Here is a 55445-nt window from a genome sequence, read left to right as displayed (position 1 = left end):
AGTTTATGTCGCTGGTGGCAGAGCTATGTGTCGCTCACGCTTAACTAAGCTATTGATTTTACTTTAGCTGCCATTTCAATAGTGCACACGTTTTTCCATTTGCGTCTCACAGTCCTTACATCATGTCGGCTGAACTCTAAGAGAGTTTCCATTCAACTAAAGTGTGGAATACATCGAGAGAAAACCCAAAGCAAAGATCGCATCCTGAAAGCGATGTCATTCTTTTTGAACTTTATTTGTGTTCTTTTGTCGACTGCCTTCGCCACTACTGCAGTTGTAAAATATCCGGAACGCAGAGTTTTCTTTTTGCCGGCATTTTGTCCGCACCATCCGATCGTTTCAGTCGCTTGGGACCGTCTTTTACCTTGATCTTCGGCTTTGCTAGTGGGCCCTTCAAGGTCACGGGCCAGGGGCTCTTTGAAAGCGGTTCGCCAATCTTGCGGGGCTGCAGATTTAGGTCCAAAACCTTCCCCGCCACATTAACACCGCCAAAGACGACGACTTGGACATGATCTGTTTCCAATGTGGTTTGTTTCGTCGAAATACTTCCATTGGAAATACTAATCGGTGCACGCAAACATATGATCGGAGCAACCTTTTGTTTCTCTTTGGTAAACACCCAAGGTAGTATCCCTAGCCCTGCCAGATCCAAAAGCTGGGTCTCGATCGAGCCGTCACGCATTGAGACCGTGGCATTGCCGTTCATGCTGTTGGCAAAATGCTTAGGTGAATCGGTTCCGCCGGTCACCGAAAAATCTGCATAGATGGTACCGCTTGCGCCCTTTTTGAAGTTCAGGTTGTGAAGAATTTCATCCAGCTGCCAGCCGCCTGCTGTGCCGGTCAGCGTGAGCAGATGCGCGTCGTTCGATAGATCCATTTGTCCGCTGACATCGAAATGAGCACCTCCGTATTCAAAATTCAAAGGTCCGGCCTTGAGTTCATTTTCGTTGAGCGTCAGTTCACTCTGCAAACTGCTGATGCCTTTGGCACCCTCTATGTGCCGAAGGTCAACGTCGACATCCATATCCATACCGGACAAGAGAATTGAACGCCCAATAGGTTTAAGTGTTACGTCTCTTAGAGGACTAGTGTCGCCGGATTCCTCAATGACGTCTTCCTCGTCGGGCTCTGGACCGCCTATTTTCCTCAATTGTGCAGCGGCCTGAACGATGGTTCGGATCTGATCTATCTTTATCAAGTCACTCTCTATGGAACCCTGTAGTACAGGATCACTCGTTGCATCATCAAGATCGGCCATAATTTGCAGGACAGAGTCGGCAACCTTGACTTTGGCATTCGCATCCCAATCGGTTCCTTCGCTGGCAAGGCCAATTTCAAAGATAGCCTGTCCAGTTTCCACCCGTTCAAGCGATAGGGCTTCTAACAGGTCCGCTCCGGAGGGGACTTCTACTTGAATTGCCAAATCCAGGTTCTCGAATTTGAGCACATTTTTTACAGAGCCATGCACCTCAAGGTTCCAAAGTTCCGTTTTGCTTGTCTGGCCACCCAAATTTGTCAGCGAAAGCTGATTGATGTCGCCGTTCAAATGAAAGTTACCAGAAAATCGACCAAGTTGATCATCCGGTCCCAGAAGCTCTGATGAGATCAAGCTGCTTGCGGGTATATCCATTAACCCGTCGGCCGATATGCCTTGTAATTGCAACGCGTCTTCGACCGAACCGTCCAAAATGATAAATGGATCAGCAGGGTTCCCAATTCTCAAATTGATGTTTCCAACACTCAAGGCGCCTTCGGGTGTTCTGGAAAGCTCGGAAAACTTAATCGGGGGTGGCCCTTCACCAGAGGTATCCAATGTGAACCCGTTGGTTTCAATGACCATTTTCCGCTGCGGGACCTGCCCGGGTACGCTATCGATAACCATGTCAACTGCTATTAGTTTTAGATCATACCGCGACGCGGCTGGGGCGGGTTCAGCATCTTCAGGGTACAACCGAATGCGGGTTGTCAGGGATACGTCTTCTGGGTTTCCCAACTCTCCGATTTGTCCCGTCAGCGAAAGGCTTTGCCCACCATCCAATTCAGTCAATACAGCCAGGTCATCAATCCGGGCTACGCCGTCGACTGATTTGAATGTTGCACCAATGCTTCCTGAACCCTCCAAAACGCGATTGAGTTTCAGGATATCAAGAAGCTGACCAAGTTCGGCAACCTCTATGGTCGTATTCACTTGTAGCCCGTTCTCTTGAGGGACTTCTTCGGCGGCAATCGCAATCTGTTCGAAATTCACAGCGACCTGAAACGGGTCGTCCGCGGGAATGCTCGCGTTCAGATCAAACTTCTCTCCATTTAGTGAACCAGCCCCAACCGCGGTCACAACGTCGGTTTCCGTATCACGCTTTAGATTCAGCTCAAGAAGCTGCAGATCCAACACAAGCCCGTTTAGATCGTTCTGGTAAAGAACGGCAACATCGGTCAGGTCAATTTTTTGGTCCGTTAGAATTCCAGCCACAGACAGGTTTGCAGGTTTGGCCGGATCCCCGGCTTTAGCGCCCGTTTGGGAAGCGGACTGCCAGTTTCCGACACCGTCTTTGTCCGTGATCAAGTTGAGGTGAACACCCGAGATAGAAAGCTCACTCAGCGACAATTTGCTGTTCCAAAGGTCGCGGGCAGAAATATTGAACTCAAGTTTGTCGATTGCCGCCAGATTCGCTTTGGTCTTGATCGCGCCGGGTAGTACCAATCCCGCTGCGGATACCTGCAGTTGCCGACCAAGGCCTAGACGCACTTCATCTTCTATTAACACGTCCTGACCAAGTTTCTTCGAGATCAGGTTTTCAACAAAAGTGGTTCTGAAAGAAGAAAACAACGCAGAGGACAGGAAAAGCCATGCCACAACAACCGCGACGAACGCGACAGCGCAACAAACCATTACACCTCTTGTGATGAACCGCACGCTTTTCTCCTAAGGTTCTGATTCCTTTCTTGGGCAGACTAGACCATTAAAGCATCATGTTAATGGAATATGTGGCTTCTTATTTTGCTGAACCCTAAATGACCTTGACCATTTAGCCGACTTCTCTTGCGGAATTGGTCGGGCGGCCAAGAAACGGTTAAAGGACTAAATTTAGGATGTGCTGCTGATCCAGTTTCAAAATAGCTGGCTTGAAACGCGTTTAACGTTTCATAAACGAGCACATTGCATTAGCTTTGACGACTGCGCCTGGACGCCCCAATTAAACTAGACGCGGTTAAAATGCTTCAATTTCCCACATCCATCTAATTACTGTTATATGTGAATTCTTCAAACGACGGGGACACAATGAATTCGCTAACTAGAATAACACGTGGGATAGGCGTCGCTTTCAAGGACGGTAGAGTGAAAGGCCTTCTTGCCTTCACAGTCGGAATGATTTTATGGGCCTCGGTCTTCTACCACTTTGTCGAAGGTTGGAGTTGGCTAGACTCGATCTACTTTTCCGTAGTGACAATTTCGACCGTAGGGTTCGGTGACTTCTCACCTGAAACTGCGGCGGGGAAAATCTTCACAATGGTGTATATCATTGTAGGCTTGGGTGTTTTCGTGACTGCGGCGACCACAGTGGCAGATACAATCTTGTCCCAAGACGACGAAAAAACGGACAAATAGATTATCCCAAATTAAGGCAATTTGAGTTCATGCGCAGGTATCAGTGCGACCGCGCATCTGAAGCCGTGCCTCGGATTCACTCGTACCTTCAAACTGATAGATGATCGCCGAAAACTCAAAAAATATACATATTACGTTTTTTGAGTGTATTGTTTGGAAAACAGATAGTGGAGGGATGGAATGGAAAAGACCCAGGACGCGAAGATTGTCGACCTCGCGATACGATTGCTCTTTCTCGGATTATTCCTCTACAGCGCCCTGGTCATGGTGGCTCCGCTTGCAAGTGTGGTTATCTGGGCAACGATACTCTGCGTCGCGCTCTACCCGGCATTTGATTGGCTGCAATCCAAGCTGGGAGGACGTAAGAAGCTTGCCACAACAATTATCGTTCTGTTGGGCCTTGTTCTGACCCTGGGGCCAGTCGCAACTGCGGTGTCTGGTGCTGCAGAACTAGGGTCTGAATTCGCGGAACAAGCAGACAAGGGTGAATTGAAAATCCCCCCTGCGCCCGAGGGCCTCAAGGAATTGCCGTTGGTTGGAAATAAAATCTCCGATGTCTGGGGAATGTTTGAGCGCAATCTTGACGGCGCGCTTGCAAAATACGGCGCGCAAATCCTTGAGATCACCAAATCGCTCTTCGGAAAGGTGTTGGGCATTGGTATCGGGCTTCTTGGCTTAGCTCTGTCCGTATTGATTATGGGGGCATTGTTCAGCCCGGGGCCAAATTTGGTCCAGGGTCTTCAGCGCTTTGCCAACCGTGTCTTTGCACCACGCGGCGGTGAATTCGTGACACTGGCAGGCGCAACGATCCGGAACGTTACAAAAGGCGTGATTGGCGTAGCAGCCATTCAGGCTGTTTTCGTTTGGATACTGCTGGCTTTGTTCGGGATTTCTTCGGCCGCCACACTGGCATTTGTCTGCCTCATACTCTCAATTATCCAAATCGGGCCCGGATTGGTTCTTATACCGGTAATTATCTACGCATGGAGCTCCATGTCTGGCGGAACTGCTTTGATCTTCACCATACTGGCCGTTCCAGTCATGATAATGGACAGTTTCCTAAGACCCGTGTTCATCTCAAAAGGCCTTGAGACTCCCATGTTGGTCATCCTCATCGGTGTTCTCGGAGGTATGATGGCGTACGGGTTGATCGGCGTTTTTATGGGGCCGGTACTCTTTGCTGTCTTCTATGAGCTGTTCAAGGTTTGGATTGATACCTCACCTGAAGCCGAGGGCACGGTTGAAGGTGCGGCGAAATGAGGAAAACGATATGGACAACCCTGGCTGTCATTCTGATTTTTCTTGTCTGGTATCTGGTCGCTGATCGAAAAACGCCATTTACCGGGAACGCCAGAGTAAAAGCTGTGGCCACCCAAATCGTGCCTCAGGTGACTGGAACGGTAACGGAAGTTTTGGTAGAAAACGGCCAAGTCGTTTCGGCAGGTGATGTTCTGGTTCGAATAGATTCCAGACCCTACGAAATCGAGCGTTCAAAGGCGGAAGCTGATCTTGAAGCGGCAACCCAAGAGGTGGGTGCGTCTTCGGCAGAGGTAAGTGCGGCACAAGCCAAACTCGCAAGGGCGCAGAGCGATCTGGATACGATGCGCATTCAGACGGAACGTGTATTTGCGCTCGAAAAGAAAGGGTTGATTGCCGTCTCAAAGGCCGATGATGCACGAGGACAACTGGCAGAATCTGAGGCAAACTTTGAGAACGCAAAAGCTGATTTGGAAAAAGCGAAGCAAAGGCTTGGTGACGATGGGATTGAAAACCCGAAAATCCAGCGCGCACTGGCGGCCTTGGCGGATGCGGAATTGAACCTTGAATGGACCGAATTGCGTGCTCCGGCGACAGGTGTCATTTCTAATCTGCTGATTGCCCCCGGAACGTATGCGCGATCCGGTCAGGATCTTTTGACGTTTCTGGATGCAACCGACGTCTGGATAGAGGCGTATTTTACCGAGAACAATCTGGGAAGAGCTTCAATAGGGTCTCCGGTTGATGTGGTGTTGGATATGCATCCAGGTAAGATTGTTCCGGGCGTCATTGAGAGCTTTAGTGCTGCTGTTTCTTTGAGTGGCGGTGATGAGCCGGGGCAATTGGCGAGCCCGCCAAGCACCAAGGGATTTTTGCGGGAGCCTGAAAGGTTTCCGGTCAGGATTGTTTTACCCGGCTATGAAGCTGGAAGTGCCGAAGACGATCTTCGCTTTCAACTGAACGGGCAGGCCGATGTGATCATGTATCTAAGCGACAACTCGTTGCTGAACCTCGTAGGCCGCGCCTACATCCGCGTGGTTTCAATCTTCTCCTATGCGTACTGAGGATCAAAGCTCTGTCACCCGGCTTGCACTGGGTGTTACGGGTGTCTTTGCATTGGGCCTATTTCTTGGGTGGCCCCTTGCCGTTGTTGGGGCGGTGTTCACTGCCCTTTTCCTTCAAGCACCTGCGGCACTACCTATGGCAGCATTTGGTAAACTGTTTGTCTTCTCGATTGGATTGATGTTCATTTCATTCCTTTTGTCGTCAATCTTCTCACCTTATCCTCTTGTGTTTCTAATTCTGGTGGCCATTGGAATAATCCTGTCTTTCATTTGGTCAGTTTCCGGTGCCGGAGTATTGCCGGGTGTCATCGCTCTCATGGGGGCGTTGATGATTCCGAATTTGGTGCTGCAATCACAGGATCTGGCTCTGGTGCTCGTGTATTGGATCCCGTTGAACCTGCTGTTTGCTGGCTTCGTATCGACGCTGATGTTCGTGTTGATACCCGCTGCACCTCAAACGGCACCTAAAAAGAAAGCGGCAACATCGCCGGACTTCGACTCACATCGCCGAATAGTCAGGATGTCTCTGGTCACAGTGCCCTTTGCTATGGCGTTCTTTATTTCCGGCGCTTCTGCTTTGTTGGTTCTGTTTTTTGTCGCCCTGCTGAGCCAGCAACTTGCGGCAATGCCTGCTGCAGGCAAAGCAGTTGCAAAAGCAATGCTGACGGCAAATCTACTTGGGGCGGCAGTCTCCATCATATGCTATGAAATAAACGTAATAGCTCCGGTTATTCTAACCCCCATTCTGCTGTGTTTTTTCTTTTGCCTAACACTCGGAGCACTTGGAAAGTCAAAAGTCCCGCTCGCCGCCGCCGCCGGTTCCGCTATTACAACAGCTCTGATTGTATATGGCGGTTCGGTTGCGCCGTTTTCAGACGAGGCTGACGTCAAGAGCATCACTCGCGTATTGCAAGTCGCCAGCGCCGCTTTTTTTGTAATCATCGCATATGTCGTGGTGGATGAATTCTGGCCAGAAAAAGAGCGCCAGGCGAGTCAATGACGTTAGTTGCGACAAAGCTTGGCGCTGAAACCAGCAGAGTTCCAGTTTGACCGATTTTTGCAACCATCGCTCGAATTGCAGCCCCGTATATGGTCCGATATCCAGCTTTGACTGCCCAGCTTAGTCTGATTCGTACGAAGCCGGTCGATACAGCCTGTTGCCGTAACCCCAAATTGAGTTTCTGAGAAGGTTCATGGCACAAAACGACGAAATTCTTGCTGCGTCTGAAGAAATTTGTTCGGCGCTGAATAGCGTGTTCAACAAGAATCCGAGACCAATGAGCAGCGTATGGTTACTTAGCCATGGCGTTACAGCGATGCGCCCCAATGGTGGGAGCGAAGTGGGCTTGGATGCTATTTGGATTGCATGAAGAATGCCGCAGAATTTTTTGAATGTGGGATGGTTGAAATGAAGGAACGCATCATCTTCACATTTGGTGACTTTGTTTATGAAGTTGGGTTAGAAAAAGGGATTTTCCTCCCTTGAGGCAAACGGATCGAAGTCGCACACAGAGCCACAAACGTATTTCGCCGTATTGGGGGCAGTTGGACGATTGCCCATCACCACACAGACAAATCAGATGGCGCCATCAAAGTTTTTGAGAGCTTGGAAACTTGACTCTAATAGACTTTCGGTGATTGGAAGAGCCAAGACAACTCACCGCTTTTTGTCAAATGACTGGTCAGGTTGTCCGACCAAACAGTTTAGCACCCATGGATAGCTTGTAGTGACATAGTATCCATACTCACCATCCACAGTCATGCCATTGCACTCATCCAGATCGCCAGCCCCGGTGAACTCGTAGTCGTCGATGTATGTCCCGTCCGGAGTGCCACCCGGCCCTTTAGGCGGAGCAGGTCTCGGCGTGGTTTTAAGTTCATAGCCAGAGATCGCCGGTCTAATTTTGCCATCGCTGTCTTTGAATATCGTCCCGTAGATCGGAAAGCCGTCAGCTGCGAAGCCAATAACTGGTGACGGCTTATCAAGGTCGTGATCCAAAAACAGAGCATTTGGATTGGAATGGTAATGATACCTTCCGTCGGGCTGGGCGTGGGCATTGTGAAGATCCACACCAAAATACTGATCGTAGGACGGGGGATCGAGCAACCAAGGATCCGTGTCTCGACACCCCGCCAAAACGTTGCCATTCTTGTCTGCTCGCGGCCCGCTTGGGCGATAACACCCGGCCGAGAGCAAATCGACCGGCACGCCATTCAACAAAATGGCATCATAACTCCGTTGCGACAGTGCGGTTTGGTTGGGGGCTTTTTCTGGATTTCTGGGAACCCGAAAAGTGCCTGACAATTCCCTTACATCGTTGGCGAAGTTGGCTGTAGGCCCGTTGAAATCATGATTAGGAATGCCATTGGTCTTAAGAGTACACTGCTGACTATCTGCCGAGATTTCGAGTTCGGAGTTAAAATGTTGCTGGCGGGTGACGTCTTCCACTGAAGCGGAATACACGCCAGCATAGTCTGCACAATCTGCTGATCGGTTACTGAGCAAGAGATTGGTAATGTCCCGAGATGCGTTTTGCGCATGAGCCTGAACCGCCGTAAATCCTGTCAGAAGCGCACTGATTGTCAGAACTTTCAATCGCATGGCTCAAACTCCTTGGGCTTTCGTAAACTCCAAAAAAATGTTGGTCGAAGAGAGTAGTCATTGGTCATCCTACCTTCAGAAAGCGACGCGGTCTCCGCCTTTCAAGTCCAGAATTTCCCTTGCTTCATCTGGGGTCGCGACCTGACTGCCCAGATCTTCTATAATACGTCGGATTTTAACGACTTGCTGAACGTTGCATTCGGCCAGTTTTCCACGAGAGATAAATAGGCTGTCTTCAAGACCGACCCGAAGGTTACCACCCATCTGGCTTGCCGTCGTGGCAAGAGACATCTGTGCTCCACCTGCTCCCAAGACCGACCACCGATAGTCGTCACCGAACAGCCGGTCAGCAGTACGTTTCATGAAGATCAGATTGTCGACTTCGGGTCCAATGCCGCCGAGGATGCCAAAGATGAACTGAATGAAGATCGGCGCTTTGAACAGCCCAATGTCCATGCAGAATTTCAGATTGTACAAGTGGCCGACATCATAGCATTCGTGTTCGAATTTTATATCATGCGGCGCAAGCGTTTCCGCCGCCTCGCAAATGTCCCGGAACGTATTGCGAAAGATGTTCTGATCGGAGTTCGCCACATAGTCCTTCTCCCAATCAAATTTCCAATCGTCATCGCCATACCGGTTGGCCAATGGGTGAAACGAGAAGTTCATCGAGCCCATGTTCATTGAGCACATTTCGGGGCTGAAGGTCTTAGCCGGATTGATCCGGTCCTGAATGGACAGCGTCAGCGATCCTCCAGTCGATAGGTTAACAACGGCGTCTGTCGCCTGTTTTATGCGCGGCAGGAATGGCGCAAAGTCACTAGGTTCAACCGATGGCGACCCGTCCTCAGGGTTTCGGGCATGCAGGTGTAGGATCGACGCACCGGCCTCGGCGGCCTCGATCGCCTGCCTCGCAATGTCATCATAAGTGTATGGCAGCGCCTCTGACATGGTGGGCGTGTGGATTGCTCCTGTTACAGCGCATGTGATGATCGTTTTTTTCTGACGAGCCATGGGTTCAGTTTTCCTTGGATTGTCCGATGTGCTTTACGCGATAGCCCAGCGGGAAAAGTTGCAGATCATAGCGGCTACGGATCACGCCCCAGATGCCTTTCGGCGCCTTGAGCATCACGACAATTGCGACCACGCCCAGAACGATCAGGTAGGTTGTTCCGAGGTCGGCCAGCGTTTCGCGCAGCGCAAAGAAAACGAGTGTGCCGATGATTGGTCCTTCGATGGTACCGATGCCGCCTATTACGACGATGAAGATGACGAAGGCGGTCCAGTCATTGACGCTGAACGCGGCATCCGGTGATATGCGCAGCTTTTGCAAGAAGATCAGCGCGCCGATCATTGCCGTGAATGCCGACGTGACGACGTACACTATGAACTTCGTTCGCCAGATATCGATGCCGAGGCTACCGGCGGCCAGTTCGTTGTCCCGAATTGCCGTCAACGCCAAACCTTGGCGCGAACGCAGGAAGAGATACACGGCGGTTACAACCAGCACGGCGGCCCCGAGTGCCAGCCAATAGCTCAGCGCCTCACGCATCGCGCGCCCGGACGCCAGTGATTTCACGATGGCAACGGGCAGCGAAGATCCTGACCCTCCGCCAAGCGCAGAGATTTGTGCGAAACCCAGCCGAAAGACCTCTGCGATGACCCAGGTGCCAATGGCAAAATATGCGCCCCGAAGTCTGAAGATCAGAACCGCAACTGGGATCGAGATCAAGGCCCCCAGCACGCCCGCGGCTGCGATAGCAACCAATGGGTGCAAACCGCCCAGCATCGTGAGTGCAAAGAGCATGTAGCCGCCGAAGCCCACATAGGCCTGCTGACCAACCGAGACGAGACCAGCGTAACCCGCCATGAGGTTCCAAAGTGTGGCGAGGGATAGGTAGAGGAAAAATTCACCCATCAGGCGCATGTCCGCGCGACCTGCCCACCAAGGGGCTGCAATTAAAGCAAGCAAGCTGATTGCGGCCAGGATCGCAGCAACGCGGGCTGGTTTCGAAGAACGGGAAACCGAATATTCTTGGAGTTTCATCCGGATACCCTCGGGAAAAGGCCGTTTGGGCGCACGGCGAGAATGACAAGAAAGGCGATATGGCCGGCTAACAGTTGCCAACCCGGATCGATCTTGGCCCCAATAGTTTGCGCGACACCAAGGATGACGCCACCAATGAGTGTGCCCCAAAGATTGCCGAGCCCACCGATGATAACGGCCTCAAATCCAAAGATCAGGCGACCGCCACCGATGGACGGATCAAAGCTGGTCCGAATGCCAAGCAGGATACCGGCAATTGCGGTCACGCCCAGCGCCAGCGCCATGGCCAGTCCAAAGATATGCCGTCGATTGAGGCCCATAAGCTGTGCAATGTCTTGATTGTCGGACACAGCCCGAAAAGCTCGGCCAAGCGCGGTGTGATAGAAGGTCCATTGTAGCCCCCAGATCACCACGACAGCGATCCCGAAGGTCAGGAGCGGAAGAAGCCCAAGCGTCAACCCTCCTACAGCGACGCCCGCCGTTTCCAATGCGCCTGCATCAAGGTCCTGTGGGTCAGCAGTGTAGACCTCTAGCAACCCGTTCTGGATAATCACGCTCAGTCCGAAGGTGACAAGCAAGGGCGGAAGGATATCGTCGCCCAGAGTTTGGTTCAGCAGGCCGCGTTGAAGGGCGTATCCGATCAGCCCCATAGCAGGCACCACGACCACCAATGCGGCCATCGGATGCATCCCTGTGGCTGTCGTCACAGTCAGCCCCAGATACGCGGCCAGAACAATCAAATCGCCATGGGCGATATTGACGAGCCGCATGACTCCAAAGATCAACGACAGACCTGCGGCAAACAGCGCGTATAGCCCACCCAGCAAAGTTCCCTGCACGATAGCGTTCAGCCATTCCATATTATTCGATCCCGAAATACGCGCGCGAAATGTCTTCGCGCGAAACGGTGTCAGACGCGCTTTCCAGCGAAACGCGGCCCTCTTGCAGGCAATAGACCCGGCTTGAAACTGACAGTGCCTTGGTTATGTCCTGTTCGACGATGATTGCACTCATGCCCTCGCCGATGATGCCGGGCAGCGCTTCGTAGATGTCTTTGATGATGATCGGTGCCAGTCCGAGGCTGATTTCGTCGAAGAGGATCAGATCGGGGTTGGCCATCAGCGCACGCCCAATTGCAACCATCTGTTGCTGGCCACCCGAAAGCGATGTTGAGGCCTGATCTTTGCGCTCATCCAGGATCGGAAACAGGTCGTAGACAGCTTGCAGATCCCAGGGACCTTTGCGCCCAACCTGAGCACCGATCATTAGGTTTTCTTTGACCGATAAAGACGGAAACAGCTGACGACCTTCGGGCACCATCGCCAGACCTAATTCGGCGACTTCATCTGCGCGAAGGCAGCTGATGTCCCTGCCCCTGTATTGGATCTGCTCCGGTTGGTTCGCAAGCAACCCGGTGATGGAACGCATCAGGGTTGTCTTGCCTGCACCGTTCGCACCGATGATGGCCAGAACCTCGCCCTCGCCGACGTCCAGATCGACCTCATAAAGCGCTTGGAAATCACCATAGTAAGAATTCAAACCGCGTGTCTGGAGGATCGGATCAGGCATCAGCTTCGATCCCCAGATAGATTTCTTTGACTTCGGCGCTTTCCATGATTGCCTGCGGCTCTCCCTCGGCGATCTTCTTGCCAAAGTCGATAACGATCAGGCGGTCAACAACGGCCAGCAGCGCATGAACGACATGTTCGATCCAAATGATGGTAACGCCAGAGGCATGGATATCTTTGATGGTCTGAACCAGTGACTTGCACTCGGCTTCGGTCAAACCACCTGCAATCTCATCGAGCAACAGCAGTTTGGGCTTGGCACACAAAGCACGTGTCAGTTCCAGGCGTTTCCGTTCCAGCAATGTCAAGCTACCGGCAAGAACGTTTGCCTTGGGCAGCAGCTCTGTCTGGTCCAGAACTTCCAGACAAAAACGTTCTGCCTGATGTCCACGCATGCCCGCCGACTGCGTGGCGGCGATCATCGCGTTCTCAAAAACGGTCATGCCCGAAAACGGCTGCGGGACCTGAAAAGAACGCGCGATGCCTGCATGGCTGCGCTTTGCGGCGCTCCATTTAGTGACGTTCTGCCCATTGAATTCTATGACACCCGAGTTCGATCTGAGCGTCCCGGTGATCAGATTAAACATCGAGGTTTTACCGGCACCGTTCGGGCCGATTACCCCAAGTGCCTCGCCTTGCCGGACCTCATAGCTCATAGCATCGGCGACTGTGACCGCGCCAAATGCCTTGCTCAGGTCTTGGAGTCTCAAAATTGACGTCATGCTTCTCTCGGATGGAGGGTTCGGCGCAAGATCTGCGCCGAATGTCTGGTCAGCCCAGCAGTTTCATATCTGCCGTAATCGGAACTTCGGGCGCGGTGCTGTTTGCAACGATCTGCAACTCATACCCGTCACCGGACTTCTGCCACTGACCGCCGACTAACGGCGTTTTGGTGACGTTGTTCATCGGCCCATCACCCCAATTCACCGGCCCGACGATTGTGTTCAGGTTCGTGGACGTGATTGCCGAAATGATCGAAGACGGGTCTTCCAGATCATCCGCCCGCTTGATGACATCCGCGACGACCTCGAACAGAGCGTGTTTAAAGCCAAGGGGTTGGGTCCAAGGTCGACCCGACTCTGCCGTATAACCTTCGGCGAGGTCTTTCGAGGAAATGCCGGTGAGTGAGGACGAAAAAGGATGGTGTGGAGACCACCAGACCTCGGTCGACAACCCGTCACCACGGTCGCCCAGCGATTCAATGACCGACGGGAACAGCAGTGCTTTGCCAATGGTCACGACCTTCGGGTTGAACCCTTGCTGGGCAGCCTGGCTCCAGAACGTAGCGAAATCGGGTGGGATCATGTTGCCAGTAACGATTTCGCAACCAGCAGCCTTGAACGCAGCGATCTGGTTTGAGAAGTCGTCGGACAGAGGCTGATAGCGACCGGGATCGGTCAACGTGTACCCGGCGGCAGCGAGCGGTTTAGGCAGGCCCAGTTCCGCATCGCCCCAGGCATTGCCGTCGGCATCGTTGGGGAAAAGACCACCCACTGTCTTGGTCACGCTGGTCTTGTCCCACATGTCGAGGAACGCTGCGATCACGTCCTCCAAACCCCAAAAGAAGTGATAGGTCGTTTCAAAGCCCTCACCCGGAATACCGTTGCGGCCGAAGAAATACGGCTGCCACGGGCAGTCGGTCGTGATGCAAGGAACTTCGTTTATCTCTGCCTGATCGGCGACCGGGTTCACTGTGTCCGGGGTAGAAGCGGCGACAATGATATCGACCTCATCACCCAGGATCAGATCTGCGGCAACCTCGGCTGCGCGGTTCGGGTTGGACTGGCTGTCTTTTGAGATGATCTCGACATTCCAAGTCTTGCCGTTGTTCTCCATCCCGGCTGAGAACTCTTGTTGGATGGCCTGAAGCACGTATTCATCAGCCTCGGCAAAACCAGCCAGCGGTCCGGTGCGCGGGCTGACATTGCCGACACGCAAGGTCGGGTTCGCAGCATAAGCACGCGTCGCCCTCAGGATTGCCGGTGCCGCAATTGCTGCCGTTGCCCCGGCGATGAAACCACGTCTCGTGGCCGTTTTGAATGTCCTTGTCATTACGTCCTCCCTTCACCGGCCTCCCGCCAGTGTTTGATTGATCTTACAAAGTCTTTTCGAGATCTTTCAGATGTTTCGCGACACGTTGGCGAACCTGATCTGCCTCGCCCTCGGCCCATGTCCTGAACCCTTCGCCGGATTTCATGCCCAGCTTGCCCGCTTCGACAAGCGACTTAAGATAGGATGAAGGGCCCCTTTGTGCCTCAAGATCGTGCAGCACGTTTTCGTGGATATCGAGCGTCAGGTCAGTGCCGACCAGATCCGCGTTTTCCAGCGGACCAAGAACAGCAAGCCTGCGCCCAAAGCTGGACTTGATTACGGTATCGACGGCTTCGGCGTCACAAATACCGTTTTCCACCAGACTGACCGCTTCGCGCCACAACGCGTGCTGAAGACGATTGCCTATGAAACCAGGCACATCTTTTTCGACCATAACCGGCGTTTTCCCGGCATCTTTCAGCAGATCGAACATCGTCTGTGCGATCTCAGGGTCTGTCCACTGGGTCTTGATGACCTCGACCAAGGGGATCATGTGCGGCGGGTTCCACCAATGGGTTCCCAATGCCCGGTTTTTCAGCCGCAAACCGGACATGATCTGAGTGATCGGCATGACCGAGGTATTGGATGCGAGTATGCAAGTTTCTGGTGCATGCGCCTCGATCTCAGCAAAGATCGCTTGCTTGAGCTCCAACTTTTCCGGCGCCGCTTCGAACACTACGTCAGCGTTTCGAACAGCGCCTACTGTTGACCCGAAAATCTCAATCATCTTCAGGGCTTTTGTGATTGTAACCTCATCATCTCCCATTGCAGCCATACTGGTGCGAATGCGATCAGGCACGGTGGCTCGTGCCTCTTCAACGGGATCTGTGATGGCGACATATTGACCTGCCTTTGACAACGTCAGTGCAATGCCGTGCCCCATTAGGCCCGCGCCAATTACGGCGATCTGCTGCTTCTTTCGCACCATCCGTTAACCCGCCGTATATCCGCCATCGGCATGCAGAATATGTCCGGTGTAAAAATCCGATGCGCGCGACGCGAGAAACAGGAGCGGACCCGCAAGGTCTTCTGGCTCACCCAGCCGCCCCTTTGGAACACGGGTCAAGAAGCCATCGCGCACTGCCTTCGCTTCGTCGGTGTCTTCAAACATCCAAGCCGTCAAAGGCGAACGGAACACTGTCGGTGCGATCGCGTTGACGGTGATCCCTGTCGGACCCAGCTCACATCCCAAGGCTTTGGTTATCCCGTTCACGGCGGCCTTTGACGCGCAATACGCCGTGTATCCGGCAGGGTGCCCAAGGATGCTGCGCGCGGAACTGACGAATATGATCTTGCCATATTCGCTTTGCTTCATGTGCGCTGCCGCTGCGCGCGCCAACAGCCAGCTTTGGTTTACGTTGGCGTCCATCACTGCACCAAAGGTTTCCGGCGCCATGTCGTTGATCAGAGCAACTTTGTTCATACCGGACGCGACAACGAGAATGTCGAGCTTGCCAAAGGTGTTGACGGCCTCATCAACCAATGCGTCACACGATGCTTCATCGGTCGGCCGGGTATTGATGGTCACGACCGTTGCGCCAAGTGCCTCGCACTCTTTGGCAATGCTATCGAGCGCCTCTTGGTTTCCCGCCGCCAAAAGAAGGTTGCAACCAGCCCCGGCCAAGACGCGTGCCGCAACCATTCCAAATGCGCCCGAAGCTCCGGTGATCAGTGCGACGTTGTCTCTGACGTCAAACATCTTGAGTGGATCAGACATTTTTTCGTCCTTAGCTTTCTGGCGGATACGGAATGACAACCAGCATTTTGCAGGTGTGGTTGGCACGGTTTTCAATTTTACGCACTTCGCCCGGTGCGATCGTGCAGCTGTCCATGGGTCCAAGACTGGTTTCGGTGCAATCAACGATGACGGTCATCTCGCCCTCCAGAACGACGTAGACTTTCTCAAAAGGTGTAGAGTCTGGGCCTGCGCCACCACCTGGTAGGAACTGGCTGAAGCCAATCCACTGATTTGTCGGCCCACCTTCCTCAAACCCCTGCAAACGAAGCCCATGACACCCAAAGTGGTTCGGTGCTTCGTAGGGTAAGGCGTCTTGAAACCGCTTCAGATGCATGTCCATCTCCGCTCAGGTTTAGTGGCGGCCGCCGGTGAACCGGCGACCGGTCCGTGAGTGTTCAGAAGTCTTCACCAGCCTCGATGCGGTAGGACTGGTTCTTGTCGATCATCGCAACCAATCGGATGATACATCCGTCGCCACGGTCCCAATTCCAGGGGAAGAACGCGAAGGTACACCGCTTGCCGGTCACTGCATCCAAATCGCCGCCGACGTTTTCAATTCCGAGAATGCCCTTTGAGAACAGCATGTTGTGCACAGGCTCCCACTCTGGGAAATCAACTTCCCACGGTGTCCCGCCAGACCACTCAAGATACTCTTTTTCGAGATGAGGCATGATCGGACCATTTCGCTGCGGACCAATGGCCGTGGCCAGTGGGTGATCGTTCGCCTGGGTATCGTGGCCAACGACTTTAACGCCTTTCTCGATCATCCATTCAGCAGCGGAAGGAACGAGACCCGGGCAATAAGCAAAATAGTCGCCATCCTCATACTGCTTGTGCCAGCCGGTGTTGATGATCAGCACATCGCCTTTGCGGATTGCATGACCACAAGCCTTCTCCAGATCATCTCCGGTGATTTGCTCCCACTTCTTCTTGGGAACCGAGACGACCAATCCCGAACCGAAGAAATGCGGCAGCGGCACCTCGTCGATGAACGGCGTTCCCTGAACAACATGGGCCGGTGCATCAATATGAGTGGTAACGTGCATCGTCGTCGTAATCGTCTGAGACAACACCCCTGACTTGGCCATGTAGTGCTTTCGGTCGATCTGGACGTCCTTGAAATACGGCCAGTTGGGGCACTGAAACCCGTATCTGTGGCTCAGGTTATAAAACTCAAGCCCCATGTCGTTGTCGGTGTTTGCCTGAAACTCAATGCCACGGATTTCGACCATTGGGCACATCTCCTTTGTTCGCCGACAACGCGGCGGTGTTCGCTTTTCAATTGTCTGGGTGGCCTCCCCACCTGTCCCGTATGATGATGCATACGCACCGCATTATGGTCAACATAAAAACTCACTATACGGTTGACTTGCACCGCATTGTGATACAACACTAAAAAATCGCTAGGTATCCAGAGCTACGATACCAAGGCAGGATAAGGTAGGTTAAATGTCTGAAAAAGCGGATAAAGGTGGCATTCAGGTTATTTCCAGAGCGGCCTCGATTTTGCGTGTTCTGAAAGAAAACCAATCCGGAATGAGCTTGGGAAAAATCGCCGAGCGTGTTGACCTGCCCCGCTCTACGGTACAGAGAATCACAAGCGCTCTTGCCGAGGAAAACCTTGTCATAGCGGATGCAAATGGGGGTGGTTTGAGGCTCGGTCCCGAACTAAGCGCTCTCGCGGGCGCGGCGCAGTACAGCATCGTCGAACACTGCCGTCTGCTTTTGACGGAACTGACCCAAAAGACCGGGGAAACCACAGACCTAGCCGTCATGCGCGGTATCGGCATGGTTTTCTTAGATCAGGTCCCAGGCGTCTATCGATTGACGACCGTTTCGCAAGTAGGCGAGGTTTTTCCGCTGACCACCACTGCAAATGGGAAAGCTTGTCTCGCTCAACTCGATGAAGGAGATGCGACAAAGCTTATTCAGAACGAATGGGAACGGAACGGTATCCAAAGGAATTTGGATGAGTTCCTTTCCGAACTGAATACAGTCCGCGAACAGGGCCTTGCCTATGATTTGGACGAACATTCTGCTGGTGTATCGGCTATCGGGTTCTCTTTTGTCGACTGGGTGGGAGACCTGCACGCGATCTCAATTCCAGTACCAACGACGCGATTTGCACGGCAAAGAGCAACCATCGAACAAGCGCTAATTGAGACGTCCACAAACATTCAACAAACTTTCCAGTGAGCAAAATAAGCTGATTTGGGACAGGTTGAAGTCGATGAACTACCTTTTCTAACAGTCCGTACTTCTGTCGGGGAAAGTCCAAACATTCCGCCTACCGGATGGCTGTTAGTTCAACATGGCCGCCAAGATTGATATCCGCCTCGAATTGCGATTTTCACAACCATTAGGTGTTTGCTGGCGTCATACCCAACCACGATCGTCATTGAAGCGGTTTTATGTGAAACGATCTTTGGTTGGGTTATGGCCGTTCTGTGGAACAAGTGCGAAAGGCTGCCTCGCGGGACAAAGCACCATTTCGCTGCGGCTGCGCCGACGGCGGCTTTCAGTCCTTCGACGAAACCGTCGATTTTGTCACATGCAACTGAACTTTGCCTAGCTGCCAGATAAATCTGCGCTACGGTCCGGCCGACCATGCGCACCGATACAGAGCCGGTGATCCCCCAGAACCTCGATGACGCGACACTTTCCGGCATGGCCCGGATCATCCGCGTCGGCCATCCGCACCAGCTCTTCCCGAAGCTGCGCGAGAATGGTCATGCGCCGGTCCACGGCCGCGAGCTGCTTCCGCGCAATCTCGTGGGCAGGTGCGCAGTCCTTTGACGGGGCTTCGGCCAAGGCTATCAGGTCGGCGATGTCACCCAGACTGAAGCCCAATTCCCTTGCGTGGCGCAGGAAAGCGAGCCGTTCGAGCGCCGCTTCATCGTAGCGCCTCTGCCCGCCTGTCGTACGCGCCGGTGCCGGGATCAGACCCCGGCTTTCGTAGTAGCGGATTGTCGTGACCTTCACGCCCGTCCGGCGCGACATCTGCCCGATCGAGTATTCTTTCATTATTGCCTCTTGAACCTACAGTCGCTGTAGATCGTATCTATCCTGAAACGATACGAATCAAAAGGAGCCGCCGCTATGGGGCACGGCCACCATCATCACGTTGATCCCGAGGCAGGCGACCGCCGCGTCTTCGCCGCCATCGCGGTCAATATGGGCCTGACGGTCGCGCAGATCGTGGGCGGCATCATTTCCGGTTCGCTGGCGCTTATTGCCGATGCGCTGCACAACTTTTCCGACGCGATTTCACTCATCATCGCGTTCGGCGCGCGCAAGATCGCGCGGAGACCCCGGGATGCCGAAATGACCTTCGGCTATGGTCGGGTCGAGGTGGTGGCCGCCCTCATCAATTATACCACGCTGATCGTGATCGGCCTCTACTTGCTCTACGAAGCCGCGATGCGCTTTGCCGATCCGCAGCCGGTCGAGGGCTGGCTGATCGTCGTCATCGCCGGGATCGCGCTGATCGTGGACGCGGTGACGGCTGCGCTGACCTACGCCATGTCGAAATCCAGCGTGAACATCCGCGCCGCGTTTCTGCACAACGTGGCCGACGCGCTCGGCTCCGTCGCAGTCATTGTCGCTGGCACGCTGATCCTGCTTTACGATTGGCGTCTCATCGACCCGCTCGTGACGGTGCTGATTGCGGGTTACATCCTTTGGCAGTCGTTCCGCGAGATCGGCCCCGTAATCCGTATCCTGATGCTCGGCTCGCCGCCCGAGATCGAGACAGACGCGGTTCTTGATACCGTGCGGGAGATCGACGGCGTGACGGGCATCCACCACGCGCATTTCTGGCAGATGGACGAACACCGTGCAGCCTTGGACGCGCATGTCGTCATTGCCGAGGGCCGCTGGAACGACGCCGACGCAGTGAAAGATAGGATCAAAGCGGCGCTCTCCGACCGCTTCGACATCGAGCACACGACGCTGGAGCTGGAATGCGCGCGCCACGCCTGCTACGACCCGTCCGAGTTCGGCGGACGCGGGCATGGCGAGGAGCGGCACGGATGAGCAACTACTCTGTGTAGCGCTTGCAGTTGTCGAGTCCGGTGGCTGTCGCGGCAAGGAGCCGATCCGCATCTTTGATGAGACCGGCAATCCGTCCGTCAGCAAGCCGATATCGAACGAACCTGCCCTCGCTGCGGCGGCTAACCAGCCCGCAGTCGAGAAGGCAGCGCAGATGGTTCGAGACGTTCGGCTGACCCAACCCAGTATGTCCGACAATTTCCTGCACGTTGCGTTCGCCTGATACCAGCGCATCAAGGATCGCCAGACGGCTGGGATCGCCGAGACCCCGGAAGAGCTTTGCCCGCAGTTCCAAAGCGTCGGCTGCCAAAAGATCGCCTTGCGCGTCGTTCGTCATCATATCATTATCCACTGATACGTCAGCGGCGAACCCTTTCGCTTACCACCTCGAAGAGGATCGCACATGAGCCAGGCCGAGAACAGCACGTTGCCTACGGCATCCTCACCGATCCGGATGCGGGTGCAGGGCATGGACTGCGCCAAGGACGCCGCCGAGATCGAGCGCGCGGCCCGGTCTGCGGGCGTGGCGACCGGCGATGTGAAGGTGTCTGCCGCAACCCACGTCATGACATTGCGGATCGCGGAGGGTGACTTGTCGAAGGTGCGGCCCGCGCTCGATGCGACCGGCTACGGCTTTGAGAAGATCGAAGACGGCGATACATCCTCCGATCCGGCCTACAAGGACCCGAGTTATCGCCGCGCCCTCTGGATCGTGGTCCTGCTCAATCTCGGCTACGGCGTGGTCGAGATGTTCGGCGGGTTCCTGTCCGGGTCGCAGGCTTTGAAGGCGGACGCGCTCGATTTTCTCGGCGACGGGGCGATCACGTTTCTGGGCCTGCTCGCCATCGGCTGGAGGCTGACATGGCGAGCGCGGTCGGCGATGATCCAGGGTGTGTTTCTTGGACTTCTGGGTCTGGGCGTCGTCGGCAGCACGATCTGGCGCGTCTTGAACCAGACGACGCCCGAAGCCGGGTTGATGGGAGCGTTCGCCGTGGGCGCGCTGATCGTGAACATTCTCGCCGTCCTGCCGCTGCTGAAGCACCGAAAGGGTGACGCCAATATGCGCGCGGTTTGGCTGTTCTCCCGCAACGATGCTATCGGCAACGTCGCCGTAGTCATTGCGGCAGGGCTTGTCGCATGGCTCGGTAGCGCCTGGCCCGACCTCATCGTTGCCTTCGCCATTGCAGGGCTGTTCCTGCATTCGTCGTGGGTGATCATCCGGGATGCGAGGAACGACCTGAAGGAGGATCAGAGGGGCTTGCGTTAAAGCAACGACCCTAAATCCGATCCAACACTCGGATAGGCCGCCGTCATTGACTGAAGCTGCTTCGCGGTCAGACCCAGCTTGATCGCCAAGCCGAAGAAGTTGATCAGCTCGCCGTATCCCGGGCCGAACAGATGCGCGCCGAGGATCTTGCCGTTCGACCTGTCCACGAGGATCTTCGCAGCGGCAGAGGTCTCGCCGATCCGATAGTTTGAATACCAACCGCACGTATCGGTGAACCGGACATCTACGTCATGCCCGGCGTCTCTTGCCTCACTTTCCAACATGCCAACACGCGCCACTTCCGGGACGGTGAAGACAGCTGTAGGAATACCGGCATAATCCGGTGCGGTCTGAGTGCCCTTGAGCATGTTTGAGGCCGCGACCTTCCCTTCGATCACGGCGACCGGCGTCAGCGGCATGCCATCGGTGTCCGCGGAATCTCCGGCGGCATAGACCGCGCTGTTTGTCGTGCTTTGCAGATGGGGGGCTACAACGATGCCCGAGTCACTGTAGTCAACACCAGCCGCCTCAAGATTCAGGTCGGCCAGGGCTGCAACCCGGCCCGCGCCATGCACGACCAGATCGGTTTCGATTGTTCGGGTTTCATCGCCTGACTTCACTTCAACACTGAATGCTTCACTGGCTTCCGAGACCGACACGATTTCGGTTTCGCGCATCAGGTCCACGCCGATCCCGCCGCTGCGGTCGATCAGCATTTCGACCAGATCGGGGTCGAAGCCGCGTAAGGGCCGGGCGCCACGATCCACGATGATCGGGTTGGCTCCGGCCCGTGCGGCGATATGCGCAAACTCGAAGGACACGAAGCCGCCACCGATTAAAAGAACCCGTTCGGGAAGGGCCTCAAGGTCGAGGAAATCCGTGCTGTCGATCACGAGATTGGCTCCGGTGAAGCCGAGCGGCCTGGGCATGGCCCCGGCGGCCACGAGGAACCGTTCCGACTGATATGTCGTCCCATCAACCTCCAGCGTGTTGTCTCCCGTGAAGCGGGCGGCTCCATGCAGGGTTTCGACGCCGTTGCCCGATAGGCCTTTTTCCATCTTGTCCGGCACCGGGTCGGTGAAGCCACGCTTGTGTGCCATCAGATCGGCCCAGTTGATCGACAGATCACCGGGATCGATCCCCTTGCCCTGCATGAGTCGTACAGCGTCGATGATTTCCGCACCGCGCCGCAGGATTTTCTTCGGATCGCAGCCGCGCAATGCGCAGGTGCCGCCGTAGGGCAGCGCATCGACAATGGCGACACGCCATCCCGCTGCGCCACATTTGTTGGCTGCTGCAACTCCGGCCATACCTGCCCCGATGACGATCAGGTCGTAGTCTTCATTCATTTGCTGGTCCTTGTCCTGATCTTCATCCGGCGCAACAGCTCAGCTTCGCCACGTCCATGTCGAAGGTTTGCGCCGCCAGCTTCAGTCCTTCCACCGTTGTCAGATACGGGAAGATCGTCTCCCCGAGGGCCTTTGTGGTCATGCCGAACTTCAGCGCCATGACGAGGGTCTGGATCGTATCGGACCCCTCCGGTGCGATGATCTGGCCACCAAGTAAACGGTCGGACTTTCTGTCCGCCACCAGCTTGATCAATCCGCGCGTGTCACGTGCGGCCAGCGCACGAGGCACCTGATCAACCGGCACGATAGACGTCTTGACGTCGAAGCCCGCGTCCCGCGCTTGGGCTTCACTGAGACCAGCACCCGCGACTTGAGGGTCGGAAAACACCACCCATGGCATCGCAGCGTTGTCGTAGCGATGATCCTCGCCGAGAACCGCGTTTTTGGCCGCGAGCTTTGCACCATAGGCCGCCATATAGACGAACTGGTCAAGGTTGGTCACATCGCCCGCAGCATAGATGCCGGGCACCGATGTCTGCATGTCGTCGCCGACGACGATGGACCCGCGTGCATCGGTTTCCAAGCCGATTGCGTCCAGGCCCATATCTTCGGTATTTGCCCGCCTGCCAGCGGTTGATACGAGGTGATCCGCCGTCACTTCGACCGGCTTTCCGTCCTGGATCACGCGCAGTGTCACGCCCGCGCCGTCGCGGCGCACATTGTCGTAGCTCAATTCGGTCAGAAGGGTGATCCCTTCGGCCTCGAACGCCTCCGCCAGCGCCTCAGAGACTTCCGGCTCCGCGCCGGGCAGCACATGCGACCGGGCGACGAGCGTGACCTTCACGCCCATGCGGCTCATCATCTGGGCCAGCTCCGCGCCGATGTAGCCCGCGCCGATGAAGATCAGGCTTTTCGGCAGCACTTCGAGTTCCAGAAGGCTGGTGCTGTCGAGCGCGCCGATTTTCTCGATCCCGTCGATGGTCGGCAGGACGGGACGCCCGCCCGTGGCGATAATGATCTTCGGCGCTTTCAGGGTTCGCTCACCAACTGTCACGCCACCTTCGATCAGTCGCGCTGCACCGGCATCGATGTAATCGACACCCTCATATTCCGGCAGAAGGTCGGCGTATTTCTTCTGACGCAGGGTCGCGACCAGATCGTCTTTGGATTGAACGAGCGTCTGCCAGTCATCCACTTGTGCCTGTCCCGACAGGCCGGGGAACCTCTTGGCAGCCCGCGCACCGTGCACAGCCTCTGCCGCGCGGATCATCGCCTTGGAGGGCACGCATCCCACGTTGACGCATGTTCCGCCGATGGTGCCATATCCCACGAGGGCGACACGCTTTCCGGCATCCGCGCCTGTAATTGCGGCGGAGAACCCCGCCGACCCCGCCCCGAGGACGATCAGGTCATAGCCGCCTTGGCCGTCGCCGCCTTTGATTAAGTCTTTCATCTCAGCGTACCTCACCTGGTTCGTGATTTCTCGATTTAGCCGCGAGCAGATAGATGACCGCACCGAGGGCGAGCAGCGGTGTCAACATGCCTAGAAGGCCGAAGAACATACCAGTGGCGGTGCAACATCCCATCATCATGAGGGTGATCCTTTCCTTTGCGCGCGGTTCAGGAGAACCGCGTAGAGTGCTGTGGCAGCGAAAACGCCGATTGTGATCCGTATCGCGAACCTGAACTCAAAGAGAATGATCAGGATCGACAGGGCTGCCGCGAGGCCGGTGGCCCAGAGTTTCGGGGCAGGACCCGGTTTGCCAGCGCGAAGCCAAAGGGCCTGTGCCACCACGGCGAGGCTTAAAAAAAGCAGCGGGAACAGCGCGTAATCGAGCCAACCCGTGAGGGCCGACAATCCGACGCCAGCGACGATGACGACCAAAAGCGGCGTAAAGCAGCAGAGCGCGGCGAAGATCGCACCGCCAAGCCCCCATTTCAGCAGGCGGTCGGGATTTCCAGGTGTGTCAGTCAAGGGGCCATCTTTCTTTGTGATGGGTCGGGGCCGGAGGACCGTTTCATGTGTGAACAACGCAGTGCGCGGACGATCAGGTAGGTCAGACCCGCCAAAACCAGCACGGCAATGCCGTTTACCCCGGAAAGCCACGCACCAACCCCGCCGAACAAGGCCGCAAGCACGGCAGTTCCGCCGCCGCAGCAGACGACCGCGACCGGAGCTGATATTCCGAAGGCCAACAGCCCACCCATCAGATTGTCACGCATTGCAGGCGGCTCAGGAGGCTGTGTCGGGCAGCACCTGCGCCGGATAGCCATTGGCTGTCACCGCGCCGATGATGCTTTCGATGGAAGTTTCGGCGTCATCGTAGGTCACGCTGTAAACCCCCTGCCCGTATTCGGGGCCGTCCTCGAATGCGGCGATCTCGACCGACGGAACACCACGCATCGAGCTGGCGACGATGAATGAACAGGACGGGCATGTCAGTTCGCTGACGGCGATCTCGACCTGGCGCTCTTCAGCGAGGGCCGGAGTCGAGAGGGCGGCGATGGTCAGGGCGGATAGTAGAAGATGCTTCATGGTCTTGGTCCTCGTTCAGAATTTCAGGATGAAGGGGGTGATGTAGGGAAAGATCATGGCGACAGCGACAATCGCGGAAGCGGCCCAGAGGGTTGCGCGCATGATGCGGCGGTCGATGGGGCGGGCGCAGGTGCCATCGGCACAGGCCTCGGCATCTACAGGCTTGTAAGCCTTGTAGAAGCCGTATCCCAAAAACGCGGCGCTCAGCGCGAAGGTGTACCATTTGTAGGCATAGAGCGCCCCGAGCTGCGCGATGAACACGCCTGTCACGCCAAAGCTGACCAGCACCAATGGAAGGATGCAGCAAGAAGTCATCGCCAGCGCACCGAGGACGCCGAGGCCGGTCACGCCCCATCCCTTGGTGGTTTCGTCGCCAGTTTTCTGCGACTGAGATTGCGGCAGTTCTGCCAAATGTTGTTCCATCGAATCTTCCTTGAACAGATGTTTCCACCGTTCTAGGGTCTGTAGTTGATACAGGCTCAAGGGGTTTTTCGGCACAATGAGTAACAGAAGCGTGAGATCAATTCGGCGGGGCGATTTGGCCCGCGCAACGGGCTGCAACCTCGAAACCATTCGCTATTACGAAAAGATCGGGATTATGCCGGACCCGCCGCGCAATACGAAGGGCTACCGAAGCTACGATGATGCCCATGTTAGAAGGCTGAAATTCGTCATGCGGTCTCGTGATCTCGGCTTCACGCTCGAAGAGGTTCGCGGACTGCTTGGGCTGGTCGATGAACAGTCCCGGACCTGTGCCGAGGTTCAGGTCATCGCGGAAGATCATCTGACAGACGTTCGAGCCAAGATCGCGGACCTTAAGCGCATTGAGCGTGTCCTGTCGGACACCGTTGCACGATGCACCGGCGACGCTGCCCCGGAATGTGCCGTGATCGACGCGTTACTCGAGGCGTAAATGGGAGCGCCTTTAATCCGTGGCCACTGTGGTTCTAGGAAAGAGCTGCCGTTCGTCATCGCTGCAGCATGAGTTAGAATTGGGCTCGAAGGGGTCATTCGCTGCGGACCCTTCAAAATCCCGCTTAGAGCAAACGGAAATTTGCGGCACATTTTTTTGAGAGGGCATCTAAACGTACTTTGTAGCCAGTTGCCCCCATACCCCTATCCACAAGTAGCGATCGCTGCGCCTCCGCTGCAAACGTACCACTGCTCTTACTGAATTATAGGGTTTAGTCTGTGGCAAAACACACTTGCAGTGTTGCAGTGCCTTGTCGACTGTGAGAGTGTTAAGCTACTGGCAACGCAAGACATCTCTCAAAAGGGTGTTGGTGGCGGCAGTGGAAAACAGCACCTTGTTGCACGTGCGGATTGGGTTAGAGCGCTTCGTTTACACCGAAGATGTCGGGAGTTCGAGTCTCTCATCACCCACCATCCTTTCCCCACAATGGATCAAGGTCTTACGCGACTAGCACCTCTAAATCCGCCCGTTTTAGACATCATGGCCTTCGCATAATCACGATTTACCGTTGCACGGTCCTCGAAGCGAGCATGCACGACGCAAAAGAACAGGGCACCGTCATCTAGACCGTTGCGAGGAGTAAACCAATCAAAGGGGTCGGTGGGCTCTATCGATGCAAACTGATTAGTTGGTGGATCAACAGGTGCGACATTGGCTTCACTATTTGTGATATCATCGAGCAGTGTTGGACGGGCCGTGCCGGTATCCGGCGTGAGAATACCCATGATCTGCTCGCGACCAGCCGGAACGAAACGTCCGCTGTCCTCGACTGGAAACCGGATTGGCTGTCCCGCATAAACATCTCGCTGAACTTCACTGTTGTTAACAACAAGGGTTCCGTTAACGAGCACGTACGGAATGCCTTCTGACGGAAGACCTTGCTGACCGAGAGTATAGTTCGCTTTTTCGGTCACAGATTCCGGGTCGAAAATCGTGATGTCCGCGACCATGCCTTCCTGCATACGCCCACGCACCTGCATTGCTCGCAACCCTGTGTCACCTAAGCGCTTCGCATGGATGTAACTTAGCTGAGTGAGTGTGAGCATAAGCGGCACATTCGCTTCGCGAGCCAGTCTCAAGACAAGCGCGTGGCTGCCTGCTGACCGAGGATGCCCGGCATAGTCTTCGTAAGGAGCATCCCAATTCATCAAGTTGCCCTCGATGTCTAGCCCAGCCATACCGTCGCCCGAGATGCCATAGCCTGCGATGGTGATCCAATCATTCAGCCATTGCTCTCTTGGAGGGCTAAAAACTATGGCTGTCCGTCCCGGTTCATTCTCAGCGAAGCTCAAAAACTCGTCTTTTGTCACGAAGCGATCGAGCTGGGGATCAAAGATGGTGTCTTCGTATTTGTACCCCATCGAACCTTCCCAGTTTTCTGGGGCGATGATCGAAGCGCCGTAGTTTCCCGATCCGGCAGTCCAAGGATAGTAGCTGGACCAGACGTTGTAGCCTTGGTCGCGGGCCATCTGGAGCTTTTCCTGATTTTCCCACCACCCATAATCATTGTCATGATGAATGTGCAGCGGGGCACCAAGCACCATCGCATTGACCAAGATTTCATTTACACCCGTCTGTGTTTCTGTCGGCGTCGAAGCACTGGGATGAAATCGGTGATGGACGGAAGTCAGTCTACCGTAACGCGCCGCAGCCCGCTGTGCTTCGAACATCTCATAGGTGGTAATACCTTCGCGGGCGTAACCAATGGTCGATCCCACACCGAGTGCTCCAAGACGTAGTCCCTCATCCAGCTGGGCAGTGATTTCGTTCATCTGCTCACGGTTGCTTGGTACAGAAGACCACCCCTCGACGCCGTCTTCCACAGATTGTGCCCTCAGTGCGAAGAAGTTCCGGAAGTCTATATCTCCACCTTCAAGCACGAGCCCATCATGGACCCGCATCCGTGCGAATTCTTGTCCAACCACCGTGCCATAATTTGCCTGCGTTGAGCCCTCTCGTGCTTCATACCATTCATCAATGTTAGCGGCTCCGACCTCAAAATCCATTTGAGTTGTGACGCCATCCCTAAGGTTTACTTTGATACCCCAAGGGTCCAACCCGTGTTGCTCAAGGTCGATAAATCCGGGTGCCACAACGTGCCCTGTCGCATCGATGGACTGGTTGCCGTTAATATCTTCGTCGGTGATCGCAGTGATCCAGCCGTTGCTAATTCCAACGTTTGCAATCTGGTCGAACCCGGTTTCCGGGTCCATGACCCGACCGTTGAGAATGACGATGTCGTAAGTCTGCGCGGCGCCTAGTGTCGAAAAAACAGACAACGTGCCCGCCAGAAACAAGGTACGCATGGATGGATCCTCCCTTTTATCGACAAAACTGAATGTTTTGTTATTTTTGGAGTCTGCTTTCGCCCCACCTCAGAAAACGATCCGAGTTCTTAGACCGAACAGCATAATGCTATCCTGCGTGGGGTTCAGCAGCGGGTCAGAAATGAACTGCAGTGATGGCGTGATCTGCAGCCCGGGTGATATTGAAAAACGATAGAATGCTTCGAGCGTGAACTGATCACCGTCTATGCCCCTTGCCTCGGCCCAGTTCAGTCCCAGCCCGGCTAGATCGGTATTACGACCGTAATATCCCAGACCTGCAGAAACGGACCGATCATAAAGCGCCGCTGTCCCTTTTGAGGCCCCTGCCCTGAAGAATGGCATCCATTTATTGCCAACAAACCACGCCGCTGAAAACGCGGCCCCAAAGTCTTCAGGGCGGCTGCCATCGTCGGCTGAATCCGCGTGCCAAAGGGTCAGATGGATATTGTCAAAGTAGATGCGATCAAAGCCGGAGGTGTAACCAAGCTCGAGTGACTTGAAGAGATTGCCATCGCTAAACACATCAAAGTTTGGATCAGACGGGTCGGCGTTTGCGTCTGAGATGCTCGCAACAGCGTAGAAGTTTTCGCTCAGCTTTACTCCACCGGCAATGCCAAGGCCTTGATTGGGTGTGTTAATAGTCGGATTGGTATTGAAAGACAGGTTCTGGAAACCGCTGTATGGGCTGACCAACCCATAAATGTCCACAAAGTCCGTTACATCAATCTGCCCGACTTGCAGCGTCCACGCGCCGTTCTCGGCCCTTTGCGTCCAGAATAGATTGGTCAGCAGCAAACCATTATCGTTGAAGGCTGTCCCAGTGATCGAAAGTGCTCCGCCATCCAGCCCGAGGAATTGCGGGGCAACATCGGTGTAACTGTGCCGGTCTTCGATCTTGAATGTCAGAGAGCCGCGTTCAGTTGCCTGCCAACTGCCGTAAAAACGCGCAATTCCGCTTGCCGCTTCGCCGGTTCCCAGATCAGCATTCGTGGATTGGCCCAATGCCAGGTAATCAATGTTGAACCGAAACCCACCCTCAGCCAGCCGGTCTTTCCACTGAAACCAACCTGGTGCGATATTGCGTGGAAAATCGGTACGGTATTGCGGATCGGTTAGCCCATCGCCGGGCTCTAGATCAGCTTCGACCGAAGATGGCCCGGACAGTCCCTGAGCCGACGCTGCGCCAGCAAAGGCAATACTCAATGCGGCAAACAGAAGTCTTATCATTCAGACGCCTTTGCCCCGCTGGTCTTGCGATCTCCCGCCGCCCGGATGCGATCGGCGGCGCGCTGCTTCCATTCCAGCCTGTCTGCTTCAGTTTCCAGAGTTTCGACGCGTTCCGTCTCCAACTGGAAAGTCGCATTCATAGGCATGAGGCCGTCCACAACCATCATATTCTGAACAGAAGGATCGATAGTCAGCGTGCCCGTCAGCCGAACGGGTTCGTGGAAATAGCTGGGCGTCCAGTCTCCATTCAACCGTACACGGATCATCTGGTTGGGCGGAGGAGGAGGCATGTGACTACACATCCCGCGTTCCGGCACCAGATACGCGACAGGTCGCCCGTCCGGATCACTCGGAGCGGGAATGGCAAAGCCCGCGAGTGTGATTGTTTGACCGTCGAATTGCGGATTTCCGTTTGTACCTGCTTTTCTTCGACGTTCCGTCACGACCTCTCGCTGATCCAGCAGCCAGTCGACATCAATCCCATCTGCCACCAGGGCATCCTCAGTCTCGGTCAGAAGCTCTTGCCATTTCTGCCTTTCTTCATTGCCGCCAAAGTCCCGCTGCAATCTGCCGCGCAGTCGTACGACGTAAAGGACATCGTCGAATTGTTCGGCGCTAAGTTCGCGATAGGGGTCTTCAAAGACCTGCGCGGACGGGTCAGGCAGGTCAGACCAGTCTAACGCGGTTCCTGGCGTCGCCATGACAGGAAGAGCACACCAAACCAACCCTGCGAATACTATGGAGCGGAAGCAATGTCGCATAAATACTCTCCGGCTGTTCAGACAGGTCAATCCAGCGTGTTTTTGTAGATGACGCCGTCCTTCATGATCAGGCGGATCGTATCTGGGCTTTCAGGCCTCGGGTCGGCACCGAACCATTGATCTCCCGTGCCAACAACCGAGAAGTCTTCAAGTGGGTTACCATCGATGAGCAGGATATCCGCATAAGCTCCTTCCTCGATAACGCCCAGTTTTCCGGCGGTATACGGGTTCATAAAGTCACCTGACAAAGCGACCACCTCACCACCCGTCGATGTCAGCGTCACCATCGACGTGTAGGGTCCAAAAAACTCATTGTTCAGGTGCTTCTCGTAGGCAATCTGGATATTGCATGCCTCGACCGAACCAACACAGTCGGTCTGGAACCCTCGCTTCACCGGGCATTCCTTCATATTGTCGATGTAGCCTGCAAATGTGGCCGAGGCGGACTTTGCTTTGGCAAGACTCGACGGGACATTTGCCACTGCAGGAATATCTAGCAATCCGGGATCGAAGGCCGTCAGGTTGGTGGTAATGTATGCCCCTTTTTCGTTCATGACTTGGGCAATTTCACAGTCAAACGAGAAGCCATGTTCGATCGACATCACACCCGCGTCTAGCGCGCTCAGGATTGCTTCCTTCCGATAGGAATGCGCCATGACATAGCTGCCATACTCGTTTGCCACCTGTACCGCAGCTTTGATTTCCTCAGGCGATCCAGCCAACAACTGCCACGGATCGAAGGCCGAAACGACGCCACCAGATTGCATGAACTTCAACTGCGTCGCGCCCATGCGGAAATTGTTGCGTGCGAACTTGTAAACGTCATCAACACCGCTAATTTCCTGCGCCAAGTTCAGCCTGCTCATGTTTGTTTCAGACCCGGGCGGTGCAGTGAAATTCGCGAAGTCAGCGTGACCACCTCGCGTTCCGATAAATGCACCAGATGGAAAGTAACGCGGGCCGTCAATTTGGCCTGCGTCAATTGCGCGACGTAACCCGCCATTGGCGCCACCCGCATCCCTGACTGTGGTGAAGCCCTGCATCAAATACATCTCGGCCATCCGTGCACCGTGTATGGCAAAGTCCTCCCACGTTGTGTTGGCCTCCATCGCAGGTAACGTCGGCCCCATCAGCATGAGGTGCGCGTGCAGTTCAATAAACCCGGGGGTCAGTGTCCGTCCCTCTCCGTCAATGACCGTAGCATTGGGGGCATCGATCGCTTCGGTTGATACGGCCTTAATCAGATTACCCTCGACCAATACGCTGGCATTCTCGATACGCTGTTCATTGACGCCATCGAAGACATGTACGTTGGTAAACAACGTTTGAGGTTCTTCTTGATCCTGAGCATGCGCGGACGTTGAAAAAGAAAGAGCTGCAGCGACAATTACCGTCGAGCAAAGGGACAATCGTAGGCCGGACATAAGTACTCCCTTCATATTCGTGTTTTGCAAACTGTAGTCCGGAAAATCTTGGCTCGGTTGCCACTTTCGAATTAGGATGTTCGAATGTGATTGAAAAAATGGCCACTTCTTAAAACTAATCCAGACAAGGGTGACGAGCTTGCCTTTCAACTCCACCTCTCAAGAGCATAGCGAGGGCTTTATTCGCCTCTCCTTAGCTGCTCCGTTCCTGCAATATCTCACCGAACGTAAGATCAATCCGCAACCAGCATTGGATCAGGTCGGCCTGAAAGCCGAACTGTTGTCTGACCCAGCCGTGTTCGTGCACTCAGAGTTGGTCTATGGTTTGGTAAATGCCTTCTCAGAAGTATCAGGGGATCGATACCTTGGACTGAAAGTAGGGGAGACGTTTGACCTGCAAGAGTGGCCTCCGTTCGCTCAGGCCCTGCAATCGACAAAGACGCTGTTCGAGTTCTTTACCCGTTTCGTGGGGCTTGTACCGCAGGAATCCAATTCTGTGCGACACAGCCTTGTCGTAGAAGCGGACAAAGCGACTTATCGAATCGAAAGGCAACAAGAGCCTACTGTGCCGCCGATTCAGGTGACCGGTTTTGGTGCCGCAATCTATGTACGCCTATTGCAGACCGTCGTCGGGGATGCCTGGGATTCTTCGCGTGTGCGATGGGAAAGCAGATACATCAACGGACTACCTATCGACTACAAGGGGATCGAGGTCGGCCTTGGGACCGATCCCGGAATGCAGATTAGTTTCCCTGTAGAATGGTTGTTTTTGCACCATGTCTCGGAGGGCTCTGCCAAGCCCATCGCCTCACCGCGACAAGATGAAGAAGTAACCGTAGTAGCTGCTTTGCGATCTGTTTTACGCGATAAGCTGGATGAAACCGATTTGGGACCAGAGGTGGTGGCTGGATTGTTGGGAATACAGCCGGAACGGTTTCTTAGGGCGCTTCAGCAGCAAGGCACAACGCTGCCCCGCGAAATCAAACGGCTGCGTGTCGATGTCGCCAAGGAACACCTCGGAGAAGACAAAATGACAATAGCTGAGATCGGTCTGATGCTCGGCTACTCCGACAAATCCCATTTCACACGCTTTTTCAGGGGCCAGACCGGAATGACACCGACCAAGTTCCGCCTTGGCTCGTAACTATGTTGCAAATGCGCGGATCGACAGGGCGAACTCGACCTCGCAACAAAAGCAAAGGCGCGACCAGACTGCCGTCCCGACCGCGCCTTAAACCATTCTATTCGAACGCCATTATTGGCCCGTGGTCTCTACGCACGTTCCCTTGCCCCATCCTGACTTGCTGCCAGAGGCAGAGTAATCAAACGTGCCCTTCTCAGGGTGAACGTTATAATTCAGCGTGTAATCCTCACCGACATACAGATAGGTCAGGGTGTCGAGACCGGGAAACACATCCACATCCTTGTCGATATCCCCGATCGTGATGTGGCCCTTCTGCTGGCCATCATACTTCACAAGCCGAGCGGCCATTTCCGGGTGTTCCGCATCCGGTGCCTCACATTCAAACACCCGCTCCTCAGCGAATGCGGCTGCGGGCAGTAGGGCAAGAAGAAGAGCTGCCTTTTTCATTGATTTCCAATCTGTATTCGATCTGTTGCACTGCGGCGGCTATTGACGATTTTGGGCGGAATTTTGTCCAAACTCGGGTCGTTCTGCGGTCTCGTTGCACGCATCTCGTTAGACCAATTCACGTTTGGGTTTCGCCTGCGTTTTGAGGTGAGCCCTAAGCACATTTCCATCGCGTTTTGGGGAGTACCCAACCCAGCATTGAGGGCTCGAAGACAGAGACAATGGGTCTATGCACCCATCAGTTGCTGAGAAATTTCTTCGGGTTCGTCATGGCAACCATTTGGAACCTCAATTTGTGAATTCCAATGCTGAAGGGGGCAGCGCGGGACCGGGCCAACTCTGCCCTATAGCTTTGCCCATAGCGGGACGTGCGGTCGCAGTGGGGTGAAAATCCCTGCGCGCGCTCCCATCTGTTCAGGACAGAAAAAGGAGAGCGTCTGATGCAATGTCCGATTGATGGAACTCAGCTGGTAATCACCGAGCGGAGCGGGGTCGAGATTGATTATTGTCCGCAATGTCGTGGCGTGTGGCTGGACCGTGGAGAGCTGGACAAGATCATCGATCGCTCTGCCGACCATACGCCACCACCACCGCCGCAGCGGGGTTATGATGACCGATCTGATCACGGATACCGGAAAAAGAAGAAACGCGGCGGCTTTCTGGACGAACTGTTTGACTTCTAAGACGTTGGCACGGTGATCTGAGAGGGTTTCGGTTCATTGGGCCTGATCGGGAGCACGAGTTGGCCGTGATCACGTTGTTCAAAAAGACACGGGTTGTCTAGCGGGCAAGATTGGGTTTTACCCCATCGTTTGTTTGAGTGACCCAGATGTGAGGGGTTTGAAACCCATCCTACCCTTGCTGCAAGATTGAAGTGTGGGGCGGCGGATTGCGACCATACTGGATTTCTAACCTATGACGGAGGTTTTACCTTCGAACTCAATCGCTAAACTATATCGGGCGTTCGGCCCTTCCTCACTGTTCTCGTTGTGAATGATGAATGGCTTCTGACCAAGGAACGGGCTTATTGCAGTGCTAACAGACCACAAGAGTATCATCTCATACGCAAAGGTAAGGCAATCACGCATCTGATTTAAGAAGTCAGATATTTCCGCCAATATCTCCTTTTTGTACAGACCAACTATGTGCAGGCAGCGAGCGCCGATCTGGCCATCCTGCCTCATCCAGTAGTCAGAAAAGTTTACGTACCTATTTGCTTTCGGGTGTTGCTCAATATTCCGGAACTCCCTGACCAACTTCAAATCATGTTCGACATTGGAAAATGCTGCTTCGTTGTCAAAAAACTTTGCTGGCTTGAAGTCTACCCGGCACTTCAAGTCTGACAGCCAATTTGCACCCATATCATTCTCAGGAAAGACTGAAATAACTAAATCGCGAATTGCAGAGCGAAAAGCACTAATCGCATAGAGAGAAGACGCCCACAAGTTTTCCAACTCAGGATAGCTTGGAAGCGCAAAGTTCTTCATTGAAGTCAGTTCAGACAGTTCCTTTTTTGTGATGGAAGCGTGCTCCACCAATCGCACAATATTGTTGTCGATCAAACTACCGGCTTGAGCTGCACGAAGAGCTGACATCAACACGTCGTCGACAGAAACTGGCAGCCCCCAACTTCTGTTTTTTGTCAGTTCAATTGCTTGAATTAGTGTCCTACTGACAACCTTGCTGGATGTTCCGCAAGAGGCAACGCGTTGTTGTAAATTGGGAATATTAGTATATTTCCGCTCGGGATCGATCTCATCGGCTAATTGAATGCGCCAAATACTTGCTTCCTTGATGGCATACAGTTGATCGTTGATGACTTGCATATATTTGACGCCACTTCGATCAAAAGCATCACCAATGCTCATTGCGAACCCAGAATCGCGTTGGTGCATAGTCTCTACCGCTTCCTTCTCTTCACATTCCCACCCCGCTGCCCCGGCCTGCCCGCCGTTGACCGTCCGCGCGATTTCACTGCGTCTTCCGAGGCTTTCTCGACCGCCCATTGGCGCGCCATGGGGTCGTCGGCGACGGCCAGATCGACCGCTTCCAGACGTTTGATCTCATCCCGGATATTGGCGGCCTCTTCGAATTCCAGGTTCTCGGCGGCTTTGCGCATTTGGTCACGCAATCCGTCCAGATGCGCCTCCAAATTCGCGCCGTGCATCGGTTTGTCGATCGTGGCGGTGACGCGGTTCATGTCGACATCGCCTTCGTAGAGACCGGCCAGAACGTCCTCGACGTTCTTCTTCACGGTCTCAGGCGTGATGCCGTGTTCTTCGTTATAGGCGAGCTGTTTGGCGCGGCGGCGGTTGGTTTCGCCCAAGGCGCGCTCCATCGAGCCGGTGATCTTGTCGGCATACATGATCACCCGCCCATCGGCGTTGCGCGCGGCGCGACCGATGGTCTGGATCAGTGAGGTTTCCGAGCGCAGGAAACCCTCTTTATCCGCGTCCAGAATGGCGACCAGTCCGCATTCTGGGATGTCGAGCCCTTCGCGCAGCAGGTTAATCCCGACCAGCACGTCGAAGGCCCCCAGCCGCAGGTCGCGCAGGATTTCGATGCGTTCCAGCGTATCGATGTCCGAGTGCATATAGCGGACCTTGATGCCCTGTTCGTGCAGGTATTCGGTCAGGTCCTCGGCCATGCGTTTGGTCAGCGTTGTCACCAGCGTGCGGAATCCGTTGGCGGCCACCTTGCGCACCTCGTCCAGCAGGTCGTCCACCTGCATCGACACCGGGCGGATTTCAACCTCTGGGTCCAGTAGACCCGTGGGGCGGATCACCTGTTCGGTGAAGACACCGCCGGTTTGTTCGATCTCCCACTTTGCCGGGGTGGCCGAGACGAAGACGGATTGCGGGCGCATGGCGTCCCATTCCTCGAACTTGAGAGGACGGTTATCCATGCAGGACGGCAGGCGGAACCCGTGTTCCGCCAGCGTGAACTTGCGCCGATAGTCGCCACGGTACATGCCGCCGATCTGCGGGACGCTGACATGGGATTCATCCGCGAAGACAATCGCGTTGTCCGGAATGAATTCGAACAGGGTTGGCGGCGGTTCGCCAGGCGCACGGCCCGTGAGGTAGCGCGAGTAGTTCTCGATCCCGTTGCAGACGCCGGTGGCCTCGAGCATTTCCAGATCGAAATTGGTGCGCTGTTCCAGACGTTGGGCTTCCAGCAGCTTGCCCTCGCCGACCAGCTGATCCAACCGGATGCGGAGTTCCTTTTTGATCCCAATGATCGCTTGATTCATCGTTGGCTTCGGCGTGACGTAGTGCGAATTCGCATAGACCCGCACCTGCTCCATCGTTGCCGCGCGTTCGCCGGTCAGCGGGTCGAACTCGGTGATGGTTTCCAGTTCCTCGCCGAAGAACGAGAATTTCCAAGCACGGTCCTCAAGGTGGGCCGGCCAGATTTCCAGGGAATCGCCACGCACCCGGAAGGACCCGCGCTGGAAAGCCTGATCGTTGCGGCGGTACTGTTGGGCGACCAGATCAGCCATCACCTGCCTCTGGTCATACTCATGACCCACCTTCAGATCCTGTGTCATCGCTCCATAGGTCTCGACCGAACCGATACCGTAGATGCACGAGACCGAGGCGACGATGATCACGTCATCGCGTTCCAGCAGCGCCCGAGTGGCCGAGTGGCGCATTCGGTCGATCTGTTCGTTGATCTGGGATTCTTTTTCTATGTAGGTGTCGGACCGCGGCACATAGGCTTCGGGCTGGTAGTAGTCATAGTACGAGACGAAGTATTCCACCGAGTTCTCAGGGAAGAAGCCTTTGAATTCTCCATAAAGCTGCGCCGCCAGCGTCTTATTTGGCGCCAGGATGATCGCAGGCCGCTGCGTTTCTTCAATCACCTTGGCCATGGTGAAGGTCTTGCCCGTCCCGGTCGCACCCAGCAGGACCTGATCTCGCTCACCATCATTCACACCGCCTGCCAGCTCTTTGATCGCCGTCGGCTGGTCGCCAGCCGGTGCGAACTCGGTATGCATGACGAACTGCTTGCCGCCCTCCAGTTTCAGACGCGCGCGCACGTCGTCTGCGGTCAGTTGAGTCTTGTCGGAATGGGCATAAGGCATGGGCGGGCTCCGGGTCAGGCCCCTACATTTGTTCTTATTTTGTCCATCTGCAAGGGCTGATCTGGATTCATTTTCAGCTAAGCGGTCCGGGGTTGGGCGTCGGGGTGCGTTTGAACCTTCGCCGCCAAGGCCGACAGGTTCTCGGCCAGCACGCGGCCCATCATGATCTTCAACAGGGTTTGTCCCATTAACCAGCCCAACGGTCCATATTTCATACGAAAATCCATACTCCAGATAACACGGCTGCGCGTGTCGGACAGCCGTGTGATGGCAATCGCCGCCTGTGCTTCGCGCAGAGGCATCGCCATCTGCGACAACCGCACGGTGTAGCCGCGGTCAACCTGCCAATCCGTCACCTCTTCGACCAATGATGTGCCGTTCGCGAAGTGACACCGGCGCTGTGACCCAACACCATCCGATCCGGCAGTCAAAGCATCAACCGATGTCACCTGCGGGGCAAACTCATCGATATGCATAAAGCGGCGGAGGATAGCCCAAATCTCATTGGGTCGGGCGTTGATGTCGAGGTGGCGTTCTTGGTGAAGCATCCTGCTGTCCTTTTATGTCTGCGCGCTTTCTACCCCGAACTAATGACAATACCTGTCATTAGGCAGTCCATGCGACCCGCGACAATTGTCATCTTGTCCCGGCGCGCGCTCTGACGCATAAACAGCTTCAGCCAAGTGAGTACGGAGAGGCGACATGCGCGCACGGATTTACCAGCCTTCGCGAAACGCGATGACCTCGGGGATGGCCAAAACCCGCAAATGGGTTCTGGAATACGCCCCGGCTTCTGCGCGTGAGGTCGATCCGCTGATGGGCTGGACCTCGTCCAATGACACCCAAACGCAGGTGCGTCTGAAGTTCGATACCAAGGAAGAGGCGCTGGACTATGCCAAAGACAACGGCATCGACGCGCAGGTATGCGAGCCGCACAAGCGCAAGCCGAACCTGCGGGCGCGCGGCTATGGTGAGAATTTCGCCACTGACCGGCGCGCTCCCTGGACCCACTGACAAGGCCCTGTGAATGATCGACATCCGCCAAGCAGACCCCGGCGCCAAGGATCTGCGCCCGATCATTCAAGCGCATCTCGCCCATAGCTGGGACGCGACACCGCAAACCTCAAATCATACGCTGGACATTGATGCCCTGCGCGAGCCGGGCATTCGCTTTTGGGCTATTTATGAGGCGGGTAAGCCCTTGGGTTGTGGTGCGCTTAAGGCGCTGCCGGATGGCACTGCCGAAGTTAAATCGGTGCACGTGGTTGCTGCTGCGCGCGGCCGAGGATTGGCGCGTGTGATCATGAACCATCTTGCCGATCTGGCCCGAGCCGAGGGCGTTTCCGCACTTGTCCTGGAAACTGGCGCAAATCATCTCTCGGAATATGACGCAGCACGCAAGCTATATGAAACATTGGGATATTCCTATTGCGGTCCGATCTACGGCTATGACGCCGATCCAAACAGCGCGTTTATGCGGTTGGACCTTACGTCCAGCCCAAAACGCTGAGGGAAAAGCTGAATGCACCCGCTTGGTGCAGTCTGACCGACCGCTTTGAATTCAGATATAAGGGCCGTACCCTTGCCCCGTTTCGAAAAACATCTGAAAAAATGGCGAGCCGTGGAGGACTCGAACCCCCGACCTGAGAATTAGAAGTTCCCTGCTCTAATCCAGCTGAGCTAACGGCCCGGTCTTGTTCCGTTTGTATCAGTCAATCCATTAGGATTGTCAACTTGATAGAGGGCAAGCTTGTTCTTTCAAAAAGGTTATTTCCATCAGGGTATTGGCCGAATCTGGCAGACCTCTCGGCAAGAGACATCGAACCTACCTGCAGTTCAAACTTGCAGCCCAGCGCGCCCTGCGTCACGTTTGAAATCACAAATTGTGATTCCAAACGGATATGATGACGAACCCGGAAAACCTGCCCAGCCCTCAAGAGGTCCAAAACGCCATTCATCGGGTGCGCGGGGTACGCGTGGTTCTGGCAGAAGATCTGGCGCAGTTTTACGGAAAATCCGTCAGCGCCTTCAATCAGGCCGTCTCGCGCAATAAGGATCTGTTCGAAGGCTACCGCTTTCAGCTTTCCGACGCAGAGGTTGCGGATTTGCAATCACAGAATGTGATCTCAAAACCCGAAGGCCGCGGTGGCCGACGGGTCAATCCGTGGGTCTATACCGACTACGGCGTAGCTATTGCCTCGACTTTGTTTAAAGATCCGCGCGCGATCAGGATCACGCGGATGATCACCGAAGCCTTTGTTGACGGCACCAATGCGCTAGCGGAAACCCCGCGCAGCCCGCCTGAGATTCTGCCACCGCAAAATGCCCCTACGCCGTTGCTTCCAAATGGGGATCAACTGCGTGATCTGGCCGAAAACATCCTTGATTCCGGACAGCAAAGCCTTGTGGACTACATCGCCAATCCCACCACCAAACGGCAGCAGGCGGTGGCAGTGATCATGAAGACCCTCGCTGAAACGGCGGGCGAAGAGGTTCGCACACAACATGACCGTCTGCGCCTGAGCATCGCCGAACGGCTGGCCAGCGGAGACTATGCCGACGATGATGACCGGAAAAAACTGCTTGAGCTGCTGCACGCCATGAAAGACTGACCGCCTTAAAGGCCCAGCTCTGCCCGCGCCTTTCTGGTCAGCTTAGCTACGACCAGATCGTATGAGATTACAATATGATCTCGCAGCGACGCGTCGCTCATGCCACGTTCATCGTAAACCTGCAGCCATTTCATACCTCGCGATGCCAGATAGGGCGCTGGGCGGATACCTGGCTCATCTCCGAGGACCTCAAAGGCAAGATCGGTAGCCTTGAAGGTAAACGCATCCTTTCCGTCGTTCCAACCACAGATGGCAAAGACTTTGCCGCCTACTTTCCAGACATCTGCTTTGCCCCACTGCACGACATGGCTGGTGGCTTTGAGGTCCGAGCAAAAGGCATTGAATTCATCACGAGTCATCGCGGCGACTGTGGCGCTCTGGTCAGGACAAGGCAAGACCCGCTTTGCGGGCGCAACTTTCTTTACCCGGCATTAACCTCGCTGCGCCAAATCATAGGTGATGTATAACTGCAATTCTCCCCTCTCGCCTGAGGTTTGGCTCAGTGATCTATTCGCCTCCAAGGCGGTGCAGCAAGGTGGCGTAATCCGTCGCAAGGCGCGCGATATAGAGCGCTTTGCCGGGATGGAGCGTTTTATGGCCGAAATCAATCGTCGCGGTTATCAAGTGGCGGAAAACTCGGGCCAGATCGTAATCTTCTGCAACCGCGCACCCGTGCGTTGGCTCACCTGAGCCACGCAACGCTTTCTTGAAAAGAAAGCGCCCCGAAATCTTTTCAAGATTTCGCCCCCCACCGATTCAAGGCTTCAAAAACTTTGCCGTTCCGACAGTGCGCTGTTTCGGGGTCTGAAGATTCCGGGGATTGGCTTGGATATCTCCCGGCATCGCGACATTGCGTGGTTTCTGCAAGGCAAACGAGCCACAGGCGACACCATCGCCATCGGGGTCATTGCGCTTATGATATCCGGGCCTTCCTTCGCGAAAAGGCCCGAAACCCAGCATCTCCACCGCATCACACCCAGCCAGCGCCACCAGATGGATCACCGCTTCATGACGTTCGTAGTCTGAAACGCGCAGGTAGACACCGATTGCGATCATTCCTGTGGTTAAGGGCAAGGCCAGCACCATCAGTAGAATACGCACCGGGGACAGAGCCTGCCTGCGCAACGCGTCTGCCCGCCGTTGCCGCCGTGTAAGACGAGGGTTCGGATCGGTGTCTTTCGTTTGTTTCCCGGTTGTCATGCCATAGGCCTTACACGCGGTATGTGGCAAAGCCATGGCCGCAATCGGGGTCGGCTTGGAAAAAGCTCGACCTTATCGCACCACATGCACGGCACATTTGGCGTGGCGCACCACATGGGTCGCGGTTGAACCCAACAACAGGTCCTGCATCCCCGGGCGGTGCGAAGCCAAGATGATCAGGTCGGGCTTATTCACTTCGGCCCAGTCCAGAATCGTTCGCCCGGAATGGCCTTCAACCACCAGCCCCTTCGCATTCGGGACGCGCGCCGCCAGAGCATCAAGCTCGGTCTGAATGGCCTTGCGGGCTTCGGACAGATACTCGGCAGGCATGTACGAGATCGCATAATCCGGAATGTGCTCTACCACATGCAGCAGCGTAACCGCAGCCTCGGGCGTCGACAGTAGTTCTGCCAGCTTCAACGCTGCCGAGCTGTCCCGTTCGGCATCAAAGGAAATGGGAACAAGAATGTTATGATACATGGCTCGCGCCTCCGTAGTTGTGCCGCTATACTGCGCGACCGGTGGCGGCCGTGCATTGACTCAGATCAGGTCTCACCGAATGTCTCGGCGACGTCGTACATCACTGGTTCAAAGCTCTTGCACAGCTCGTTAACCCTGCGATTCCGCTCTCGCATCTCCGGTGTGCGCAACATCGCCAGGAAATCCTCGCGGCGCTCCCATTGTGAATAATTGGCAATCCGCGTCTGGGCATCATTCACATGCAATCCGGCTGAAATGAAACCCGGCTGTTTCGAAATGAACTCGGCATAAGCATCGGTCAGCGCCTCAAGAAGGTCCTGGCAGGTTCCGGGGGTCATCTCGAAGGTGGTGATGACAGTCTGATAGCTGTTGGTTTTGGAAATCTGCGGCATAAGGCTCCTCCTTTATAGCTGACCCGAGCCTAGCACAGCTTTTGAAAACGCCACCCTTTTCCTGCACATAGACAATGTTTTTGGATCAAAAAATCTTTCTCAAAGATGAACAAGAAACTAACCATCCGTTAACCATGTCTGCCGATGCTGCCCCCATGGCTCGTCTGGTTCTCGTCATTCCGCTGCTTTTTATGGTGTGCACTCCGGCATGGTCCGGTGCGTGGCTCCGCGAGAAGGGGTCAAGCTTCACCGCGTTATCTGTGACCGCTTTCAAAGAGGAAGACGTCTACAAGTACAAATCCTCGCTTTATACCGAGTGGGGATTGCGGCCGAAACTCACGATCGGACTGGATGCCGAGGAGCATCAGGATTTGTATGGGCACGCGCTGGTCTTTGCACGCGTGCCGGTTGCAGACATGGGGTCAGCAGGGCGTCTTGCGGCCGAGTTCGGCGTTGGCGCACACCATCGCCAGTACAGTAGTTGGGCAATGTACAAAGCAACACTTTCCTACGGCAAAAGCATTCAAACCGGATTGGGAGGCGGATGGATCAATGTCGACGCAGCGCTCGAAAACCGCACCCATGAGGCAGTGATCCACAAATTGGATTTCACGGCCGGTCTGTCCTCGGGTCGACGGTTTGACCCGCTCCTGCAGATCGAAACTTCTTATGTTTCGGACCGACCATGGTACTGGAGGGTGCGACCTTCGCTGATGTATCGCCCAAAGACGGGCAGACTCACCTGGGTTCTGGGTGCCGAGCGCAATTCGGCTGATGATAACATCGGGATCAAATTTGGATTGTGGCGCAGCTATTAGAGATGGGCCGCCTACATTCAGGCGGCCCACCACATCAATCAGGTATCAATCCGCAGAATGGTCGAAACCGCACCACGCAAGCCTTCGGACCAGCGCAGGCGGATATCGCTCTGGCCCGATCCCTGTCGCAGCTCGACATATGGCGCGGTATATCGCACCGCATTCAACGATGTCCTGAGGCTTCCCAGAGCCACAACCGCATCACACCCGCGCGCCCTGCCCCCGAACGGCAATTGGCCCTGCGAACTGACGGTCCAGGCTGATGACGGTGAGCTTTGCGTGTGCTGCAGCCGCAATGGATTGGCGCAAGGCGTATCGATGCCGTGGAACGTATTGTTCTCGAAACACACCCTCTTGTGCCTTTCCGGGTCGAGATCGGCAAAACTGGTATCGACCCGGTCCACTCGGTCAATCCGCACGTTGTTGACGCGGAACTTGTTGCCGGTCACAGTCAGCCCGTTCAGGAAATGCCCCGTGCCATGGGGGCGGATCACCAGATAGCTGAACCAGGGGGCAACATCGCTGGCATAAAAGATGTTATCCGTGATGCTCAGCGCGCTGAACGAGAAGCTGGTGAAGTAATCCGGGTTGGCATCGTGTTCGTTGGTCCATTCGATAAAACAGTTATCGACATAGTTCTCGGCGATGGACGAACTGTTATAGCCGCCGATGATCACCAACCCGGCGTTGCGCACCCCGTTCGCGACGTTGTCGCCCTGGAAGAAGTGGTTGCCCAGCACCAGATTGTTGTCGCCGCTCAGCACCGCGAAATGATGGAATCGCGTGGCCCGGTTGTGGCGCAGCTTGACGTCGTTGGCATTGGCGTTCAGCGCGATTGAGCTTCGGTCCGGCACGTCCAGACTTTCCTCGGTCGATAGGAACTGACAGCCATCGATCAGCATCCCCTGACATCCGCGCCCGATTGATGTGATACCCCGGTCCTTCGGGCGACTGATGAAACAGTCTTTCAGTACAAAAGTGTTCCCGCCCGGAGACAGCCGGATCGCGCTGCACCGACCGTTACACTGGAACTCGATCCCTTCCATGTTGAACTTCTGCAGCGCACTGAAACCGCTGAAATCTAGCAGGTACTTGAACGATGTGAAGGTGAAGGTCTGCGTCCCTGCGGCATCATAAGTCGGCGCACTCAGCGTGATTTCACCGGTGCTTTCGTTTTTCGACCGCACATAAACCTCACGCCCGACCCCGCTGCCGGTGACCAGCGAACCCACCGGTATATTCACCACATTGGCCACGTTGGTTAGCGTATCAGGATCAGACGGGCTGTAGGTCGCGACCGAGGTGAAGGTTTCGGTATCCCAATTCGAGCTACTTTTGACGTCAAACTGCCCGTTGCGCACCACTCGACGGGTGGCATAGCCCGTCCGGTTCGGCACTGCTGCCGCCATATCGATGGGCTCGGTCACTGCGATCTTGCGCCCGCCCAGATCCAGCGATTCATGGTCCGAGCTGTTCAGCAACGCCTGAAACGCCTTTTTAAACGCCAGCATTTCATCACCAAAGGCGGTGATATAGGTGGGCAGATCGAAATTCTTGGTCAGCAGCAGCATTTTGTCGACCGGCATCGTGACGGTGCCGTCAAATGCGACCTCGGACGCCATGTTAGTGTTCTCTTCCAGCCGGAACTCACCTTGCGGAATATAAACCTTGCGCCCGTTCGCTGCCTGATCCGCCGCCTCAAACGCTGACGAGTCATCGGTGACCCCGTCACCCACAGCGCCGAAATCGCGCACGTCGACCAGACCAATCAAATCGCGCAGGAAGACCGAGGTCACATCGGTGATCTCGATATCATCCACCCGCACCACCGCGCCGTTGGTGCCTTCGATATCCAAACCAAAGTGTCCATAAAGCGCCGCATTGCCCCATGGCATGTCCACGCCGGGGCGCAGGCCCGTGCCCACGATGGCCGTCACCTCATGCACGGTGCCATAGCCGGTCAGCTGCACCGCCGGACCCTGCTCGGCCAATCCGTCCACATGCGCATCTCCGGCTCCTCCGGCCCAGCCGGCAATCCGCACCTCGGGAAGCGGCCCGCTGATCGCCTTCACCCGCGCCTTGATCTGCAAATAGCAGCCCGGCAACAAAGGTGTCTGCCCCATATAGCGCAGCCGCTGAGGTTCTGCCGTCTTATAAATCTCCAGACAGCCTGCGAAATCCGCATCCGCCGGAACGAACACCCCCGTCCCCGACCCCTCATAGGTCGGAGAGCCCGGCGTGCCGTCGCCACTGGACCAGACCCCAAGACCAGCCGCATAGGCGGGCGGCATGAACACGATGCCGTCGGTGATTGCCTTGTTCATGTAAAATCCCTTTCCCAATCGCGCCAAGCACGCGCGCCAAAACCCGATACTGCCCGGGCCCTGAGCCCAAGCGCTTGGGTCTGAGTATCGAAAAGGGATTAATCGCGGCTCTTACCACCGTGACGATGGTGTTGCATCAGGCCGCCGGGTCGGTGTTGCCCAGCAACTGTACACCGTTGATCTTCCAGCCGTTTTCCTGCCGGATCATCTGGTAGTCCAGCAAATGCACGCGTCCGTCACCATCAGTGATCATGACCTTCTGCCACAGGGCTCCGCTAATCTCGCGCAACTCCAGAAACCTCACATCCGCAGGCCGCCAGACCATAGGATAGCCACGGCGCACCATGATCCCGAAATTCTCGGGATCGCCGAACAGCCGCTGGATATTGGGGCTGGCAAAGGTGAAGGCGGTGGCAAAGTCATCCGCCTTGAAGGCCTGTATCTGCGCCGAGATATTGGCCTCAATCTCGTCACTCTGAGCAAAAGCTCCGGATGCCAGTCCGGCACTCAGGGATACAGCAAGCAATAGTCGACGCATGGGGCCACCTCCTGATGCAAGGGTAGCCCCACACTGGATCAGGTCAAATCAGACCAATTCCCCGGCCAGCGCCTTGTCGATCAGCGCAATCGTCTCTGGCACGCCATACAGCGCGATGAACCCACCGAACCGAGGCCCCTGCGACGCCCCCAGCAGCACCTCATACAGCGACGTGAACCAGCCGCGCAGCGGGTCAAAGCGATCGCGACCAACCGCATATACCACCGATTGCAACGCCTCGTCTTCCACCGGCCCGTCGTAGGCCTCCAAGGCAGCCTTCAGCGCCTCCAGCGCCTCACGCTCCTGATCCGTCGGCGCGCGGTGTTGGCGCGTCGGTTTGACGAAATCGTTGAAATAGCGCACCGCAAAGCCCGCCGCCTGATCCAGGTCAGGATGCGTTTCGGCCGTGGCCTCTGGTGCATAGCGACGGATAAAGCCCCACAGCGCCTCTTTATCCTCGGCTCCCGAAACCGACGCCAGGTTAAGAAGCATCGCAAAGGGCACCATCAGCGTGGATTCAGGCACATTCCCACCATGGATATGCCACACAGGATTGTTCAACTGCCCCTTCAGGTCCTGCACCGGATAAGCCCGCAACTGCTGATGATACTCATCATAAGCTTTCGGGATCACATCGAAATGCATCCGCTTCGCCGTTTTGGGCTTCTGATACATGAAATAGGCCAGCGACTCGGTCGGTGCATAGGTCAGCCATTCGTCGATCGACACGCCATTGCCCGAGGACTTTGATATCTTCTGCCCGTTCTCATCGAGGAACAGTTCATACGAGAAATGCTCAGGCGCACGACCTCCCAAAGCCCGGCAGATCGCGTCATAGATCTTTTCGTTGGTGGCATGTTCCTTGCCATACATTTCGAAATCAACGCCCAAAGCGGCCCAGCGCGCGCCAAAATCAGGCTTCCACTGCAGCTTCACATTGCCGCCAGTCACGGGCAGCGTCCATTCCTTGCCATCCTCATCGTCGAAAGTGACAGTGTAGGTCTCGGCGCAAACCTTCTTCATCGGCACATACAGAACCCGCCCGGTCTCGGGGTGGATTGGCAGGAAGATCGAATAGGTCTGCTGACGCTCTTCGCGCAGGCTTTTCAGCATGATCGCCATCACGTCATCATACTTTTCGACGGCACGCTTGAGGATCTCGTCAAACTGGCCCGAGCGATAAAACTCACGCGCCGAATAGAACTCATACTCGAACCCGAAGGTATCGAGGAACCGGCGCAGCATGGCATTGTTATGTTCACCAAAGCTGTCATGCGTGCCAAACGGATCGGGCACCGAGGTCAGCGGGCATTGCAGATAATCCTGCAGCGCCTCAGGATTCGGCACGTTGGTCGGCACCTTCCGCATCCCGTCCAGGTCGTCCGAGAAACAGATCAGCTTGGTGGGGATATCCGACAGCGCCTCAAACGCGCGCTTGACCATCGTGGTCCTCGCGACCTCACCAAAGGTGCCGATATGCGGCAGACCCGAGGGGCCATAGCCCGTCTCAAACAGCACATATCCCTTCTCCGGAGCGCCCTGCTTATACCGTTTGAGCAACCGCCGCGCCTCTTCAAACGGCCACGCCTTGGACGTCATCGCGGTTTCACGCAGGTCAGACATTTGGATACTCCATCGGGAAACGTGCCAGACACCCCATGCGCCCGGACCGGCCCCTGTTATTGTGCAGGTGCAGTATGAGTCAATAAAGGGTGGTGATTTTCATGCCTCTATGAGCATGAATACCATGCCATCAATATCTGCTCTGAATTACGAATGTCCGCAACGTGGGATTGCCGCCTTTGACTTGCTAAGACAAACTAGCGACCGCGCCGACAAATTCGGTCCACCGCTCGCGATCCACAAAGCCATAATGTCCCGCACCCGACCACTCATGCGCTGTGCAGTCGCGAAGTTCGGAGCAAAGGTGTCGCGGCATATCCGGCGAGATAATGTCGTCCGCCGTACCATAATACATTTCCACCGGTTGCTGGATGTCACCTGGCGAAAAGCCCCAGTCCCAAAGAGCCATCGTCATTTCGAAAACTCCTTCCTCGTGTTGCAGATAACCAAGACGAAAGTTTTCTTCGAACAAGGCTTGCTGCTCTGGATTGCGGAGCATTGTTTTGGCTTCATTGGGCATTTGGTCAACGACAGACTCCACATATGAAGGGATGTCTTTCAAAGCACTATTAGCGCCAATACGCTCTGCCCATCGGATCAGTAAGCTCAGGTGGCGCAATTTTGCGATGGTTTTCAGATCCTTCAGTACCAGCATCTTGGTGACACCGGGCTCATCGAATGGTGCCACAGGAGAAGCGAGCGCAACTTTACGCACACGTTCAGGCATGTGAAATGCTACAGCCAAAGCGTGGGGGCCGCCTCCGGAATGGCCCGCTACATTGAATGTATCGAGGCCAAGTTGATCCGCCAGATCCTCCATATCAGCGCCCCAATCCACCATTCTCCGATCCTTCTTCGGGCTCGACCCTCCAACACCCGGTTCGTCGGCAGAAATCCAGTGTACGCCGAGCGAAGCGGTCAGACTGTCGTCAGGATGACGAATTACGTGAGAGTCGGAAAACCCATGGCTGAAAATCACTGGAGTTCCATCTGGGTCGCCGTAAGTGCTGAATGCAAGCGTTCTGCCATCTCTAAGAGTTATATGATTGGTCAAGTTGTTCTCCAAAAACGAAATAACTTTGTGTGGTGAGTTCATTGGACTGCTGGCATAGATTTAATCCAAGAGTACGAGCCGATCTCACCTCTTTTGCACCATAACTATTGGTCCGCATAATGAAACGCCGATGTCAGATTGAGTTTTCAACGGACGTTTACATCAAAGCCGAAATCACCCACCTTCATTGATCGCATTCATTGCACCCCAAAACTACCAGTTGAACCTCCCCGCACCCGCTCCTATCGTGCGGCAACAAACGTTTCATTCAGGACGACACCATGACCGAGCAAACCCCACATCCGATGTCCCCGCAGGATTGCCTTGTGGCGATCATGGTGGCGATTTCCGCCTCGGACGAGAACATCCGAACCGCAGAGCTGGTCAAGATCGAAGGCGCGGTCAACATGCTGCCGGTGTTCGCGGGTTACGATATCGACCGAACCCGCCGCGTCTCGCAGATCGTGTTTGATCTGTTTGAGCAGGTGGACGGGCTGGATGCCCTGTTCGGACTGATCCGTGACAACCTGCCCGAACGCCTGAACGAAACCGCCTACGCGCTGGCCTGTGATGTGGCCGCCGCTGACGGCACTCTGGCCGAAACCGAACTGCGTCTGCTGGAAGAAATCCGGTACGAACTCAGCATCGACCGCCTGCACGCTGCCGCTATCGAACGCGGGGCACGGGCGCGGCATACAACCTAGCTACCGTAGAGCGTACCCCAACGCTCAATCAGATTGCGTTGCAATTTGCGAGACCGCCGGTTCCAAGCCCGCGCGCCGTCCGGGCGCTCGCGCGACGCACGCGGGATCGTGGCGCGGTGCGCGGTGTCGGCTGTGAAGATCGCAAAGGCCAGATCCACTCCATCTGCCGTTGTCATGTAACCGCCAAGACCCGAGACGAAGTTCAAAGTACCCGTTTTTGCATCGACCTTGATCGGATGATCCTTGACCGGCTGCCCGTTTTTGTCGGCCAGCGTAAAGGACCGAAGCAACGGCCGCAGCTCCTCTGACTGCCCCGCCGCCACCAGCGTATTGACCAGACCGGCGGGCGCCATACGTGAGGAACCGCTAAGTCCGGAATGATCGACCATCGCGATCCCATCCGCGCCAAAACGCTCTGCCGCCCATAGGTTCATTTCTGCGGCCGAGTCCTCAAGGCTCTGCGGCGCAACCCCGCGCGCCTTGGTGGCCGCCAAACCCACCATTTCGGCGGTTATATTGGTCGAATATCTCAGCATCCCCTTCAGGATGCTTTCCAACGGATCGCTCTGATGCACCACCAGTTCGGTCCCTTGCGGTGCTTGCCGCGTCACCTGCACCCGGCCCAGCACGATCCCATTCACGCGTGCCAGCGTGCGGAACACATCTCCGGCATAAAGCGCAGGCTTGCGTACCGGCAGCCAGCGTGCCCCGCCATTGCCTAGCGCGCCTTTGGCCACGGTCCAGCGATCCTGTCGCGCGCTTGGCTGATAGGTGTAAATCGGCAGGCTGCGGCTCTCGACTCGCATCGATGCCATATCTACCGAAGGCGTATAATTCGCGCTGCGCGCATCCATGGTTACATCATAGCCGGTGCCCTCGCGTTTCCACTCGAAATGCACACGGTTGAAATTCAGGGAAATCCCGCTGATCGACGGGCTATAGCCCAGATGATCCGGCTGCCCCGGATCAATGCTGAAGACGTAGGGCAGCGCACCATCATAGACCTTGAACGCGCCCTTCACCTCGGTGATCCCGGCCTTGCGCAGATTGGCTGCCATTGTGGCCAGCGCGTCTGTATCCAGCAGCGGATCACCGCCACCCGCAAGGATCAGGTCGCCTTTCAGAATACCATTTTCCACCGCTCCATCCGCGATCAAGCGCGTTTCGAACCGATACTCCGGACCCAGCACATCCAGCGCATAAAGCGCGGTCAGCGCCTTGGCGACGCTGGCTGGTGGTAGGCTTTGGCCCTCGCCGAACACCTCCAGCGGCGTTCCGGTTTCCACGTCGGCCACGGCAAAAACAACCTCGCCCTTCAGCCCCGCCGCCTTAACCAGCCGCTCAGCCCCGTTGGGTTGCGGGCCACGCAGCACAGGGCGCAGAGACACCAAAGGCGCCTCGGCCAGACCTGTGCCCGGAACCAGAGACGCCCCTAATCCACCCAGAAACAAACGACGCGAAATTCGATCGACCATGGGTCTATTAGAATCCCAGAGCTTAAATGCAGACAATCACTTGATTAAGATTATGCGCCAAGTGGAGTCATTCGGGCAACACCCCATCGCTCCAATTCCCGCGATTGCGCAACTCGGTCGAACTGACGTCAACCATCGGCACGTTCACAAAACACCACGCCGGAGCATCCGCCCGCCCCAGCAAATGCCGCGCCTGCCCGTCGATACGGTACTTGGCATAAAGCCGAGCCGCCGGAGACATCCGAGCAGAAATCCGGTCCCCAGGCCGCGCCACAACGCCCACCGGCACGCTGTCCATGATCTGTCGCCAATCTTTCCAGCGGTGAAACTGCGCCAGATTGTCGGCCCCCATCAGCCATACAAACCGAACCTGCGGATAAAGTCGCCGCAACGCCGACAGCGTATCCGCCGTCGCCCGCGTCCCCGTCAGCGCCTCAATATCCGTGACCTCAACGCGCGGATGCTGCATCACATCCCGCGCCGCCGCCATCCGCCGCGCCAAAGGCGCAGGCCCCCGCTCCTTCAACGGATTGCCCGGCGACACCAGCCACCACACCCGATCCAGCCCAAACGCCTTCATCGCCTCACGCGTCACATGCACATGGCCTTGATGCGGAGGATCAAATGACCCTCCGAACAACCCCACGACCTGCCCGGGCCCCGCATATGGAATGGTACTGCGTTCCATCCTCTGCTGATGTTCAGAACTGAGAGGTGTTGTCAATCAATCGGCTGCACCACATCGCCAAGCCTGACTTGCCCCGGTTGCACTACTTCGGCACACCATCCCCCATGCCCCCGCACAGCAGAATAGCCGCCTTTGCCCAACGCCTCCTCCATCCGACTGCACGGAGCGCATATCACGGTAAAGCGCAAAACGGCCTCCCCGACCTGCACCTCCCGCCCCTTTAGCGCCGCCAGATTGATCCCCGAAACCACCAGATTGCGCCGCAGGATCTCAGGCTTAACCGATCCTTGCCCCAGATAAGAGCCAATCGCCGCCAGATGTTCCTGCTGGATCAAAGTCACCGCCCGCTTGCCCGCCCGGCTGCGGTCGCCGTCGAGCCCATCGGCTGAGACCCAAACCTCGTTGCGCCCATCCAATTCCGCTCTGCGGCCAGGACGTACACCGATCCATGTCACCCGGCCCGGTTGCGCCCAACCGGCAATCAGTTCCGCAAGTTCTGCCAAAACCCCACCACTCCTTGTCGTGTTGGTTCTACCGGATCAAACGACCACAGAAAATTCACAAAACCACCAGCTTGCCCCGCCCGCTCGCCTCGGATATCCAGCGTTCCAACTTGATTTCCCCGACCCAGAGGACGCGACATGGCTGCCTATCAATATGTCTACCACATGCAGGGTGTCTCCAAGACCTATCCCGGTGGCAAAAAGTGCTTTGAAAACATCCACCTGAGCTTCCTGCCCGGCGTGAAAATCGGTGTCGTCGGCGTCAACGGCGCGGGTAAATCGACGCTGATGAAGATCATGGCGGGCCTCGATACGGACTTCACCGGTGAGGCATGGGCGGCCGAAGGCGCCAAGGTCGGCTATCTGCCGCAGGAACCTCAGCTGGATGAATCGCTGACCGTCCGCGAGAACGTCATGCTGGGCGTGGCCGCGAAAAAGGCCAAGGTCGACCGGTTCAACGAGATTGCCATGGAGATCGCCGAGAACTACTCGGACGAGCTGATGGAAGAAATGACCACCCTGCAGGACGCGATCGACGCGGAAAACCTGTGGGACCTCGACAGTCAGATCGATGTCTCGATGGAAGCGCTGCGCTGCCCACCGGACGATGCCAACATTGCCAACCTCTCGGGCGGTGAAAAACGCCGCGTGGCGCTCTGCAAGCTGCTGCTCGAAGCGCCCGATATGCTTCTGCTCGACGAACCGACCAACCACCTGGACGCCGAGACCATCGCCTGGCTGCAACAACACCTGATCGACTACAAGGGCACCATCCTGATCGTCACCCACGACCGCTATTTCCTGGACGACATCACCGGCTGGATTCTGGAACTCGACCGGGGTCGCGGCATTCCCTACGAAGGCAACTATTCCGCATGGCTGGAACAAAAGGCCAAACGCCTCGAACAGGAAGCCCGTGAGGACAAGTCCAAGCAGAAGACCCTGCAGCGCGAGCTGGAATGGATGCGTCAGGGCCAAAAGGCCCGTCAGGCCAAATCCAAGGCCCGGATCAACGCCTATAACGAACTGGCAGACCAGTCCGAACGCGAAAAGCTGACCCGCGCCCAGATCGTCATCCCCAACGGCCAGCGCCTCGGCGGCAAGGTGATCGAGGTTGAGGGCCTTTCGAAACATATGGGCGACAAGCAACTGATCGAAGGGCTGGACTTTGCCCTGCCCCCCGGCGGCATCGTCGGCGTCATCGGCCCCAACGGTGCCGGTAAATCGACCCTGTTCAAGATGCTCACCGGTCAGGAACAACCCGACAGCGGCACCATCACGCTGGGCGACACGGTCGAGCTGTCCTATGTCGACCAGTCCCGCGATGACCTTGCCGACAACGATACCGTGTGGGAGGCGATCACCGGCGGTGCCGAGATCATCCAACTGGGCGACGCGCAGGTCAATTCCCGCGCCTATTGCTCGTCTTTCAACTTCAAGGGCGGTGACCAGCAGAAAAAGGTATCTTTGCTGTCAGGCGGTGAGCGCAACCGCGTCCACATGGCCCGCCTGCTGAAAGAGGGCGGCAACGTCTTGCTGCTCGACGAACCAACCAACGACCTCGACGTCGAAACTCTGCGCGCGCTGGAAGACGCACTGGTCGATTTCGCCGGCTGCGCCGTCGTCATCTCACACGACCGCTTCTTCCTCGACCGGATTTGCACGCATATTCTGGCGTTCGAGGGCGATGCGCATGTGGAGTGGTTCGAGGGCAACTTCGAAGACTACGAAGAGGACAAGAAGCGCCGTCTGGGACCGGACGCGCTGGAGCCCAAGCGTTTGAAGCATAAGAAGTTTGCGCGGTGAGGCTGGATGCGGGTCGTATTGTTGAAGCAGCAGAAATGGCGATGCTTTCTTAATGATTAGGTTTGCGACGCGCTGCGCACAGATTTCTGCTTTCCTAGTTTGCGGCGCAAGTTGCGCATTGGCTGAAGCGCCAAAGAGGGTCACCACCTTTGCCGCGCCAGCGGATTTCACCTATTTCTTGCAGAAGCACGACGGTGAGCAGGAAAAGTTTGATTTCTCAGACAAATGGGTAGATCCAGAAATGTCTGACGTGATTGTTGCTTTCATCGAAAACCGCGAAGACATCGATTTTGTTCCGGCAAAACTGTACAGTTCATTCCAAACTGTCTTGTCAATTGTTGATACGCATTTCTATCAGTTATCGAGCAGGGTTTTCGGCGAAACGTTGGACTCTGACGTTTACATTGTGTCTGTTTCCAGATTGCACGACAAGTTGGTTGAGGACGGATTTTCGATAGAGCAGGCTCAAAAGGGTGCATTTGTTTCCTGCTTCGCAGCTGGCTTGGTCGAGGATTTTTATCGCCGAGGAAATCTAGATGCAAACCATCGCAAAATCGGTGACACATGTGCGGAACTTCTAGAAAAATAGCAAGTAGGCCGGGCTTCAGCCCGGCAAGCCGCGCAACAGCCGCGACTTCGCCAATATCGGCCATCGCATTGCACCAACCCATATAATCGGCTTGCGGGTCTAGATGAATGCCGGGCTGAAGCCCGGCCTACAAACCACAACCGCTGTTTGAAGCATACGTCGCAAGCGTAGGATGGGGTTTCACCCCATCTCTCACTCAACGATCATACCCGAAAACTCGCACGATCTGTTCCCGCGCACCAAACCACTTGCAAACTCCAACCTCTCAAATGATGGGGTAAGACCCCAACCTACGGCTCTCCGAACGTGCCATCGGTGACCACACCGCTCCACTCCGGATCAACCCGACCTGCACGAATATCGCGATGGATTGACGAATACGGCCAATCGGTGGGGCGCTCGACCAACCCGTGCTTCACCGGATTCCCCCGACAATATGCCATATGATTGCGATAATCCGTTTCATCCCGAATTGCATGCTCCCAAAACCGGCGCTGCCAAATCCCGGCATCCCCTTTCGCAATTTTCGAATCTGTGCGTAAGGTGGGGTTCCACCCCACCACTCCCGACGCCTTCACCCCACGCGTAAACCGCGCCTTAATCGCACCCCACCGTGTCGAATAATCCGCATCCCCCGGCGGCAAGGTCCACACCGCGTGCAAATGATCCGGCAACACCACAAGCGCATCGCACCAGAACGGCCGCTCCCTCTGGGTCACTGCAAAGGCGGCCCGCAAATGCGCCACCTCTCGCACCAGCAAATCCGACGACCGGTCGGCCAAAGACACGGTGAAAAAATACTTGGCCCCGGGAATGCGGACGCGTCGATAATCGCTCATGCTGTAACTTGATCATGACGCGGGTTAACGGATTCTGAATGCCACTCCGACGCGCCAGATAAATAACCGGACCTTATCAAAGCTCTGCTAACTAATAACCAGAACCATCGGCGGATTTTTGTACAAGACGGACGATTCCGCCTCAAACCCTTGTACAATCCATACAATCCGCCCTTGCCACACCGTCTGACCGATGCCATATCCAAGAGGCTTACGTTTTTCTATTTCGACCTG

At 55.7% G+C, this 55445-nt stretch carries 61 protein-coding genes and 1 tRNA gene (1 of these 62 only partly in view); 21 read left to right on the top strand and 41 right to left on the bottom strand.

Features of this window, described 5'->3' with window-relative positions; genetic code table 11:
- Window positions 1–48, top strand: partial view of a hypothetical protein gene (locus ACR0AU_RS13750; protein ID WP_480592659.1) — the final stretch only. 282 nt of this gene lie to the left of the window's left edge; only the last 48 of its 330 coding nucleotides appear in the window; the start codon falls outside the window, past its left edge; it ends in the stop codon at window positions 46–48.
- A gap of 217 nt (window positions 49–265) precedes the next feature.
- On the opposite strand, the gene ACR0AU_RS13745 is transcribed toward ACR0AU_RS13750, so the two are convergent.
- Window positions 266–2914 (bottom strand): AsmA family protein, encoded by a 2649-nt coding sequence (locus tag ACR0AU_RS13745; protein ID WP_480795806.1) that lies wholly within the window; start codon window positions 2912–2914, stop codon window positions 266–268.
- A 423-nt stretch (window positions 2915–3337) separates the two neighbouring features.
- Here ACR0AU_RS13745 and ACR0AU_RS13740 point away from each other — a divergent pair, with 423 nt between their 5' ends.
- From ACR0AU_RS13740 to ACR0AU_RS13715, 6 genes are all read left to right on the top strand, one after another.
- Window positions 3338–3607, top strand: a complete 270-nt coding sequence (locus tag ACR0AU_RS13740) for a potassium channel family protein (RefSeq protein ID WP_480439390.1) — start codon at window positions 3338–3340, stop codon at window positions 3605–3607.
- Window positions 3608–3787: 180 nt separating this feature from the next.
- A complete protein-coding gene (locus ACR0AU_RS13735; protein ID WP_170403697.1) occupies window positions 3788–4867 on the top strand; it encodes an AI-2E family transporter in 1080 nt (359 codons plus the stop codon).
- On the top strand, window positions 4864–5928 hold the full coding sequence (locus ACR0AU_RS13730; protein ID WP_170403695.1) for an HlyD family secretion protein: 1065 nt from the start codon (window positions 4864–4866) through the stop codon (window positions 5926–5928). The genes ACR0AU_RS13735 and ACR0AU_RS13730 overlap by 4 nt, the downstream gene beginning before the upstream one ends.
- Window positions 5918–6928: a DUF2955 domain-containing protein gene (locus tag ACR0AU_RS13725; RefSeq protein WP_170733665.1), complete on the top strand. Its 1011-nt coding sequence runs from the start codon at window positions 5918–5920 to the stop codon at window positions 6926–6928. The genes ACR0AU_RS13730 and ACR0AU_RS13725 overlap by 11 nt, the downstream gene beginning before the upstream one ends.
- Window positions 6929–7121: 193 nt before the next feature.
- Window positions 7122–7298: a hypothetical protein gene (locus tag ACR0AU_RS13720; RefSeq protein ID WP_170513124.1), complete on the top strand. Its 177-nt coding sequence runs from the start codon at window positions 7122–7124 to the stop codon at window positions 7296–7298.
- Window positions 7299–7423: 125 nt separating this feature from the next.
- Complete coding sequence (locus tag ACR0AU_RS13715) at window positions 7424–7546, top strand: nuclear transport factor 2 family protein (RefSeq protein WP_480795849.1); 123 nt, start codon at window positions 7424–7426, stop codon at window positions 7544–7546.
- 39 nt (window positions 7547–7585) lie between these two features.
- On the opposite strand, the gene ACR0AU_RS13710 is transcribed toward ACR0AU_RS13715, so the two are convergent.
- The 11 genes from ACR0AU_RS13710 to ACR0AU_RS13660 all read right to left on the bottom strand — a co-directional run bounded on the left by ACR0AU_RS13710 (window position 7586) and on the right by ACR0AU_RS13660 (window position 17206).
- On the bottom strand, window positions 7586–8530 hold the full coding sequence (locus tag ACR0AU_RS13710) for a YHYH protein (protein WP_170733663.1): 945 nt from the start codon (window positions 8528–8530) through the stop codon (window positions 7586–7588).
- Between the two features lie 75 nt (window positions 8531–8605).
- A complete protein-coding gene (gene kce / locus ACR0AU_RS13705; RefSeq protein ID WP_480795805.1) occupies window positions 8606–9544 on the bottom strand; it encodes a 3,5-dioxohexanoate:acetyl-CoA acetone transferase in 939 nt (312 codons plus the stop codon).
- Window positions 9545–9548: 4 nt separating this feature from the next.
- Window positions 9549–10577, bottom strand: coding sequence for a branched-chain amino acid ABC transporter permease (locus ACR0AU_RS13700; protein WP_480795804.1), 1029 nt, complete (start codon window positions 10575–10577; stop codon window positions 9549–9551).
- Window positions 10574–11437, bottom strand: a complete 864-nt coding sequence (locus ACR0AU_RS13695) for a branched-chain amino acid ABC transporter permease (protein WP_170663053.1) — start codon at window positions 11435–11437, stop codon at window positions 10574–10576. Before ACR0AU_RS13695 ends, ACR0AU_RS13700 begins: the two co-directional genes overlap by 4 nt.
- Before the next feature lies 1 nt (window position 11438).
- Window positions 11439–12146 carry a branched-chain amino acid ABC transporter ATP-binding protein gene (locus ACR0AU_RS13690; RefSeq protein ID WP_170424709.1) on the bottom strand — a complete coding sequence of 236 codons (708 nt, stop codon included), beginning with the start codon at window positions 12144–12146 and terminating at the stop codon, window positions 11439–11441.
- Window positions 12139–12867, bottom strand: a complete 729-nt coding sequence (locus ACR0AU_RS13685) for an ABC transporter ATP-binding protein (protein WP_170733659.1) — start codon at window positions 12865–12867, stop codon at window positions 12139–12141. The genes ACR0AU_RS13690 and ACR0AU_RS13685 overlap by 8 nt, the downstream gene beginning before the upstream one ends.
- A 49-nt stretch (window positions 12868–12916) precedes the next feature.
- On the bottom strand, window positions 12917–14197 hold the full coding sequence (locus tag ACR0AU_RS13680) for an ABC transporter substrate-binding protein (RefSeq protein WP_480795803.1): 1281 nt from the start codon (window positions 14195–14197) through the stop codon (window positions 12917–12919).
- A 43-nt stretch (window positions 14198–14240) separates the two neighbouring features.
- Window positions 14241–15164 (bottom strand): 3-hydroxyacyl-CoA dehydrogenase family protein, encoded by a 924-nt coding sequence (locus ACR0AU_RS13675; protein ID WP_480795802.1) that lies wholly within the window; start codon window positions 15162–15164, stop codon window positions 14241–14243.
- Window positions 15165–15167: 3 nt separating this feature from the next.
- Window positions 15168–15953 (bottom strand): SDR family oxidoreductase, encoded by a 786-nt coding sequence (locus tag ACR0AU_RS13670; protein ID WP_170733656.1) that lies wholly within the window; start codon window positions 15951–15953, stop codon window positions 15168–15170.
- 10 nt (window positions 15954–15963) lie between these two features.
- On the bottom strand, window positions 15964–16308 hold the full coding sequence (locus ACR0AU_RS13665) for a cupin domain-containing protein (RefSeq protein WP_170733655.1): 345 nt from the start codon (window positions 16306–16308) through the stop codon (window positions 15964–15966).
- A 61-nt stretch (window positions 16309–16369) separates the two neighbouring features.
- Window positions 16370–17206, bottom strand: coding sequence for a cyclase family protein (locus tag ACR0AU_RS13660; protein WP_155150267.1), 837 nt, complete (start codon window positions 17204–17206; stop codon window positions 16370–16372).
- Window positions 17207–17423: 217 nt separating this feature from the next.
- Here ACR0AU_RS13660 and ACR0AU_RS13655 point away from each other — a divergent pair, with 217 nt between their 5' ends.
- Window positions 17424–18170, top strand: coding sequence for an IclR family transcriptional regulator (locus ACR0AU_RS13655; protein WP_170513096.1), 747 nt, complete (start codon window positions 17424–17426; stop codon window positions 18168–18170).
- Window positions 18171–18542: 372 nt separating this feature from the next.
- Here ACR0AU_RS13655 and ACR0AU_RS13650 read toward each other — a convergent pair whose 3' ends face one another.
- Complete coding sequence (locus ACR0AU_RS13650) at window positions 18543–18998, bottom strand: MerR family transcriptional regulator (protein ID WP_299882734.1); 456 nt, start codon at window positions 18996–18998, stop codon at window positions 18543–18545.
- A gap of 75 nt (window positions 18999–19073) precedes the next feature.
- On the opposite strand from ACR0AU_RS13650, the gene ACR0AU_RS13645 reads away from it, so the two are divergent.
- Window positions 19074–20009 carry a cation diffusion facilitator family transporter gene (locus ACR0AU_RS13645; RefSeq protein WP_299882732.1) on the top strand — a complete coding sequence of 312 codons (936 nt, stop codon included), beginning with the start codon at window positions 19074–19076 and terminating at the stop codon, window positions 20007–20009.
- 4 nt (window positions 20010–20013) lie between these two features.
- Here the strand turns inward: ACR0AU_RS13645 and ACR0AU_RS13640 are convergent, their stop codons facing one another.
- On the bottom strand, window positions 20014–20364 hold the full coding sequence (locus ACR0AU_RS13640; RefSeq protein ID WP_299882730.1) for an ArsR/SmtB family transcription factor: 351 nt from the start codon (window positions 20362–20364) through the stop codon (window positions 20014–20016).
- Window positions 20365–20427: 63 nt separating this feature from the next.
- Between ACR0AU_RS13640 and ACR0AU_RS13635 the strand changes: the two genes are divergently transcribed.
- The gene (locus ACR0AU_RS13635) at window positions 20428–21291 is read left to right on the top strand and encodes a cation diffusion facilitator family transporter (RefSeq protein ID WP_299882727.1); all 864 of its coding nucleotides are present in this window, start codon (window positions 20428–20430) and stop codon (window positions 21289–21291) included.
- Here the strand turns inward: ACR0AU_RS13635 and ACR0AU_RS13630 are convergent.
- From ACR0AU_RS13630 to ACR0AU_RS13605, 6 genes are all read right to left on the bottom strand, one after another.
- Window positions 21288–22640 carry a dihydrolipoyl dehydrogenase family protein gene (locus ACR0AU_RS13630; protein ID WP_299882725.1) on the bottom strand — a complete coding sequence of 451 codons (1353 nt, stop codon included), beginning with the start codon at window positions 22638–22640 and terminating at the stop codon, window positions 21288–21290. The two genes, ACR0AU_RS13635 and ACR0AU_RS13630, sit on opposite strands and share 4 nt — an antisense overlap.
- Before the next feature lie 22 nt (window positions 22641–22662).
- Window positions 22663–24093, bottom strand: a complete 1431-nt coding sequence (gene merA / locus ACR0AU_RS13625; protein ID WP_299882723.1) for a mercury(II) reductase — start codon at window positions 24091–24093, stop codon at window positions 22663–22665.
- A gap of 135 nt (window positions 24094–24228) precedes the next feature.
- Complete coding sequence (merF, locus tag ACR0AU_RS13620) at window positions 24229–24615, bottom strand: mercury resistance system transport protein MerF (protein ID WP_299882722.1); 387 nt, start codon at window positions 24613–24615, stop codon at window positions 24229–24231.
- Entirely contained in the window at window positions 24612–24863 is a 252-nt protein-coding gene (locus ACR0AU_RS13615; protein ID WP_133840880.1) for a hypothetical protein, read from the bottom strand. The genes merF and ACR0AU_RS13615 overlap by 4 nt, the downstream gene beginning before the upstream one ends.
- A 10-nt stretch (window positions 24864–24873) precedes the next feature.
- On the bottom strand, window positions 24874–25176 hold the full coding sequence (locus ACR0AU_RS13610) for a heavy-metal-associated domain-containing protein (protein WP_055688104.1): 303 nt from the start codon (window positions 25174–25176) through the stop codon (window positions 24874–24876).
- A 15-nt stretch (window positions 25177–25191) separates the two neighbouring features.
- Window positions 25192–25599, bottom strand: a complete 408-nt coding sequence (locus tag ACR0AU_RS13605; RefSeq protein WP_235872022.1) for a mercuric transporter MerT family protein — start codon at window positions 25597–25599, stop codon at window positions 25192–25194.
- Window positions 25600–25675: 76 nt separating this feature from the next.
- On the opposite strand from ACR0AU_RS13605, the gene ACR0AU_RS13600 reads away from it, so the two are divergent.
- The gene (locus ACR0AU_RS13600) at window positions 25676–26089 is read left to right on the top strand and encodes a MerR family transcriptional regulator (RefSeq protein WP_299882716.1); all 414 of its coding nucleotides are present in this window, start codon (window positions 25676–25678) and stop codon (window positions 26087–26089) included.
- Window positions 26090–26580: 491 nt separating this feature from the next.
- Here ACR0AU_RS13600 and ACR0AU_RS13595 read toward each other — a convergent pair whose 3' ends face one another.
- From ACR0AU_RS13595 to ACR0AU_RS13580, 4 genes are all read right to left on the bottom strand, one after another.
- A complete protein-coding gene (locus ACR0AU_RS13595) occupies window positions 26581–28455 on the bottom strand; it encodes an amidohydrolase family protein (protein ID WP_170733629.1) in 1875 nt (624 codons plus the stop codon).
- A gap of 69 nt (window positions 28456–28524) precedes the next feature.
- Window positions 28525–29703, bottom strand: a complete 1179-nt coding sequence (locus ACR0AU_RS13590) for a carbohydrate porin (protein WP_170733628.1) — start codon at window positions 29701–29703, stop codon at window positions 28525–28527.
- A complete protein-coding gene (locus tag ACR0AU_RS13585) occupies window positions 29700–30404 on the bottom strand; it encodes a DUF3299 domain-containing protein (RefSeq protein ID WP_480439323.1) in 705 nt (234 codons plus the stop codon). Before ACR0AU_RS13585 ends, ACR0AU_RS13590 begins: the two co-directional genes overlap by 4 nt.
- 86 nt (window positions 30405–30490) lie before the next feature.
- Entirely contained in the window at window positions 30491–31786 is a 1296-nt protein-coding gene (locus ACR0AU_RS13580; protein ID WP_480795801.1) for an amidohydrolase family protein, read from the bottom strand.
- 241 nt (window positions 31787–32027) lie between these two features.
- Here ACR0AU_RS13580 and ACR0AU_RS13575 point away from each other — a divergent pair, with 241 nt between their 5' ends.
- Window positions 32028–33032 (top strand): AraC family transcriptional regulator, encoded by a 1005-nt coding sequence (locus ACR0AU_RS13575; RefSeq protein ID WP_480795800.1) that lies wholly within the window; start codon window positions 32028–32030, stop codon window positions 33030–33032.
- Window positions 33033–33143: 111 nt separating this feature from the next.
- On the opposite strand, the gene ACR0AU_RS13570 is transcribed toward ACR0AU_RS13575, so the two are convergent.
- The gene (locus ACR0AU_RS13570; protein ID WP_170423854.1) at window positions 33144–33479 is read right to left on the bottom strand and encodes a hypothetical protein; all 336 of its coding nucleotides are present in this window, start codon (window positions 33477–33479) and stop codon (window positions 33144–33146) included.
- 440 nt (window positions 33480–33919) lie between these two features.
- On the opposite strand from ACR0AU_RS13570, the gene ACR0AU_RS13565 reads away from it, so the two are divergent.
- Window positions 33920–34162: a TFIIB-type zinc ribbon-containing protein gene (locus ACR0AU_RS13565; RefSeq protein ID WP_170408258.1), complete on the top strand. Its 243-nt coding sequence runs from the start codon at window positions 33920–33922 to the stop codon at window positions 34160–34162.
- Window positions 34163–34387: 225 nt separating this feature from the next.
- Here ACR0AU_RS13565 and ACR0AU_RS13560 read toward each other — a convergent pair whose 3' ends face one another.
- The 3 genes from ACR0AU_RS13560 to ACR0AU_RS13550 all read right to left on the bottom strand — a co-directional run bounded on the left by ACR0AU_RS13560 (window position 34388) and on the right by ACR0AU_RS13550 (window position 38114).
- Window positions 34388–35347 (bottom strand): hypothetical protein, encoded by a 960-nt coding sequence (locus ACR0AU_RS13560; RefSeq protein ID WP_480795799.1) that lies wholly within the window; start codon window positions 35345–35347, stop codon window positions 34388–34390.
- 32 nt (window positions 35348–35379) lie between these two features.
- On the bottom strand, window positions 35380–37566 hold the full coding sequence (gene uvrB, locus ACR0AU_RS13555; protein WP_480737035.1) for an excinuclease ABC subunit UvrB: 2187 nt from the start codon (window positions 37564–37566) through the stop codon (window positions 35380–35382).
- Between the two features lie 77 nt (window positions 37567–37643).
- Window positions 37644–38114: an SRPBCC family protein gene (locus tag ACR0AU_RS13550; RefSeq protein ID WP_170647074.1), complete on the bottom strand. Its 471-nt coding sequence runs from the start codon at window positions 38112–38114 to the stop codon at window positions 37644–37646.
- A 154-nt stretch (window positions 38115–38268) separates the two neighbouring features.
- On the opposite strand from ACR0AU_RS13550, the gene ACR0AU_RS13545 reads away from it, so the two are divergent.
- Together ACR0AU_RS13545 and ACR0AU_RS13540 are read left to right on the top strand one after the other, a co-directional pair.
- Complete coding sequence (locus ACR0AU_RS13545) at window positions 38269–38580, top strand: ETC complex I subunit (RefSeq protein ID WP_170395965.1); 312 nt, start codon at window positions 38269–38271, stop codon at window positions 38578–38580.
- A gap of 13 nt (window positions 38581–38593) precedes the next feature.
- The gene (locus ACR0AU_RS13540) at window positions 38594–39076 is read left to right on the top strand and encodes a GNAT family N-acetyltransferase (RefSeq protein WP_170408263.1); all 483 of its coding nucleotides are present in this window, start codon (window positions 38594–38596) and stop codon (window positions 39074–39076) included.
- Between the two features lie 102 nt (window positions 39077–39178).
- Here the strand turns inward: ACR0AU_RS13540 and ACR0AU_RS13535 are convergent.
- Window positions 39179–39256, bottom strand: a tRNA-Arg gene (locus ACR0AU_RS13535).
- A 214-nt stretch (window positions 39257–39470) separates the two neighbouring features.
- On the opposite strand from ACR0AU_RS13535, the gene ACR0AU_RS13530 reads away from it, so the two are divergent.
- Complete coding sequence (locus ACR0AU_RS13530) at window positions 39471–40178, top strand: ORF6N domain-containing protein (RefSeq protein WP_170612981.1); 708 nt, start codon at window positions 39471–39473, stop codon at window positions 40176–40178.
- 5 nt (window positions 40179–40183) lie between these two features.
- Here the strand turns inward: ACR0AU_RS13530 and ACR0AU_RS13525 are convergent, their stop codons facing one another.
- Complete coding sequence (locus ACR0AU_RS13525) at window positions 40184–40537, bottom strand: MmcQ/YjbR family DNA-binding protein (RefSeq protein WP_170733622.1); 354 nt, start codon at window positions 40535–40537, stop codon at window positions 40184–40186.
- A 100-nt stretch (window positions 40538–40637) separates the two neighbouring features.
- Between ACR0AU_RS13525 and ACR0AU_RS13520 the strand changes: the two genes are divergently transcribed.
- On the top strand, window positions 40638–40868 hold the full coding sequence (locus tag ACR0AU_RS13520) for an aspartate aminotransferase (RefSeq protein ID WP_170396104.1): 231 nt from the start codon (window positions 40638–40640) through the stop codon (window positions 40866–40868).
- Window positions 40869–40934: 66 nt separating this feature from the next.
- Here ACR0AU_RS13520 and ACR0AU_RS13515 read toward each other — a convergent pair whose 3' ends face one another.
- From ACR0AU_RS13515 to ACR0AU_RS13505, 3 genes are all read right to left on the bottom strand, one after another.
- Window positions 40935–41378 carry an excalibur calcium-binding domain-containing protein gene (locus ACR0AU_RS13515; protein WP_255612008.1) on the bottom strand — a complete coding sequence of 148 codons (444 nt, stop codon included), beginning with the start codon at window positions 41376–41378 and terminating at the stop codon, window positions 40935–40937.
- A 72-nt stretch (window positions 41379–41450) separates the two neighbouring features.
- On the bottom strand, window positions 41451–41858 hold the full coding sequence (locus ACR0AU_RS13510) for a universal stress protein (protein ID WP_170395959.1): 408 nt from the start codon (window positions 41856–41858) through the stop codon (window positions 41451–41453).
- A gap of 65 nt (window positions 41859–41923) precedes the next feature.
- On the bottom strand, window positions 41924–42250 hold the full coding sequence (locus ACR0AU_RS13505) for an antibiotic biosynthesis monooxygenase family protein (protein ID WP_170395957.1): 327 nt from the start codon (window positions 42248–42250) through the stop codon (window positions 41924–41926).
- Window positions 42251–42405: 155 nt separating this feature from the next.
- Here ACR0AU_RS13505 and ACR0AU_RS13500 point away from each other — a divergent pair, with 155 nt between their 5' ends.
- Window positions 42406–43068 (top strand): hypothetical protein, encoded by a 663-nt coding sequence (locus ACR0AU_RS13500; protein WP_480795798.1) that lies wholly within the window; start codon window positions 42406–42408, stop codon window positions 43066–43068.
- A 38-nt stretch (window positions 43069–43106) separates the two neighbouring features.
- Here ACR0AU_RS13500 and ACR0AU_RS13495 read toward each other — a convergent pair whose 3' ends face one another.
- The 4 genes from ACR0AU_RS13495 to ACR0AU_RS13480 form a co-directional block, all read right to left on the bottom strand.
- Window positions 43107–45392, bottom strand: coding sequence for a glycosyl hydrolase family 28-related protein (locus ACR0AU_RS13495; RefSeq protein ID WP_170733621.1), 2286 nt, complete (start codon window positions 45390–45392; stop codon window positions 43107–43109).
- Window positions 45393–45528: 136 nt separating this feature from the next.
- A complete protein-coding gene (locus tag ACR0AU_RS13490; RefSeq protein ID WP_170733620.1) occupies window positions 45529–45930 on the bottom strand; it encodes a DUF4864 domain-containing protein in 402 nt (133 codons plus the stop codon).
- Between the two features lie 48 nt (window positions 45931–45978).
- Window positions 45979–47553: a lysine--tRNA ligase gene (locus tag ACR0AU_RS13485; RefSeq protein WP_170733619.1), complete on the bottom strand. Its 1575-nt coding sequence runs from the start codon at window positions 47551–47553 to the stop codon at window positions 45979–45981.
- Window positions 47554–47740: 187 nt separating this feature from the next.
- Window positions 47741–48607: an alpha/beta fold hydrolase gene (locus tag ACR0AU_RS13480; protein WP_480795797.1), complete on the bottom strand. Its 867-nt coding sequence runs from the start codon at window positions 48605–48607 to the stop codon at window positions 47741–47743.
- Window positions 48608–48888: 281 nt separating this feature from the next.
- Between ACR0AU_RS13480 and ACR0AU_RS13475 the strand changes: the two genes are divergently transcribed.
- Window positions 48889–49311 (top strand): tellurite resistance TerB family protein, encoded by a 423-nt coding sequence (locus ACR0AU_RS13475; protein ID WP_170395941.1) that lies wholly within the window; start codon window positions 48889–48891, stop codon window positions 49309–49311.
- Here the strand turns inward: ACR0AU_RS13475 and dacB are convergent.
- The 3 genes from dacB to ACR0AU_RS13460 form a co-directional block, all read right to left on the bottom strand.
- Window positions 49308–50786 carry a D-alanyl-D-alanine carboxypeptidase/D-alanyl-D-alanine endopeptidase gene (gene dacB, locus ACR0AU_RS13470; RefSeq protein ID WP_170733618.1) on the bottom strand — a complete coding sequence of 493 codons (1479 nt, stop codon included), beginning with the start codon at window positions 50784–50786 and terminating at the stop codon, window positions 49308–49310. The two genes, ACR0AU_RS13475 and dacB, sit on opposite strands and share 4 nt — an antisense overlap.
- Before the next feature lie 67 nt (window positions 50787–50853).
- Entirely contained in the window at window positions 50854–51474 is a 621-nt protein-coding gene (locus tag ACR0AU_RS13465; protein WP_170733617.1) for a nicotinate-nucleotide adenylyltransferase, read from the bottom strand.
- 32 nt (window positions 51475–51506) lie between these two features.
- Complete coding sequence (locus ACR0AU_RS13460) at window positions 51507–51977, bottom strand: MOSC domain-containing protein (protein WP_170395935.1); 471 nt, start codon at window positions 51975–51977, stop codon at window positions 51507–51509.
- A 138-nt stretch (window positions 51978–52115) separates the two neighbouring features.
- Here ACR0AU_RS13460 and ettA point away from each other — a divergent pair, with 138 nt between their 5' ends.
- Both ettA and ACR0AU_RS13450 read left to right on the top strand, forming a co-directional pair.
- Window positions 52116–53783, top strand: a complete 1668-nt coding sequence (ettA, locus tag ACR0AU_RS13455) for an energy-dependent translational throttle protein EttA (RefSeq protein ID WP_170733616.1) — start codon at window positions 52116–52118, stop codon at window positions 53781–53783.
- A 118-nt stretch (window positions 53784–53901) separates the two neighbouring features.
- Entirely contained in the window at window positions 53902–54372 is a 471-nt protein-coding gene (locus tag ACR0AU_RS13450) for a hypothetical protein (protein WP_170776384.1), read from the top strand.
- A 290-nt stretch (window positions 54373–54662) separates the two neighbouring features.
- Here ACR0AU_RS13450 and ACR0AU_RS13445 read toward each other — a convergent pair whose 3' ends face one another.
- On the bottom strand, window positions 54663–55211 hold the full coding sequence (locus tag ACR0AU_RS13445; protein ID WP_170512969.1) for an REP-associated tyrosine transposase: 549 nt from the start codon (window positions 55209–55211) through the stop codon (window positions 54663–54665).
- Window positions 55212–55445: the final 234 nt, after the last annotated feature.

The organism is Ruegeria sp. CG1, assembly GCF_056537265.1.
Note: the sequence above shows the minus strand (reverse complement) of the source record. Positions and strands in the feature narration are given on the sequence as shown.

Coding starts and splice junctions, on each gene's coding strand:
- ACR0AU_RS13735 (WP_170403697.1), top strand. CDS start 3,788: ATGGAAAAGACCCAGGACGCGAAGATTGTCGACCTCGCGATACGATTG.
- ACR0AU_RS13730 (WP_170403695.1), top strand. CDS start 4,864: ATGAGGAAAACGATATGGACAACCCTGGCTGTCATTCTGATTTTTCTT.
- ACR0AU_RS13725 (WP_170733665.1), top strand. CDS start 5,918: ATGCGTACTGAGGATCAAAGCTCTGTCACCCGGCTTGCACTGGGTGTT.
- ACR0AU_RS13720 (WP_170513124.1), top strand. CDS start 7,122: ATGGCACAAAACGACGAAATTCTTGCTGCGTCTGAAGAAATTTGTTCG.
- ACR0AU_RS13710 (WP_170733663.1), bottom strand. CDS start 8,530: ATGCGATTGAAAGTTCTGACAATCAGTGCGCTTCTGACAGGATTTACG.
- kce (WP_480795805.1), bottom strand. CDS start 9,544: ATGGCTCGTCAGAAAAAAACGATCATCACATGCGCTGTAACAGGAGCA.
- ACR0AU_RS13700 (WP_480795804.1), bottom strand. CDS start 10,577: ATGAAACTCCAAGAATATTCGGTTTCCCGTTCTTCGAAACCAGCCCGC.
- ACR0AU_RS13695 (WP_170663053.1), bottom strand. CDS start 11,437: ATGGAATGGCTGAACGCTATCGTGCAGGGAACTTTGCTGGGTGGGCTA.
- ACR0AU_RS13690 (WP_170424709.1), bottom strand. CDS start 12,146: ATGCCTGATCCGATCCTCCAGACACGCGGTTTGAATTCTTACTATGGT.
- ACR0AU_RS13685 (WP_170733659.1), bottom strand. CDS start 12,867: ATGACGTCAATTTTGAGACTCCAAGACCTGAGCAAGGCATTTGGCGCG.
- ACR0AU_RS13680 (WP_480795803.1), bottom strand. CDS start 14,197: ATGACAAGGACATTCAAAACGGCCACGAGACGTGGTTTCATCGCCGGG.
- ACR0AU_RS13675 (WP_480795802.1), bottom strand. CDS start 15,164: ATGGTGCGAAAGAAGCAGCAGATCGCCGTAATTGGCGCGGGCCTAATG.
- ACR0AU_RS13670 (WP_170733656.1), bottom strand. CDS start 15,953: ATGTCTGATCCACTCAAGATGTTTGACGTCAGAGACAACGTCGCACTG.
- ACR0AU_RS13665 (WP_170733655.1), bottom strand. CDS start 16,308: ATGCATCTGAAGCGGTTTCAAGACGCCTTACCCTACGAAGCACCGAAC.
- ACR0AU_RS13660 (WP_155150267.1), bottom strand. CDS start 17,206: ATGGTCGAAATCCGTGGCATTGAGTTTCAGGCAAACACCGACAACGAC.
- ACR0AU_RS13655 (WP_170513096.1), top strand. CDS start 17,424: ATGTCTGAAAAAGCGGATAAAGGTGGCATTCAGGTTATTTCCAGAGCG.
- ACR0AU_RS13650 (WP_299882734.1), bottom strand. CDS start 18,998: ATGAAAGAATACTCGATCGGGCAGATGTCGCGCCGGACGGGCGTGAAG.
- ACR0AU_RS13645 (WP_299882732.1), top strand. CDS start 19,074: ATGGGGCACGGCCACCATCATCACGTTGATCCCGAGGCAGGCGACCGC.
- ACR0AU_RS13640 (WP_299882730.1), bottom strand. CDS start 20,364: ATGATGACGAACGACGCGCAAGGCGATCTTTTGGCAGCCGACGCTTTG.
- ACR0AU_RS13635 (WP_299882727.1), top strand. CDS start 20,428: ATGAGCCAGGCCGAGAACAGCACGTTGCCTACGGCATCCTCACCGATC.
- ACR0AU_RS13630 (WP_299882725.1), bottom strand. CDS start 22,640: ATGAATGAAGACTACGACCTGATCGTCATCGGGGCAGGTATGGCCGGA.
- merA (WP_299882723.1), bottom strand. CDS start 24,093: ATGAAAGACTTAATCAAAGGCGGCGACGGCCAAGGCGGCTATGACCTG.
- ACR0AU_RS13615 (WP_133840880.1), bottom strand. CDS start 24,863: ATGCGTGACAATCTGATGGGTGGGCTGTTGGCCTTCGGAATATCAGCT.
- ACR0AU_RS13610 (WP_055688104.1), bottom strand. CDS start 25,176: ATGAAGCATCTTCTACTATCCGCCCTGACCATCGCCGCCCTCTCGACT.
- ACR0AU_RS13605 (WP_235872022.1), bottom strand. CDS start 25,599: ATGGAACAACATTTGGCAGAACTGCCGCAATCTCAGTCGCAGAAAACT.
- ACR0AU_RS13600 (WP_299882716.1), top strand. CDS start 25,676: ATGAGTAACAGAAGCGTGAGATCAATTCGGCGGGGCGATTTGGCCCGC.
- ACR0AU_RS13595 (WP_170733629.1), bottom strand. CDS start 28,455: ATGCGTACCTTGTTTCTGGCGGGCACGTTGTCTGTTTTTTCGACACTA.
- ACR0AU_RS13590 (WP_170733628.1), bottom strand. CDS start 29,703: ATGATAAGACTTCTGTTTGCCGCATTGAGTATTGCCTTTGCTGGCGCA.
- ACR0AU_RS13585 (WP_480439323.1), bottom strand. CDS start 30,404: ATGGCGACGCCAGGAACCGCGTTAGACTGGTCTGACCTGCCTGACCCG.
- ACR0AU_RS13570 (WP_170423854.1), bottom strand. CDS start 33,479: ATGAAAAAGGCAGCTCTTCTTCTTGCCCTACTGCCCGCAGCCGCATTC.
- ACR0AU_RS13565 (WP_170408258.1), top strand. CDS start 33,920: ATGCAATGTCCGATTGATGGAACTCAGCTGGTAATCACCGAGCGGAGC.
- ACR0AU_RS13560 (WP_480795799.1), bottom strand. CDS start 35,347: ATGAGCATTGGTGATGCTTTTGATCGAAGTGGCGTCAAATATATGCAA.
- uvrB (WP_480737035.1), bottom strand. CDS start 37,566: ATGCCTTATGCCCATTCCGACAAGACTCAACTGACCGCAGACGACGTG.
- ACR0AU_RS13550 (WP_170647074.1), bottom strand. CDS start 38,114: ATGCTTCACCAAGAACGCCACCTCGACATCAACGCCCGACCCAATGAG.
- ACR0AU_RS13545 (WP_170395965.1), top strand. CDS start 38,269: ATGCGCGCACGGATTTACCAGCCTTCGCGAAACGCGATGACCTCGGGG.
- ACR0AU_RS13540 (WP_170408263.1), top strand. CDS start 38,594: ATGATCGACATCCGCCAAGCAGACCCCGGCGCCAAGGATCTGCGCCCG.
- ACR0AU_RS13530 (WP_170612981.1), top strand. CDS start 39,471: ATGACGAACCCGGAAAACCTGCCCAGCCCTCAAGAGGTCCAAAACGCC.
- ACR0AU_RS13525 (WP_170733622.1), bottom strand. CDS start 40,537: ATGACTCGTGATGAATTCAATGCCTTTTGCTCGGACCTCAAAGCCACC.
- ACR0AU_RS13520 (WP_170396104.1), top strand. CDS start 40,638: ATGTATAACTGCAATTCTCCCCTCTCGCCTGAGGTTTGGCTCAGTGAT.
- ACR0AU_RS13515 (WP_255612008.1), bottom strand. CDS start 41,378: ATGACAACCGGGAAACAAACGAAAGACACCGATCCGAACCCTCGTCTT.
- ACR0AU_RS13510 (WP_170395959.1), bottom strand. CDS start 41,858: ATGTATCATAACATTCTTGTTCCCATTTCCTTTGATGCCGAACGGGAC.
- ACR0AU_RS13505 (WP_170395957.1), bottom strand. CDS start 42,250: ATGCCGCAGATTTCCAAAACCAACAGCTATCAGACTGTCATCACCACC.
- ACR0AU_RS13500 (WP_480795798.1), top strand. CDS start 42,406: ATGGCTCGTCTGGTTCTCGTCATTCCGCTGCTTTTTATGGTGTGCACT.
- ACR0AU_RS13495 (WP_170733621.1), bottom strand. CDS start 45,392: ATGAACAAGGCAATCACCGACGGCATCGTGTTCATGCCGCCCGCCTAT.
- ACR0AU_RS13490 (WP_170733620.1), bottom strand. CDS start 45,930: ATGCGTCGACTATTGCTTGCTGTATCCCTGAGTGCCGGACTGGCATCC.
- ACR0AU_RS13485 (WP_170733619.1), bottom strand. CDS start 47,553: ATGTCTGACCTGCGTGAAACCGCGATGACGTCCAAGGCGTGGCCGTTT.
- ACR0AU_RS13475 (WP_170395941.1), top strand. CDS start 48,889: ATGACCGAGCAAACCCCACATCCGATGTCCCCGCAGGATTGCCTTGTG.
- dacB (WP_170733618.1), bottom strand. CDS start 50,786: ATGGTCGATCGAATTTCGCGTCGTTTGTTTCTGGGTGGATTAGGGGCG.
- ACR0AU_RS13465 (WP_170733617.1), bottom strand. CDS start 51,474: ATGGAACGCAGTACCATTCCATATGCGGGGCCCGGGCAGGTCGTGGGG.
- ettA (WP_170733616.1), top strand. CDS start 52,116: ATGGCTGCCTATCAATATGTCTACCACATGCAGGGTGTCTCCAAGACC.
- ACR0AU_RS13445 (WP_170512969.1), bottom strand. CDS start 55,211: ATGAGCGATTATCGACGCGTCCGCATTCCCGGGGCCAAGTATTTTTTC.